This is a genomic window from Companilactobacillus bobalius (assembly GCF_002179915.1).
Lineage (GTDB): Bacteria > Bacillota > Bacilli > Lactobacillales > Lactobacillaceae > Companilactobacillus > Companilactobacillus bobalius.
Genome location: NZ_MYFM01000003.1, coordinates 288,358 through 341,037, shown reverse-complemented (window position 1 = coordinate 341,037; position 52,680 = coordinate 288,358). Strand labels below are relative to the sequence as shown.

42 protein-coding genes and 1 tRNA gene (1 of these 43 only partly in view) are annotated in these 52,680 nt (G+C 36.4%); 7 read left to right on the top strand and 36 right to left on the bottom strand.

The genetic code is table 11. From position 1 onward, the window contains the following. Positions 1-251 precede the first annotated feature (251 nt). The 6 genes from LKACC16343_RS06655 to LKACC16343_RS06630 form a co-directional block, all read right to left on the bottom strand. Complete coding sequence (locus LKACC16343_RS06655; protein ID WP_056954014.1) at positions 252-2,309, bottom strand: LTA synthase family protein; 2,058 nt, start codon at positions 2,307-2,309, stop codon at positions 252-254. Continuing rightward, positions 2,306-3,352, bottom strand: a complete 1,047-nt coding sequence (locus LKACC16343_RS06650) for a lysylphosphatidylglycerol synthase transmembrane domain-containing protein (protein ID WP_056954012.1) — start codon at positions 3,350-3,352, stop codon at positions 2,306-2,308. Before LKACC16343_RS06650 ends, LKACC16343_RS06655 begins: the two co-directional genes overlap by 4 nt. Further along, positions 3,352-4,386 (bottom strand): glycosyltransferase family 4 protein, encoded by a 1,035-nt coding sequence (locus tag LKACC16343_RS06645; RefSeq protein ID WP_025085904.1) that lies wholly within the window; start codon positions 4,384-4,386, stop codon positions 3,352-3,354. Before LKACC16343_RS06645 ends, LKACC16343_RS06650 begins: the two co-directional genes overlap by 1 nt. Then, positions 4,379-5,578, bottom strand: a complete 1,200-nt coding sequence (locus LKACC16343_RS06640; protein WP_056954011.1) for a glycosyltransferase family 4 protein — start codon at positions 5,576-5,578, stop codon at positions 4,379-4,381. The genes LKACC16343_RS06645 and LKACC16343_RS06640 overlap by 8 nt, the downstream gene beginning before the upstream one ends. 77 nt (positions 5,579-5,655) lie before the next feature. Next, the gene (locus LKACC16343_RS06635) at positions 5,656-6,150 is read right to left on the bottom strand and encodes a QueT transporter family protein (RefSeq protein WP_056954009.1); all 495 of its coding nucleotides are present in this window, start codon (positions 6,148-6,150) and stop codon (positions 5,656-5,658) included. Between the two features lie 135 nt (positions 6,151-6,285). After that, the gene (locus LKACC16343_RS06630; RefSeq protein WP_034544351.1) at positions 6,286-6,930 is read right to left on the bottom strand and encodes a deoxynucleoside kinase; all 645 of its coding nucleotides are present in this window, start codon (positions 6,928-6,930) and stop codon (positions 6,286-6,288) included. Positions 6,931-7,189: 259 nt separating this feature from the next. Between LKACC16343_RS06630 and LKACC16343_RS06625 the strand changes: the two genes are divergently transcribed. After that, positions 7,190-9,427: an LPXTG cell wall anchor domain-containing protein gene (locus tag LKACC16343_RS06625; RefSeq protein WP_056954007.1), complete on the top strand. Its 2,238-nt coding sequence runs from the start codon at positions 7,190-7,192 to the stop codon at positions 9,425-9,427. Between the two features lie 62 nt (positions 9,428-9,489). On the opposite strand, the gene LKACC16343_RS06620 is transcribed toward LKACC16343_RS06625, so the two are convergent. From LKACC16343_RS06620 to LKACC16343_RS06565, 12 genes are all read right to left on the bottom strand, one after another. Continuing rightward, positions 9,490-11,277 (bottom strand): DUF2207 domain-containing protein, encoded by a 1,788-nt coding sequence (locus LKACC16343_RS06620; protein ID WP_056954005.1) that lies wholly within the window; start codon positions 11,275-11,277, stop codon positions 9,490-9,492. 88 nt (positions 11,278-11,365) lie between these two features. Then, positions 11,366-11,836, bottom strand: a complete 471-nt coding sequence (smpB, locus tag LKACC16343_RS06615; protein ID WP_056954003.1) for an SsrA-binding protein SmpB — start codon at positions 11,834-11,836, stop codon at positions 11,366-11,368. Between the two features lie 6 nt (positions 11,837-11,842). Then, complete coding sequence (gene rnr, locus LKACC16343_RS06610) at positions 11,843-14,188, bottom strand: ribonuclease R (protein WP_056954001.1); 2,346 nt, start codon at positions 14,186-14,188, stop codon at positions 11,843-11,845. Positions 14,189-14,196: 8 nt separating this feature from the next. Further along, positions 14,197-14,934: an alpha/beta hydrolase gene (locus LKACC16343_RS06605; RefSeq protein ID WP_056953999.1), complete on the bottom strand. Its 738-nt coding sequence runs from the start codon at positions 14,932-14,934 to the stop codon at positions 14,197-14,199. Between the two features lie 60 nt (positions 14,935-14,994). Then, entirely contained in the window at positions 14,995-15,231 is a 237-nt protein-coding gene (gene secG, locus LKACC16343_RS06600; protein WP_056953998.1) for a preprotein translocase subunit SecG, read from the bottom strand. A 73-nt stretch (positions 15,232-15,304) separates the two neighbouring features. Further along, positions 15,305-16,846 carry a ClC family H(+)/Cl(-) exchange transporter gene (locus tag LKACC16343_RS06595; protein WP_056953996.1) on the bottom strand — a complete coding sequence of 514 codons (1,542 nt, stop codon included), beginning with the start codon at positions 16,844-16,846 and terminating at the stop codon, positions 15,305-15,307. 14 nt (positions 16,847-16,860) lie between these two features. Further along, positions 16,861-17,919, bottom strand: a complete 1,059-nt coding sequence (locus LKACC16343_RS06590; RefSeq protein WP_056953994.1) for an oxidoreductase — start codon at positions 17,917-17,919, stop codon at positions 16,861-16,863. 484 nt (positions 17,920-18,403) lie between these two features. Continuing rightward, positions 18,404-19,705: a phosphopyruvate hydratase gene (gene eno, locus LKACC16343_RS06585; RefSeq protein WP_054643119.1), complete on the bottom strand. Its 1,302-nt coding sequence runs from the start codon at positions 19,703-19,705 to the stop codon at positions 18,404-18,406. Between the two features lie 84 nt (positions 19,706-19,789). Further along, the gene (tpiA, locus tag LKACC16343_RS06580; RefSeq protein ID WP_056953992.1) at positions 19,790-20,542 is read right to left on the bottom strand and encodes a triose-phosphate isomerase; all 753 of its coding nucleotides are present in this window, start codon (positions 20,540-20,542) and stop codon (positions 19,790-19,792) included. A 28-nt stretch (positions 20,543-20,570) separates the two neighbouring features. Continuing rightward, a complete protein-coding gene (locus LKACC16343_RS06575) occupies positions 20,571-21,785 on the bottom strand; it encodes a phosphoglycerate kinase (RefSeq protein WP_056953990.1) in 1,215 nt (404 codons plus the stop codon). Positions 21,786-21,900: 115 nt separating this feature from the next. After that, positions 21,901-22,929 carry a type I glyceraldehyde-3-phosphate dehydrogenase gene (gene gap / locus LKACC16343_RS06570; protein ID WP_056953988.1) on the bottom strand — a complete coding sequence of 343 codons (1,029 nt, stop codon included), beginning with the start codon at positions 22,927-22,929 and terminating at the stop codon, positions 21,901-21,903. A gap of 34 nt (positions 22,930-22,963) precedes the next feature. Then, positions 22,964-24,010 carry a sugar-binding transcriptional regulator gene (locus LKACC16343_RS06565; RefSeq protein WP_056953986.1) on the bottom strand — a complete coding sequence of 349 codons (1,047 nt, stop codon included), beginning with the start codon at positions 24,008-24,010 and terminating at the stop codon, positions 22,964-22,966. A 224-nt stretch (positions 24,011-24,234) separates the two neighbouring features. Here LKACC16343_RS06565 and LKACC16343_RS06560 point away from each other — a divergent pair. After that, a tRNA-Arg gene (locus LKACC16343_RS06560) sits at positions 24,235-24,306 on the top strand. 133 nt (positions 24,307-24,439) lie between these two features. Here LKACC16343_RS06560 and LKACC16343_RS06555 read toward each other — a convergent pair. The 7 genes from LKACC16343_RS06555 to LKACC16343_RS06525 all read right to left on the bottom strand — a co-directional run bounded on the left by LKACC16343_RS06555 (position 24,440) and on the right by LKACC16343_RS06525 (position 31,255). Continuing rightward, entirely contained in the window at positions 24,440-25,228 is a 789-nt protein-coding gene (locus LKACC16343_RS06555) for an alpha/beta fold hydrolase (protein WP_056953983.1), read from the bottom strand. Positions 25,229-25,343: 115 nt separating this feature from the next. Next, positions 25,344-25,961 (bottom strand): malonate decarboxylase holo-ACP synthase, encoded by a 618-nt coding sequence (locus tag LKACC16343_RS06550; protein WP_056953981.1) that lies wholly within the window; start codon positions 25,959-25,961, stop codon positions 25,344-25,346. Continuing rightward, on the bottom strand, positions 25,955-27,613 hold the full coding sequence (gene mdcD / locus LKACC16343_RS06545) for a biotin-independent malonate decarboxylase subunit beta (protein WP_056953980.1): 1,659 nt from the start codon (positions 27,611-27,613) through the stop codon (positions 25,955-25,957). Before mdcD ends, LKACC16343_RS06550 begins: the two co-directional genes overlap by 7 nt. Then, positions 27,603-27,899, bottom strand: a complete 297-nt coding sequence (locus tag LKACC16343_RS06540; protein WP_025085080.1) for a malonate decarboxylase subunit delta — start codon at positions 27,897-27,899, stop codon at positions 27,603-27,605. Before LKACC16343_RS06540 ends, mdcD begins: the two co-directional genes overlap by 11 nt. A gap of 14 nt (positions 27,900-27,913) precedes the next feature. Continuing rightward, the gene (locus tag LKACC16343_RS06535) at positions 27,914-28,708 is read right to left on the bottom strand and encodes a triphosphoribosyl-dephospho-CoA synthase (protein WP_056953979.1); all 795 of its coding nucleotides are present in this window, start codon (positions 28,706-28,708) and stop codon (positions 27,914-27,916) included. A 3-nt stretch (positions 28,709-28,711) separates the two neighbouring features. Further along, positions 28,712-30,352: a malonate decarboxylase subunit alpha gene (gene mdcA / locus LKACC16343_RS06530; RefSeq protein WP_056953977.1), complete on the bottom strand. Its 1,641-nt coding sequence runs from the start codon at positions 30,350-30,352 to the stop codon at positions 28,712-28,714. A 3-nt stretch (positions 30,353-30,355) separates the two neighbouring features. Then, positions 30,356-31,255 carry an ACP S-malonyltransferase gene (locus LKACC16343_RS06525; protein ID WP_082604575.1) on the bottom strand — a complete coding sequence of 300 codons (900 nt, stop codon included), beginning with the start codon at positions 31,253-31,255 and terminating at the stop codon, positions 30,356-30,358. A gap of 132 nt (positions 31,256-31,387) precedes the next feature. Here LKACC16343_RS06525 and LKACC16343_RS06520 point away from each other — a divergent pair, with 132 nt between their 5' ends. The 4 genes from LKACC16343_RS06520 to LKACC16343_RS06505 all read left to right on the top strand — a co-directional run bounded on the left by LKACC16343_RS06520 (position 31,388) and on the right by LKACC16343_RS06505 (position 35,889). Further along, positions 31,388-32,263 (top strand): LysR family transcriptional regulator, encoded by an 876-nt coding sequence (locus LKACC16343_RS06520; protein WP_056953976.1) that lies wholly within the window; start codon positions 31,388-31,390, stop codon positions 32,261-32,263. Positions 32,264-32,395: 132 nt separating this feature from the next. Next, positions 32,396-33,472 (top strand): acyltransferase family protein, encoded by a 1,077-nt coding sequence (locus tag LKACC16343_RS06515; RefSeq protein WP_056953975.1) that lies wholly within the window; start codon positions 32,396-32,398, stop codon positions 33,470-33,472. A 102-nt stretch (positions 33,473-33,574) separates the two neighbouring features. Then, entirely contained in the window at positions 33,575-34,162 is a 588-nt protein-coding gene (locus LKACC16343_RS06510) for an ATP-dependent Clp protease proteolytic subunit (RefSeq protein WP_025085087.1), read from the top strand. A gap of 332 nt (positions 34,163-34,494) precedes the next feature. Beyond that, complete coding sequence (locus LKACC16343_RS06505; protein WP_056953974.1) at positions 34,495-35,889, top strand: DHA2 family efflux MFS transporter permease subunit; 1,395 nt, start codon at positions 34,495-34,497, stop codon at positions 35,887-35,889. 71 nt (positions 35,890-35,960) lie between these two features. Here LKACC16343_RS06505 and whiA read toward each other — a convergent pair whose 3' ends face one another. Genes whiA through rapZ form a run of 3 tightly spaced genes read right to left on the bottom strand, consistent with a single transcriptional unit; the run spans position 35,961 to position 38,831 of the window. Then, positions 35,961-36,896 (bottom strand): DNA-binding protein WhiA, encoded by a 936-nt coding sequence (gene whiA / locus LKACC16343_RS06500; protein ID WP_025085089.1) that lies wholly within the window; start codon positions 36,894-36,896, stop codon positions 35,961-35,963. Further along, a complete protein-coding gene (locus LKACC16343_RS06495) occupies positions 36,896-37,930 on the bottom strand; it encodes a gluconeogenesis factor YvcK family protein (protein ID WP_056953972.1) in 1,035 nt (344 codons plus the stop codon). Before LKACC16343_RS06495 ends, whiA begins: the two co-directional genes overlap by 1 nt. Next, positions 37,917-38,831, bottom strand: a complete 915-nt coding sequence (gene rapZ, locus LKACC16343_RS06490) for an RNase adapter RapZ (RefSeq protein ID WP_056953970.1) — start codon at positions 38,829-38,831, stop codon at positions 37,917-37,919. The genes LKACC16343_RS06495 and rapZ overlap by 14 nt, the downstream gene beginning before the upstream one ends. Before the next feature lie 128 nt (positions 38,832-38,959). Here rapZ and LKACC16343_RS06485 point away from each other — a divergent pair, with 128 nt between their 5' ends. Further along, the gene (locus LKACC16343_RS06485) at positions 38,960-40,975 is read left to right on the top strand and encodes a cation:proton antiporter (RefSeq protein ID WP_056953967.1); all 2,016 of its coding nucleotides are present in this window, start codon (positions 38,960-38,962) and stop codon (positions 40,973-40,975) included. Positions 40,976-41,028: 53 nt separating this feature from the next. On the opposite strand, the gene uvrA is transcribed toward LKACC16343_RS06485, so the two are convergent. From uvrA to lgt, 8 genes are all read right to left on the bottom strand, one after another. Beyond that, a complete protein-coding gene (uvrA, locus tag LKACC16343_RS06480; protein ID WP_056953965.1) occupies positions 41,029-43,878 on the bottom strand; it encodes an excinuclease ABC subunit UvrA in 2,850 nt (949 codons plus the stop codon). Position 43,879: 1 nt separating this feature from the next. Further along, the gene (gene uvrB / locus LKACC16343_RS06475; protein ID WP_056953963.1) at positions 43,880-45,889 is read right to left on the bottom strand and encodes an excinuclease ABC subunit UvrB; all 2,010 of its coding nucleotides are present in this window, start codon (positions 45,887-45,889) and stop codon (positions 43,880-43,882) included. Positions 45,890-46,013: 124 nt separating this feature from the next. Continuing rightward, positions 46,014-47,258 carry an MFS transporter gene (locus LKACC16343_RS06470; RefSeq protein ID WP_056953961.1) on the bottom strand — a complete coding sequence of 415 codons (1,245 nt, stop codon included), beginning with the start codon at positions 47,256-47,258 and terminating at the stop codon, positions 46,014-46,016. A gap of 14 nt (positions 47,259-47,272) precedes the next feature. Then, the gene (locus LKACC16343_RS06465; RefSeq protein WP_056953959.1) at positions 47,273-48,565 is read right to left on the bottom strand and encodes an alkaline phosphatase family protein; all 1,293 of its coding nucleotides are present in this window, start codon (positions 48,563-48,565) and stop codon (positions 47,273-47,275) included. Between the two features lie 113 nt (positions 48,566-48,678). Beyond that, positions 48,679-50,397: a phospho-sugar mutase gene (locus tag LKACC16343_RS06460; RefSeq protein ID WP_056953957.1), complete on the bottom strand. Its 1,719-nt coding sequence runs from the start codon at positions 50,395-50,397 to the stop codon at positions 48,679-48,681. 130 nt (positions 50,398-50,527) lie between these two features. Beyond that, a complete protein-coding gene (locus LKACC16343_RS06455; RefSeq protein ID WP_054643103.1) occupies positions 50,528-50,782 on the bottom strand; it encodes a helix-turn-helix domain-containing protein in 255 nt (84 codons plus the stop codon). 180 nt (positions 50,783-50,962) lie between these two features. Further along, positions 50,963-51,904: a thioredoxin-disulfide reductase gene (gene trxB / locus LKACC16343_RS06450; protein WP_056953955.1), complete on the bottom strand. Its 942-nt coding sequence runs from the start codon at positions 51,902-51,904 to the stop codon at positions 50,963-50,965. 65 nt (positions 51,905-51,969) lie between these two features. Then, positions 51,970-52,680, bottom strand: partial view of a prolipoprotein diacylglyceryl transferase gene (lgt, locus tag LKACC16343_RS06445; protein WP_056953953.1) — the 3' portion only. Its footprint extends 105 nt past the window's final position; only the last 711 of its 816 coding nucleotides appear in the window; its start codon lies beyond the right edge, outside the window — the gene reads right to left on this strand; the stop codon is at positions 51,970-51,972.

Genomic DNA, 52,680 nt, shown 5'->3' with positions numbered 1-52,680 from the left:
GCACTTCTTTAAAATAATTTGGAATCAACGGAGAAGCAATAAAGCTTCAAAGCGTTGATGCCATTGCTCTGTCGCAACAACAAGATATATATTACCAATCGAATAAGAGAGTTGCAACCCTTTTTTATAAAAAAATTGGATTTTTTTCAAAAACTTTTAAACCATTTCTATATGGCGATTATAGTGTTAGTGTTCTTGAAAATAAATAAAAAGCGTTAGAAGTCATTTTACTGGCTTCTAACGCTTATCTATTATTTGCTTAATTCTGGTGCATCAGTTTGATACAAGTCAACCATCGACTTATTATCATTCTGTTCAATCAAACTAGTACCCTTCTTCTTCTCTGCTGCCTTTAACTTCTTCAAAGCTGTACTCTTCTTATATGAGTAATCCTTCTTATTGACAGTTTCAAACCCAGGCAATTTGTGGAATCTTAAGAGATCCCCATTAATAACTCTATCTGATAGAGACAATTCTGTTGTTACTTTATTAGATAGTTTCTCTTTTTCAGTCTTTGAGATCTTCTTATCTACTTTACCTGTCTTGGTATTATAGTAGGTACTTCCAACCTTCGTAACTGTTGGTGAAACAAAGTCACCATTTCTAAATGCCACTACTTGCGAATGTTCACTTGATAGTAAATCACTACCAAATTGAATCATATTCTTATTATCAACACCCAATAGATTCAAGATAGTTGGTAAGACATCAATCTCACCACCATAAGTATGGTTGATTCCACCCTTTAGTCCATCCATATGAATCATAAATGGTACACGTTGATACTGAGCATTATTGAAATCATTAAATCCTTTAATACCTGTAAGTTTAGCCATGGCCTTCTTATGATTATCAGAAATACCATAATGGTCACCATAAAAGACAATCATACTCTTCTTATCTAAACCTGTAGCCTTAAGCCAATCCATGAATTCACCAATAGATTCATCCAAGTATCTAGCTGTTTGGACATAACCATCAACGGTCTTATCTCCAGTATCAGTCTTAGATATACTTTGATTCTTCTTATCCAGTGTATATGGATAATGGTTTGTAACTGTAATCAACTTGGCATAGAACGGTTGTGGCAATTGTTCAATGTATTGTGTTGAATCTTTAAGGAAAATCTTATCCTTCATACCATAACCAACGTTATAACTCTTCTTTTGTTTATAGTAGTTAGAACTAAAGAAGTAATCATAACCCCATGACTTATAAGCATTATCACGATTCCAGAAACTTGGGACATCCCCATGGAATGAAGCCGTAGTATAACCATCTTGATCTAAGATTGCGGGTGCGGCTTGGAAAGTATTGCTTGTACCATCAGTAACCATAGCTGAACCTTCTGGCAAACCAAAGAGTGAATTCTCAAGCATTAATTCAGCATCGGCAGTTTTACCTTGTCCAACTTGGTTAAAGAAGTTATCGAAACTTAATGTATTGTTTTCATGATATATCTTATTAAGGTTAGGTGTTACTTCTTCACCATCCCACTTATAGTCAATCATGAATTGTTGTAAACTCTCCAAATGAATAATGAAGACGTTCTTACTCTTAGCAACACCTGAGTATTCAACATTAGGTTGGACGTAATTATCCTTCATATACTTTTCAATTGAATCAATATCAGAACTCTTTGCTTGCGACTTAACAGCATTAGTCTTTGTCGTCTTAACTAAGTCATAAATATTAAAGACATTTAGGCCTAAATACTTAACGATATAGTTGTTATCGAAAGTTCTTGTTAATAGTTGTGAACGATCACTTTCAGCTAAAGTTAAATTAGCACCAAACAATAATACAGCCAACGAACTGACTAAAACTGGAATACGCCAATTAAATCGTTTGACATCCATCTTTATAAGATGAAAAGCCAATAATAATATCAAGACAATAACATCAAGGAAGACTAGGAAATCAGTTGGCTTTAAAATTCCCATGATACTTTTACCAAGGTTATTGGTTACTGAACCAGAACCCTTGATAAGTACCATTGTTAGGAAGTCTGAGAATTCACGATAGTACAAAATATTCGAGAATAGCCAAACTGAATCTAAGAAATCGATAATCAGAAGAAAGATATATGACTTTCTTCCCTTCATATATAAAGCAATCCCAAACAGCAATAACATGATTGGAATCGGATTGATGATCATTAAAAATGTCTGAATAGATCCTTTTACACCTAAGTTAAACTTAGTCGTATAAGCATAAATCGTTTTCAGAGTGTATAAAAACACAGCTAGGAGTACAAACCCTAGCCTAGTGTTTAGAAACTTGGAAATACCTTTAGTAATACGCTTCATTGTTTTCGCTCCATAGATTTATTAGCAACTTGTTGTTCAATTTTTGGTTTCTTTGAAACTGCGATAATCCCTAAGAACATCCCCAAATAATACGTAATAAATCTCCATAAAAACATACCTAAAATCAAACCTGACGAAGAAGGTATAAATCCAGCAAATAATGTCTTAAAACTGAATTCCGCCCCACCTGATCCACCAGGAATTGGAAAGATTGAGACAATCATAACAATCATAATATGCATAACTAATACATCGATTATATTTACGTGGTCACAATTCAAAGCCAATAAAACAAAATAAACTACAAAGTAGTATAAGAATAATTGCACGATTGTTAGAAGTGATGCTTTAATCACTTTCTTCTTCTCCTGCTTTAAAACTAAACTCTCTTTATAGAAACTATCAATACTGTTTATAGCTGACTGTAAAATTTTATCACGTTTTTCTTCTTTTAGAAAAAATAAAACCGGTTTCAAAATAATTTGTACCATTTTTTTTGTAAAATCGTAGTAATACATGATCATCAACAAGAACGAAATCGTTACAACATGGATTACCATTCCAAAAACAATCAAAGTTGCTAATCCAGAAAAATGTTTAGCAACACTACTAAAACTTACTAACATGGCTACAATGAAATTGACTAGTACCATCGCTTGATAAATGACAAACTTCATCAACAAGACTGAACTAGCACGACCGCCATCAATTTTTGATTGCATCAAACCAAGTAATTGTGCAGGTTGACCACCTGAAGAAAAAGGCGTGATGGCATTAAAAAGTGCTTGAAGTAAAGGAATACGATACATCTCCCACCAGCCAAACTTACGATCTTCTTTCTTTTTCAGTAGCGTATGTAAGACCATCGCCTCAACACCATATGACAATAGGATTGATAAAAACGCTACTGCAAGCCAAAAATAATTTAAACTCTTAAACGTTGAAACCAAGGAATTAAAGTTAATATTCCTAGCTTCCCACCAGAAAATACCAATTCCTAATCCCAACATTACAAAAATTGCTGCTATATGTTTTCTACTCATTATTTATCCTGTTTAGCAATATTATATTGTTCTGTATAAAAGTCATACCAAATTTTACTCAAATTATCTTCTGAGTATTGGTTGGCAGCCTTTTTAGATTTTTTCTTGAAATCCTCTAAAATTGAACGATCTTGATTAGCATGATTAATAAAAGCATTCATATCAGAAAAACCATCAGCTTTTTGATAGTAGCCATCAATAATTGCACGGTATAGTTCCAAATCTCTCAATAGTACTGGAGCACCACAACTGAAAGCCTCTAACACTGACATTGGGAACAATTCATCATATGAAGGTAACAAGAACAAATCACAAATATTATAATAGTTAACTAAATCATTACGATCAACTATTCCTGTGAATGTCATGTTCTTAGGTGCATTATCAATCATATCTTTATAACGGTCATAACCATCAGTGATTTTACCGAATGAAAAACCACCCGCCCAAATAAACTGAATATCTGGGTTAACTTGTGCTAATTTATAAAAATCATCGATTCCCTTTCGTTCTTGAACTTGTCCATCACCAAAAACAACAAACTTATCTTCCGGAACGCCTATCTTTTTACGGAAAGCGGCCTTTTCCTCAGCACTCTTTTCGTAAAAATTATCGGTTGAAACAAAATTAGGGATATATTTGATCTTCTTACGATCCAAACCATGTGCCACCAACTTATCAATAAAGGTTGGATTAACAACTACGATTTGATCCATGCGTTTGTAAAAACTGATTACATAATTATAAAAAATACCACGTGCTGGTTGAGGTAATTTGATACTCCCCTCCAAAGTTTCTGGAAGAAAATGCACGTAGCCAATCTTACGGCCTCTTTTTTTAGAAAATGTAGATAAGTAGAACTGTGGGTCAATCGTATGGTAATGACTTAAATCACTACGATGATAGTCGTTTATCTTAATATCAAATTCATCACTAAAACGATCTTTTAGTAAATTAACCAATTCGATATATGCACTACCTACACCTTGACCTGCAACTTTATCTGCGGATGAAAACATGTTTATTTTAATCATTAGAATACTCCTCTGGATCGATTGATGAATCTGAAAGCTTCTCTCTGACGAAGTAATCCTCGGCATGACGATAGAAATCAAGAATCGAGTTACCAAATCCATCTGATGAAATTCCATACAGTACCTTTTGACGAGCTTCACGGTCATCAAATGAATTAGGGTGATCGAGATATGTCTTAATCTTAGGTACTAATTGATCATCTTGACTGAATGTTACACCAACTGAAGGATCAGTCAACAAGGCATCAGTATAAGGCGCACTTCTAACTACTATTTTTAGACCAGAAGCAATTGCCTCAATATAGGTCAACCCCTGCGATTCCGTATCACTAGAAGATACAAAAAGATCAGCCATATGATAGTATGGTGAAATTTCATCATGAGCCACTTCACCGGTAAAAATAACATTATCGGTAATATTTAGATCCCTACTCATTTGAACTAATTCTTCCATATCGGGACCGTCACCAACAATTACCAACATAATTTTAGGATTATACTTTAATAATTCTGGCATGGATCTGAGCATATGGTCAATTTTTTTCTCTAAAGCAATACGACTAAGCATCAAAATAACCGGCGTATCTTCTGCTATGCCCAATTTTTCTCGTATGATCGATGCATTAACTGGTTTCGTATACTCTGACAAATCAACACCTGTCGGAACAATTGAGATTGGTGCCTTGATGCCATAACGATCCAAAGTCTCTCTTACTTGTTTACTTGGAGCAACAACCCCTGAAGCATTCTTCAAAAATAGCTTTGTCATTTGCTTAACGTGATATGGCTTCAACAAATGACCATTTAAGACATAATGCAAATAATCCTCATACATTGTGTGATATGTATGAACAAATGGAATCTTTAATTGTTTAGCGACAAACTTTCCTATCATTCCCAAAGAAAATTCTGTCTGTGTATGAACGATATCAAGTTTTAATTCTTTAGCCAATTCAACCGCATGAAACATCCCACGAATGGCGATTCTTCTATCCGTAAACGAGATAAAAGGCACACTAGCCAAACGAAAGATATTAGGTTCAATTGTATTCTTAGGTACATTAGGATCTGTTGTCGTAAAAATATAAACAGAATGACCTTTTCTCTCCAGATCATTCTTCAATGTTTGAATTGATGTTGCTACCCCACTAACTTGTGGAAAGTATGTATCAGTAAAAATTCCGATGTTCATAAGATCACATCTCCTTGCAAACTCTATAAAGTAGATTATAACAAAAAAATGAGGGAAGAACTTCCCTCATCTCTGCCTTACTTTATTAATTTACTAAAACTCTTATTTTGCATTAAGAAATAGAAAATCACCGCACCGATAGCTACAACAACTAACTCACCTAGTCCAACCGTAACAAAGTTCAAGGCAAATGGTAATTTCAAGACAAAATGCAATTCTGCCCCAACAATTAATCCATTTACAACGGCACAAATTACAGGTACTAGCCATAAGAATTTTGTCTTAGCAGGAACCCTTGTAATCAAGTAGCAAGCAATTGCTGTTGCTAACGTTCCTAAAATCAAATCGTATGCCCCTAATGATGCACTAAAGATATTTGAGATAAAGCATCCAATAATCAGAGACCAACTATATTTATGATTAAAAAATGGCAATAACATCAGAATCTCTGAAACTCGAAATTGGATTTGACCGTAGGAAAACGCTGAAATAACAGGTGCGATTGTCACTGCTACATAAAGCGCTGCTACCAAAGCCAATTGTGTGATATCTCTTACTTTTAAATTACTCAAAATAAAACCCTCCACTGTTTTAATTAATTCCGCAGGTTCATCAGTGTAAACTGCTCCTAATAGGTTATCTTATTTTCAACCCGGTATCAAGCTAATAAAAAAGACAAAACCACTTATTGGCTTTGTCTTAATAATTTAGTCTAATGTTCCACGTTTACGTAATTGTTCATCAATTAAATCAAGAACCTTTTGACGATCTTCAGGGTTCTCAACGAAATCATACTTGTCACCATCGATTTTCATCTTAGGACTGTAATCATAATCGTCATACCAACCATCATAACGGCTAAGTAGTTGATGATAATATTCTGGCAAAGTTGGATCTTGTTCTGGTTGTTCATATGAACGACCACGTTTTTCGATACGGTGAATCATTGTGTCATATGAAATATCCAAGTGTACCAATAAATCAGGTGCCTTTTTAGCGGCAGCGTATGGTAGTTCTTGCATCATGTTGTCTAGAAGTTCATCGTAAACTTTTACTTCTTGAGGAGTAGCTCTACCCATGTCAGCATTCATATGAAAGAATAGTGAATCTTCGTAAATTGAACGGTCCAAAACATTATTATCTTGTACCATTGCTTTCTTAATTGAATCAAAACGTTTATTCAAAAAGTAAATTTGTAGTAAAAATGCATATTTCTTAGGGTCTTTATAAAATAATGGCAAAACCGGATTATTATCAACTTGTTCATAGAAAGCCTCAGTTCCTAAGTGTTCTGATAAAATAGTCGCCAATGAACTCTTTCCGGCTCCAATTGCGCCGCTCAATACGATCATCATTATTCTCCTCCGTAGCTTTTTAATTCTTTATTTGATTTGTTAATTTGCAAAAAAACAACATTCACTATGATACCACTTCAATTCTATATATTGTATATATTTTTGAAATTTCACCATATGTGGTATTTATCACAAGCACTCGTTTCTTTATTAATAACGTTTTTAAATAATAAAATAATATTTATCATTAAGCCCTATCGTATTCAGCTTAATCATTCTATAATTGGACTGTACTGATTAAGAAAGGGGAAAAAGTATGGGGAAGAAATTACGAAATATTTTTACCGCTCTCATAACTGGATTAGCCGTTATAATTTTAATTCTTACCTTTAACACTAATAATGTTAAAGCTGCTAAAAACTATACTAGTTCTGATATGATTACAAGCGGTTCTATTAATAAACAAGACAAGATTTACAGCATGAGCAGTACCGTACCAATCACATACGAGTACGATACGACTGGTTACAAACTTGAAAATGGCGATACTTTGACTATCGACGTGCCAAGTCCCTTAGCCGTTACACCAAACGATACTCCATTCAATGTTGTTGGTGACAATGGTGAAGTCATTGGTACAGCTATTTTGAATAGTAGTAATCAAATTGTTGTTACCTTCAACGAAAATGTTGAGGAACTTGAAAGTGTCAAAGGGACGCTTTCTATCAACACAGGAGTTACCGTAGATCGTAATAAAGCTGAAGTTGGTTCAAATGATGTTTATTTCCCTATTAAGGATAAGAATACTCAACAAAGCATTCTTCAAACCAAAGCCAGTGACAAAAACATCTCGAAAAAGGGTGTCTTTGGTACTGATGCCGAGGGTAACGAAATCGTTACTTGGACTATCCTTGCCAACCGTAATGAATTAAACTTCGGTACAATGAGCGTCTTTGATACTATTACTGATCCTAATTTAGAATATGTATCTGGCTCTGTTGTCGTTCAAGAGGCTACCTGGAAGGATAAGGAAACTGGTACCTATAAACGCGGAGATACCGTTCCTTCAAGCAATTACACTCTAAATGAGTCTGGAAATGGATTTGATTTAACCATTCCAAATTCTGGAAAACAAATGTACGCTATAACCTTCCAAACTAAAGTTACAGATCCAAGCAAAGTAACTGATGGAACAGTCTTTAGAAACGACGCTACAATGACAGGAAAAGTTACTGGTAACGGTAATGAGTCACAGGAAATCAATGAAACAGCTTCTGGAAAAGTTTCTGGTGGAACTAATTCCGGTAATGGTAGTGGTAACAAACTCGGTAGTGCTACATTGACTAAATTCAATGAACAAGACAACACTACTCCATTAGCAGGCGCCGTTTATGATCTTTACAAAGTTGGTTCAGATACTCCTGTTCAAACTAATTTGACTACTGATGAAAATGGTCAAATCAAGCTAAATAATCTTGGTGCCGGCGACTATTACTTCAAAGAAGTCACAGCCCCTGCTGGTTATCAATTGAATGAAAACGAAATTCCATTTACCATAACGGGACAAACTACAGCACCTGTTCAAGTAACTGGTGTTGACGAACCTGAAAAAGAAGAATTAGGTTCAATTGTTATTAAGAAAATTGATGCTGAAACTGGCTACAAATTAGCCGGTGCCGAATTCAACATTGTTAATGATAAAGGTGAAGTTGTTGGAACAATCACTACCGACCGTTTAGGTCTTGGCCATTTCTACAACCTACCAGTTGGACATTATAAATTAGTTGAAACTAAAGCTCCCGAAGGTTATCTCAAAGGCGAAGATATTGAATTCGATATTAGTGCTGATAATCTAACACCAAAAATGATTTCCGTTGAAAACGAAAAAGAAATTACTGGTGAAAATGGCTATAGTGCAGTTCTTCAAAAATTTGATCGTGATGATTTAACAGTTGGCGTCCCTGGTGCTGAATATACTCTTTATGGTGATGATGGTATTGCTCTAGAAACTGCCGTAACAAATGAGCTAGGTGTTATCAAAATTGACAATCTTAAACCTGGCAAGTATTACTTCCTAGAAACTAAAGCTCCTGAAGGTTATGATTTAAATCCTGATAAGATTCCATTTACTATCACTGAGAACTCCAATGAGACCGGTGTTGGTACATTAGAAACATCAGACCCTAAGACCGTCACAACTGAACCTGGTGATAACAATAATGGTAATGAAGGTAATACTCAAGAACCCGGCGACAATAATGGTAATGAAGGCAATACTTCTAAACCCGATGAAAATGGTAACGGTGATAAAGATGACAACGATAGTGGTTTAATCGTTGATCCTGAACATCCCGCTACAGACAATAACAATAATGAAGGTGGACTTATCACTAACCCATTGAACCCTGACACTTCAAATAATGGCAATAGTTCTACTTCAGAATCCAATACTGACAAACTTCCTCAAACTGGTGCTGAATCTGGTTTGCTAGCAAGTCTTCTAGGATTCGTTCTTCTAATTAGCATCACTTATCTTAATCGTCGTCATGCTTAATTAGACAAATTAAAAATGGACTGAGAAAAAATTCTCAGTCCATTTTTTTGTCTCAATATATTTTAGAAAGCTCCACCACCGGAACCTCCTCCAAAACCACCAGACGAGCCTCCTGAGAAACCGCCGGATCCACCTGAGATACTTGATGAGCCCCCTGCTGAAATTGCTCCTGTAAAAGCTGTTTGGAAGCCTGTATTGCTATTAAGAAAACTACTACTCCCAATATAATAATATGCAATAGCCGAATTATTAACCACATCAGCTCCAAAGTTAACTTTCAAGGCCTTAATTACTTTATCAGAAACACCGAAGATAACCGCATATGGCAAGAATCGTTCCCAAAGGATAATGTCGCCAACCTCAGCCATTTTAATATCATCAATATCCTCTAGCATTCGTTTAAAGGCTCTAATTTTGTTAACTTCTTCTTCACCTAAATTTGTATATGGTGTAATCTTTTTCTTTACGATTACATACGGAATCCAAGCCACAAGACCAATAACTACTAGAATTGCGCCACTGAGTAGAACTGTACTGCTAAGAATTAAAGAAATCATCAGCATGATACCAAGGATAATATCAACGGCTATTGTGGCAACTTTAAAACTATCAACCAAATTCATATTTCCTAAATCTAAATATTTCTCTCGACCCTTTGCCGCATCTTTAGCCCACTTATCAAATTTTTTAGTCATCTTGTCGTCATTGCTACGAGCAAATTTACGAATGTCTTTCAACCGGACTGATTTACCATCACCGATCTTATCAATTAAATATTTAAAAAATTCATTGGTAGGTGGAACCAGTGCCGTAATTTGGTAGTCTTTACCGATTTTATCAATTTTCATACGACGATAGCCAACTTCATTCAACAAATCAGCTGTTAAAGAATTGCTATTAGCCTTGGATTGACGATCCAAAATTATTTCAGTAAAACTAGGAATAAATTCTGGTTCGTCAAAGAAATGATGCAAAGGTGTTGGTATTTGATGCTTTTGTCCCGGGTTCTTGCGTAATTTAATAAATTGATAGAGATAAATAATAACAATAAACACTCCAGCAATCGCCATCATTATCCAATAAAAATTCTTTTCTCGTTGTCGTCTAGCATTAGCCGCTTCAGCTTTTGACTTTTCTGCAGCTAGAATTCTCGCTTTAGCCTTCTTATTGACGATGTTCTTATTATCAGCAGTTACAGTTACGGGAAAAATAATATGACTTTCCACTGATTGATTAGCAGGCAATTCATCCAAAGTCATTACTACTTGACCATTTTTCTTGTCCACCTCTGTATGTCCCGATAATAGTCCGTGAGTCCAGGCCTGCAATTGCGTAATATTCTTCTTTGGAAAATTCAAGGTTAGCTTAATGTTATTCAAATCGTTATCCCAACCATTACCAATAATTTTCCAATTTAGCTCAGCTGTATCTAAATAATTAGTGATTACTCCATAAAGTTGATATTTATAAGTATAAGTCACCATTTCTGAATCAACGGCGTGATAAACTTTCATATCCATCGAATTATCGGTTCTAGTAACTCTAACAGTATTATTCTGATTTGAATCATTGTTGACCAATGTCTTAGCCCCAGATCCATTATTATAAGTGACGACTGGATCACTGGCACCCTTGATTCCCTTTAAATCTTGATTGTAATAAACACCATGATAATCGCCTTGAAAATCATAAACAATTTTTTGTGTTAAATCAGCATTACCATCTTTTTTGATATCGACAGTAACGTCATAATTTTTCACTGTAAATTTATCAGCTTTTACATCAGTGGTAGTTTGAAATGCTAGAAAAATCGCTAAGAAAGCAAATAATAGCCCTACTAGTTTTTTCATCTGATCCCCCATGAATCATTAATAAACTAATTTTATCATATTTTAACACTTTAAAAATTTGGGTAAAAAAAAGCGATCAACCGAAAGGTTAATACGCATTCTTAACAATACGTTGAATTTCTCTTTCTTGATCACGCTTTTTAATTGTTTCACGTTTATCGTATTTTCTTTTACCTTCAGCTACGCCAATCAATACTTTAGCAAAACCATGCTTTAAGTAAACTTTCAAAGGAATTACTGTAATTCCCTTTTCTTGAACTGTAGAGCTTATTTTACGAATTTCCTTCTTATGTAAAAGCAATTTACGATTTCTCAATGGATCGTGATTAAACTGGTTTCCTTGATCATAAACGCTGATATTAACGTTTTCTAACCAAAGTTCCCCATTATGGGGTTGAACGAAACCATCTTTAATATTGATTTTACTAGCACGAACTGACTTAATCTCAGTTCCTGTCAAAGAAATACCCGCCTCATATGTATCTAAAATATTGTAGTCATGACGAGCCTTACGATTATTAGCTACCTCACTAGCAGCCTTTGTGTGATGTTTCTTCATCGTTCATCACCGACTTTCGTATTTACCACGTCTCTTATGGTTATTATTGTTGTGACTATTACTACTATTGCCGTTTCCACGTTTGTCATTATGACGTCCATGTCCACCACGGCCACGACCATGTTGCATTGAACGCTTCTTCTTAAACTCAGCTTCACGCTTATCGGCTTGTTCTTGTTCTTCAGGTGTTAGAACACGTTCAAAGTCAATTTGACGATGCTCAACATCAGCTCTGATCAATTTAACTTTGATTGGTTGTCCAACCTTAAAGGTCTTACCAGTACCACGACCATGCATAGACATGCTCTTTTCATCATATTCGTAGAAGTCATCCTTCATGTTTGAAATATGAATCAAACCTTCAACCGTATTATCTAATTGAATGAACATTCCAAAACTAGTTACGGAACTGACAACGGCATCAAATTCACTACCAACTTGATCGGCCATGTATTCAGTCTTCTTCAAGTCATCAACCGCACGTTCAGCATTGATAGAAATTCTTTCACGACCAGAAGTATGTTGAGCAACATCTGGTAATTTTTCTTTCCATTTAGCTTGCTCATCATCAGTAAAGCCATTAACGGCATAACTGTGAATCATACGATGAACCATCAAATCAGGATAACGTCTGATTGGTGAAGTAAAGTGAGTATAATATTTAGCAGCTAAACCAAAGTGACCCAATGGATTATCAGAATATCTAGCCTGTTGCATACTACGCAACAACATGATTGTAACAACTGGTTCTTCAGGTGTGCCAACAACTTTTGATAAAACATCTTGGAACATCTTTGGTGTAATTTCTTTCAAGTTACCTTGAACTTGTACACCCATTGCAGCAACGAATTCAAAGAAGTTCTTAACTTTTTCATCATCGGGTTTTTCATGGACACGATACAAGAATGGTACGTGTTTCAAATTATAATTCATAGCTACAGTTTCATTAGCAGCTAACATGAATGATTCGATCATCTTTTCAGATGTTCCACGTTCTCTTAACTTGATATCAATTGGCTTACCATTTTCGTCAACAATGATTTGTGCTTCAGTTTCTTCGAAGTCGATAGCACCACGTTCATGACGCTTGTTGAATAAAATTTCATGAAGGTCTGCCATGTTTTTCAACATTGGGACTAATGGTGCGTATTCTTTAGTAAGAAGTTCGTCACCCTTCAAAATTTCATTAACGTTGTTATATGTCATACGATACTTAGATCTGATCACACTAGGATAAATATCATATTTAACAATATCACCCTTGTGATTAATCTCCATATCACATGTCAAAGCCAAACGATCTTCATCCGGATTCAAAGAACAAATTCCATTAGATAATCTGAATGGCAACATTGGAATTACTCGGTCAACCAAGTAAGTACTTGTTCCACGAGCGTAGGCTTCTTGATCAATTGGTGAGCCCTCTGTGACATAGTGTGTAACATCAGCAATATGAACTTCCAAGTGGAAATTACCATTTGGCAACATATCAACACCGACGGCATCATCAAAGTCTTTTGAGTCATCCCCATCAATAGTGATAACCATATTATCAGTTAAGTCTTTACGACCTTCTTTTTCACTATCCAAAACATGGTCAGGAATTTCTTCGGCAGCTTTAAGAACTTCACTTGGAAATTCAGGATTGATATCATTATCAACCACGATCGACATAATATCGACACCAGGATCATTCTTGTTACCAATCACTTCTAGTGCTGTACCTTCCATACTTTGGGGATGTTTATCACTAGGATACTCATCAATCGAAACTTGAACCATATCACCCATTTGTGGATGAAGACCTTTATCGGAAATGAAAATCATATATGATGCAATTTTCTTTTCGTGACTTTGAATGTAACCGTAGAAACCAGTTTTTTCAACTTGTGAATCACTGTATGGATGGAATTCACCAACAACTTTTGTTAATGATCTCTCTACGATCTTAGTGATTTCACCTTCAGGTCCCTTGTCGATCCAAGGATTTGATGGTTTAGTAATTTTTACATCAACGACATCACCGTTAACAGCATGTAAAGTATTGCTTCTAGCAATAAAAGCATCAGGTTCTACTTCATCATAACGAACGAAACCGAATCCTTTATCATTGCCCTTAAATTCACCTTCAACTGTTGTTTCAGGTGCAGCCATCTTGAATTCATCTTTATTAGTTAAACTAATTTTGCTTTCGCCTTCCAAAACAGCCAAAGCTTTAACAACACGTTTAAAGGCTGAAGCCCCGTGCATTCGTAATATATCTTCTATTTGCTCAGACTTATAGCGGCGATCAGGATTACTTCTGAAAACCTCTAATATATCTGCAATTAATTTATTTTCTTTATCTGGCATTTCTATCCTCAATTATTTTCTAAAAAGTTTAACACGGCACTCTCCAATTCATGGTGAGCACTGTTGATGGTTAGGACATGTCCTGCATCATACCAATGCAATTGTGCTGTTCCAACCTTTTGAGCCACAATTTTTGCGGCATCCGGATTTACTAATTCATCACTCGTACCTTGACCAATAAAATATGGTCGATTTATTTCAGCCAAATTTTCAGTTACACCAGCGGTAGCTTTACTTATCTCTGTTAACATCGAATCTATCTTAGAATCAACAACTCTAATTTTAGAATCAATCTCAACTTCTGTTAAGCCCTGTTGAACAGAATACACCTTTTTTGCGTAGGTCATAAAGGCATTTCTAATTTCCCGAAAGTTGGTCGTATACAGTGGCGATCCGAAGACACCACCTGACACTACTTCTGGAATTTCTTCTAAAGCTTTAGTAGCAAAAATTGCCCCTAAGGATAAACCAAAAACTGAAATTTGTTTTTTCCCTTGAGCTTTTAAGAATTCCACTGCTTCAAGTGTTTGTTCCCACCAACGATCAGGTCCGCCAAGATTTAAAATATCTAATGGCTCAGGAGTTCCGTGACCGGCAAACATCGGAGCATAAGCAGAATAACCACTACGTTCCAAATACCTACCTAGTAATCGCATATCATTAGCCGTGCCTGAGAAAGAATGCAAAAGAAGAACTGCACTTGAACCCTTATCAAAATAAAACGGTTGGGGCGTTAAAATTTTCATATCACAAATGCTCCTTATAACAAAAAACCTCCTGAGTAACTTTCAGGAGGAATAAATTGCTTAGTGAGATGATAAGTATACTAGTATCAACGAGCAAACAAAAAATAATACTAGTAAAGCGTAGGTAACCTTAACCATAAAGGCTTCGAAACCACGCTTCTTTTGGTTGCTGAATAGGTCGCCACCACCACCAGACAATGCATTCAAAGCATCTTGTTGCTTTGTTGGTTGCATTAAGACGGCAATTATTATCAAAATGGAAACGATTATCAACACTGTTTCAATAACGTTATACACCTGTAAAACCTCCGTTCATGGTGTTGAAAGCTGAAATCACTTCTAAAACAATAACATAAAATGGGTCAAATTTCTAGTTAATTCCATTAATCATGTTCTTTAACTTCCGTGATATTTTAGCTCTCTGGCCAGCATTTACCATGACAACAATTCTATCGCCCGCTTTAATAAGCGTATCGCCATTAGGTATCAATTGACGTTCTCCACGATAAACTCCAACAACTAAAATATCTTTAGGAAATGGAATATCACGAATATATTTACCATCAATTGAACTACCCTCATAAATTGGCACTTCCAAACGATCAGTAAACTTGCTGACACGGTTTAGATAATCAGAATTTAAATTCAATTTTTCTTTCAATGATTCATAAATTGGTGCTCCATTTAATAGATCCACCACAATATACGCTACTAATGACAACACGGCCAAAGGCATCAAATGTTTTAATGAACCAACCATTTCAGTTACCAGAATAATGGCCGTAAATGGTGCTTTACCAATACAGGCAAAGTAACCAGCCATTGCAAAGATAATCAGATTACTTTCAAAAGCAATTGGTAATAATCCTAATTGATTCATCACCACCGCATAGATGGCACCAATAATAGCTCCCAAGTTTAAAATAGGAAGAAAAATACCACCAGGTAAACCTGATCCATACGAAATCATTGAATAAACAAATCTTAAAATTAATAATCCTAATAAGAATAAGAGACTTGTTCCATATTTATCCAGGTTGATAATGATTCCATTACCACCACCGATAAACTGTGGAACAGCCATTCCAATAGGAACAATTAGGATCAAAGGAATAATACCATGAATAAATCGAGGTAATCTGGTCTTTTCGTAAATTGAAGGCATTGCCAACAAAACGATTTGATAGAGTCGTCCCATTAATCCTAAAATAATCCCCAATATAACTAAATGCCAATAATATTTTATCGGCAAACTATATTGATATGGTACTTGTAAAACTGGTTGTAAGCCAAAGACGTAGAGTGAAATAACATTAGCGCTGACTGCACTAGCTAAAGAGGTTACCCAAACTAATGGTGAAAAATTATGATAAACCTCTTCCAAAACAAACATTGCTCCTGCAATTGGTGCACTAAATGCCGCTGCCAAACCAGCCGCTGCTCCACTAGCTATCAAGACACGTTGATTTACACCACGATTATCATGTGTTAATTCTCCAACGCCTTGTCCAATAGCTGACCCTAATTGAATTGAAGGTCCTTCACGTCCTAGAAAAAGACCAGGACCAATACTCAAAATACCTCCGACAAACTTACGCCACAAAATTGACCACCACTTCAGATGCATCTCGCCACCTAATTGAGCCTCAACTTGAGGAATACCTGAACCAGAGATATTGGGTTCTTTCTTAAGCAAATAGCCAACAAAGATTGCCACAACGATCATGGCAATCAATAAACCAATTAATAAACTTAAATTGCTTCTAGCTGTTACATAAAGCCCTTGAAAAACTTTTAATGATTGAGCTATTGACCATCTAAACATACTTACAACAATTCCTGAAATTGCTCCGACCAGAACACCTTCTAAAGTCAGTTTTAACTTCTCATTATCAGTAATTGCTATCTTCATTTTTATCCCCTACATTAAAAGTTTAGTTTTGGAACATCATAAACTGATGGCGATGGTTGATAGAAACCAGCTTCAAGCAATTCCATATCAGTCAAAATTTCTTCATCAGTTACCAGTCTTGGCTTCTTATTAACTAATGTTTGATAAACAGAATCATAATACAAACCATAATCCCCTAATGGTGTCTTAATCTGTTTTTCAATCCAATCTCCATTAGCATTACGATACTTAGCCAAACCATAATACATCGGACTATCTTCTCCAAATCCAGGTGTACCCGGCATAATACCAGCCTTAAGATCATTTTCTTGTTGGTCAGCACCATACTTGATGAATGAACCATTCATACCATGAATAGTAAAGCGAGGATACTCTTTGGCAACATCAGTACTTACTTTGACCTTAACCTTCATCTTTGTGCCATAATGCAAATCAACATCGAAATAGTTATCCACAGCATCACTAACTTCGGTGTTACGAATATCGTAAACAACTTTATCAGGACGACCAAAAATGGCAACCATACGATCCATCAAATGAATTCCTAAACCATAGAATTCACCTTGTTCTTTCGTTCCCTTACCGTTAACCGTATTAGGACGATAATAATCAATATGTGATTCAACCTCGACAATATCACCCAGGAAGCCTTGGTCAATAACTTGTTTAGCGGCCAAATAATCACCATCAAAGCGGCGATTTTGATATGGCATAACCAAAACATTATTATCTTTACCTAATTGAATTAATTCACGCGCATGATCTAAAGTATCAACAAATGGTTTTTCAACGATAACTGATTTCTTAGCTTCAATTACACTCTTAGCTAATTGATAATGTGTTTGAGCTGGAGTACAAATTGTTACTAAATCAATTTCTGGATCATTTAAAATATCATTTAAATCATTAGTGAAATTGACTCCGTTATCACGATAAGGTTTAGCCAAATTTTCATTAACTGCCTTACGTGTATAAACGGTCTTCACTTGAAAATCTTTTCGAATATTCAAATATGGTAAATGATAGCGATTGGCCGATTTACCAAATCCAATAAATGCAATTTTTAATGTCATTTAATTCTCCTCCAACTATTTCTACTTATGATTTTTACTTAAATTTGATTTTAGTAATGCTTAGCTTTCCGTCCTCCGCAACAAGAAAATTTGGCTGGAACGCCATAGGCCGACTGGAAGCTAATGGATTTGCACTTCGTGCAAATCCATGGATCTTCAAGTTCGGCCTTTACCTAAGTAATAAATTGCTAAGGTAAATTTTATGGCTGAGCCAATTTTCTTGTTGCTCCAGACTAGCATTCTATTCTATTGTTTACAATCTTAAAATTTTAGTTAGTAAAAACAGCGTTTATTTAGATATTCAATACCCTAAACCACTTAAATTCTTTTTCACTTAAACTAAAGCTCACAATATTTATCCCACTACATAGGATTGATATCAATTCCAACCAAATATAAGTAAAAACTCCACTTATATATTGTACAAAAAAATGACACAAAAAAAACAGCCCTAAGGCTGTTTTAATTAATTACTTAAAAGTAATTATTTGTTTAAGTTGTAGAAACTCTTGATACCCTTGTATTCTGATTGGTCACCAAGTTGATCTTCAATTCTCATCAATTGGTTGTACTTAGCAATACGGTCTGTACGGCTCATTGAACCAGTCTTGATTTGACCTGCGTTTGTAGCAACAACAAGGTCAGCAATTGTAGTATCTTCTGTTTCACCTGAACGGTGAGAAACAACGGCTGTGAAGCCAGCTTCTTTAGCCATTTCGATAGCTTCGAATGTTTCTGTAAGTGTACCGATTTGGTTAAGCTTGATAAGGATTGAGTTTGAAACTCCCATTTCAATACCCTTCTTCAAGTAGTCTGTGTTTGTAACGAACAAGTCATCACCAACAAGTTGTACTTTCTTACCAAGTTTAGCAGTAACTTTTTGCCAGTCTTCCCATTCGTTTTCATCGATAGGATCTTCGATTGTAACAACTGGGTACTTGTCAACGATACCATCAAGCAAGTCGATAAATTCGTCTGTTGAAAGAACAGCACCGTTTTCGCCTTCACCCTTTAGTTCGTACTTGTGAGTGTCTTTGTTGTAGAATTCTGATGAAGCACAGTCAAAACCAATAGCAACGTCGTCGCCAGGCTTGTAACCAGCTTTTTCAATAGCTTCAACCAAAATCTTGAATGGTGCTTCGTTGTTTTCTAGATCAGGAGCGAAACCACCTTCATCACCAACAGCTGTGTTCAAGCCACGGCTTTCAAGAACCTTCTTCAATGATTGGAAAGTTTCTGAACCCATACGTACGGCTTCACGCATTGATTTTGCACCAACAGGTACAATCATGAATTCTTGGAAGTCAACGTTGTTGTCAGCATGCTTACCACCATTGATAACGTTCATCATAGGTGTTGGCAATACGTGAGCATTAGGACCACCAAGGTATTCGTACAATGGAAGACCTAATTCGTCAGCAGCAGCACGAGCAGCAGCAAGTGAAACACCAAGAATAGCGTTAGCACCTAAAGTACCCTTGTTTGGTGTACCGTCAAGGTCGATCATAGCTTGGTCAATGGCACGTTGGTCAGTAACGTCCATGCCGATAACCTTTTTAGCAATCTTGTCGTTTACGTTAGCAACGGCTTTAAGAACACCCTTACCACCAAAACGTGATTTGTCGCCATCACGTAATTCAACAGCTTCGTGTTCACCAGTTGAAGCACCTGATGGAACAAGTGCGCGGCCAAAGCCACCTAGTTCAGTATATAGTTCAACTTCAACAGTTGGGTTACCACGTGAATCAAGAACTTCACGGCCTAAAATATCAGTAATTACAGACATATTTTAAAAATCTCCTTTATGATTTTAATACAACACAATTTTAACCTTTTTGGCACTTAAAATAAATAACTTATATAAAACTAATTATTTATTGAAGTTAGCCAAAGCGATATATGATTCTGGATCCATTGATGCACCACCAACAAGTCCACCATCAATATCTTCTTTAGCCATTAATTCTTTAACGTTAGCAGGTTTTAAAGAACCACCGTAAAGAATACGTACTTTATCAGCAGTGTCAGCATCGTACAAGCTAGCAATCTTTTCACGGATTACGTGAACCATTTCTTGTGCTTGATCAGCAGTAGCAGTCTTACCAGTACCGATAGCCCAGATTGGTTCGTAAGCGATAACTGATTTAGCCAAGTCAGCAGCAGAAATGCCTTTAACAGCATTTTCGATTTGACCTGTTACCCAGTCTTCAGCTTTTCCAGCTTCACGTTGTTCTAGTGTTTCACCACAGCAAATGATAGGTAGCATGTTGTTCTTCAAGATAGCAAGAGCTTTCTTGTTGATGTCTTCATCAGTTTCACCGAAGTATTGTCTTCTTTCTGAGTGACCAATGATTACATAGTCGATGCCCATTTCATCAAGTGCCTTAGGTGAAGTTTCACCAGTAAATGCACCAGCATCTTCAAAGTATGAGTTTTCAGCAGCTGTCTTCAATGGTGTGCCTTCTGCACCTGCAACAAGTGTTGTAAGGTCGATGGCTGGAGCACCAATGATAGTTTCAACGCCAGATTCTGGCAACTTACCTTTGATACCGTCTAAAAATTCTTGGGTTTCTTTAGGATTCTTGTTCATCTTCCAGTTACCCGCAATAATAGGTGTACGCATAAATTAATTCTCCTCTGAAAAATAATAATTATTTATCTGAAATTGAGTCGATACCAGGTAATACTTTACCTTCAAGGTATTCTAGTGAAGCACCACCACCAGTTGAGATGTGTGTTAGCTTATCAGCAATACCAAGACTCTTAGCAGCAGCAGTTGAGTCACCACCACCAACAATAGTAATAGCATCTGTTAGGCTACCCATAGCACGTCCAACTTCTAGTGTACCTTCAGCAAACTTGCTCATTTCGAATGCACCCATTGGTCCATTCCATACAACAGTCTTTGCACCAGCTAATTTGTCTTGGAACAATTTAACTGTCTTAGGTCCGATATCAAGAGCCATTTCGTCATCAGGAATATCAACACCATCAGTAGTTGTTGCATCAGCATCATTTGAGAATTCTTTAGCAACGATGTGGTCTACAGGAAGAACAATCTTGTCGCCAGCTTTTTGAAGGAGGTCTTTAGCTAGTTCAACTTTGTCTTCTTCGAATAGAGACTTACCAATCTTGTGGCCTTGAGCAGCTAAGAATGTATAAGCCATACCACCACCGATTAAGATGTGGTCTGATTTTGGAATTAAGTTTTCAATAACACCGATCTTATCTGAAACCTTTGCACCACCAAGAATTGTTACGAATGGGTGTACAGGATTGTCAACGGCGTTACCTAAAAACTTGATTTCCTTTTCCATTAAGAAACCAGCAGCAACTGGCTTGCCAGCAGCCTTCATAGCTGTTGAGATACCAACGTTTGAAGCATGGCTTCTGTGGGCTGTACCGAAAGCATCGTTGATAAATACGTCACCAAGTGATGCCCAGTATTCGCCAAGTTTAGGATCATTCTTGCTTTCACGTTTGCCGAAGTCGTTATCGATATCTTGGAAACGAGTGTTTTCCATCAATAGGATTTGACCGTCTTTAAGACCGTTGATAGCATCTTCAAGTTCTTTACCTTCGTTAGTTGGTACGAACTCTACAGGCATACCGCTTAATTCTTGAAGTTTAGCAGCAACTGGCTTCAATGATAAAGCTTTCTTGTCTTCGTCACTCTTAATACGACCCAAGTGAGATAGCAAGATAACCTTTCCACCATGTTCTGAAACATATTTGATTGTTGGGATAGCACCAACGATACGATTTGTATCGCCGACAACACCATCTTTAATAGGAACGTTGAAATCTACACGCATCAAGACTTTTTTGCCTTTTACGTCAACGTCAGAAACAATAAGTTTAGCCATTGTAAATAAATCCTCCAATATTTTCCTTAAAAAAAAGCGGAAGGAGTTTTCCTCCCTCCGCCAATTTAAATCACACTAAATTAGGTTTTCGTGATTACTAGTTTAGATTAATGAATTAGTCTAATGTAGCAAACTTTTCAAGTGTACGAACCATTTGTGCTGTAAATCCTGATTCATTGTCATACCAAGCAACAGTCTTTACAACTTGTGCGTCGCCCTTACCAACAATTTGTGTTTGTGTTGGGTCAAAGATTGAACCGAATGATGTACCGATAACGTCTGAAGATACGATTTCATCATCGTTGTAACCGAATGAAGGGTTGTTTTCTGTATACTTCTTGATTGCAGCATTAACTTCGTCAACTGTAACTTCTTTACCAAGAGTTGCAACTAATTCTGTAACTGAACCTGTGATAACTGGAACACGTTGTGCATGTCCATCAAGCTTACCCTTCAATGCAGGAACAACAAGACCTAAGGCCTTAGCAGCACCAGTTGAATGAGGGATGATGTTAGCAGCAGCAGCACGTGCAGCACGAACATTACCTTTACGTTCTGGACCATCTTGAAGTTTTTGTGTAGCTGTGTAAGCATGGATTGTTGTCATTGTACCAGCTTTAATACCGAATTCTTCGTTTACGGCATTTGCTAGAGGTGCAAGACAGTTTGTTGTACATGAACCAGCTGAAGCGATCTTAACGTCGTTTGTTAGGATGTCATCGTTAACACCATAAACAACTGTAGGCATGTCACCTGATGGAGCTGAGATCAATACACGTTTTGCACCGGCATCCAAGTGAGCTTGTGCTTTTTCTGTTGATGTGTAGAATCCAGTACATTCAAGAACAATGTCAACACCGTCGTTAGCAACCCATTTAAGGTCTGCAGCGTTCATTTCAGCATATACAGGGATCTTCTTACCGTCAACAACGATAGCGTTGTCAGCAGCTTCAATCTTATCGATTTCGAAGTTACCATGAGCTGTATCATACTTCAATAGGTGAGCAAGCATAGCAGGTGAAGTTAAATCGTTAATTGCAACAACTTCCAAATCTGTCTTGCCAGCTGCTTGAAGTGCAGCAATACGGCGGAATGCCAAACGACCGATACGGCCAAATCCATTAATACCAACTTTTGTAGTCATACAAAAATTCCTCCTTCAGGAAATAAAAAAAATATTATTTTAAAGGGTTATCCCTTAAAATCAGTTTTGAGGCACCTTCATCAGTAATTAAGATTGTATGATGAGGTGCGTTTTTCATATATGATTGAATCGCGTTAGCTTTACTCTCGCCACCGGCAATCGCAATCACATATTCTATTCTATCAAGGTCCCGGACATGAAGTCCAATCCTAGGTACCTTATAAACAAGTTTACCACTTTGATCAAAGAAATCACCAAATGCTTCTGCAACAGCTCTTCCACTGTCTACTACATTCTGTTCTTTAGAAGAAAGATTTCTTCTCTCAGCCATAACACTTGCAGTGCCAATGCTGTGAATAACAACATTACTTCTATATATTAAATCAAGAACCGACTTAATTGAAGTCTCTTTTTGCAAAGATTCGAAACTTTTTTCAGAAATATCTTCTGGAAGATACAATGCCCGGTACTGACCCTGTGTTCTAGAAGCCATTTCCGCACAAACACTGTTAGCTTGAATTGCAACTGACTCACCAACACCACCACGAGCTGGTAAAAATACCAGTTGACGGTTCTTTGACAAATCAGAAGAAAGATTTCTTGCAACTTGAGCCAAGGTGCTACCACCTGTAACAGAGATCATTGACTGTCCTGTCGGTAACAGTGTCCCTAAAAGTTGATTAAGCCTTCTACCAAATGAATCAACCACACGATGTTGCTTATCAGCATTACCCGGTAAAACAATACATCTACTGATTCCAAGCTTACTACTCAATTGTTTCTCCAATAAAGCAGTTCCTTGATAATCGGCTAATACATCTGTCAATCTAATTACAACGTCGCTACCTGTCTTTGTCAAAGACATTCCAGATTTCGAAGAAATAATCAAACCTTGCTTTCTCAACAAGTCAGTTTCTGTTCTTAACCCACGTTCAGTAATGTTAAGATCATCAGCTAACACTCTGCGCCCGATAGGCTCCATTAATGAGATACTCTGAAGTATTTTAAATCGCTTTTCCAGAGTCTTAATGAAGTCTGGGGCAACTAAATCCAGCAATTCTAAATCTTCATTATTAGTCATTTGATATACTCCATGGGGCAAGTCCTGTCCCTGTATGTCTGTTTACGACCCATGTACTCAAAAAATAAAAGCCCAGATGATTAAATCTCATCTCCTAAGCACAACTAATAGTATAAACTCTCTTGTGAATATTTCAAGTAATATGCGATAAAAAGTGAAAGTTATATTAATTTTTTTAGAGATTTACTTTTTACCCTATGATGAGCTAGAATTATATTGTGCTTGCGCTGCTAGTGTAATGGATAGCACACAGGATTCCGGTTCCTGGGATGTGGGTTCGACTCCCACGTGGCGCATAATTGTTTCACAAAGTCTTAACTGTAAGTGTTGATAATTCAACATTCTAATTGTTTTATGACTATAACAGGAATTATTCTATGCAAAAACAAGATAATCTTTCGGGTTTTACTCCTGAGATTATCTTGTTTTTTATTTTCTACTGCTACTAAGAACAAAATGACGTAAAACCTGATTAAATTCGTCGGGAACTTCAGCCATAATATCGTGTCCACTATTATCCATAGTAAATGTTTTGATTTTAGGATTAGTTTTTGCTACTACCTCACCAAAACGATAATCAAAGTATGGACTCTGTTTGGCAACGATTAGGGTTACTGGTACCTGAGTGTTGGTTAATGCGCTGCGCCAATCTTTTTGCACGTGATCAAATAACAACGGCAAAGTTCCTTCTCTATCAAACGGATGCATAGCCTTAGCTTGATTTAAATCCTCGAAAACTCGATTATCCAATCCATGCAATGTTTCATGAACGTTATTTTTTTGAACTAATTTAGATTGGAAGTTATCAGCTGTTATATCTTCAAACCCGTACGTCCAATTTTTATCATTTAACATTTTGGGAGACTGATCAATAGCCATGACTGCTTTAACTTTATTATTCCTTTGTAAATAGCTATAGCAAACACTGGCTCCCATTGAGTGACCTATTAAAATTGGATTATCCAACTTCAAATAACTAATTAAAGTTTCTAAATCATCCGTTAACTGCTTTAACGTTAAATTTTTATCAGTCCGTTGTGATTGTCCATGATTACGATGATCATACGTAATTATTTGATAACGCATCCCTAAAAAGTATTCTACTTGTAAATTCCAAATTTCTTGATAGCCACCAAATCCTTCAACAAAAATAATTGGTTGTCCCTGTCCATGGACTTGATAATTAAGTCGTACTCCATCATTTGTAACTAGTTCCATATATTTTCTCCTTAAATCCCATATCGAAAATCACTCTTTACCCACTATATTGCACTCAAAAACATTTATCCACCCGAAAAAAATTCCACCAACCTATTTAGATTGATGGAACTTTTTATTTTAACCAAGGATCTCTTACTAAAATTGGATTCTGCAAGGTTTTCATCATAATGGTCGAAGTACTATTTGCGTACTCTTCCAAAGAAAACCCATTGTTTCCTTGAATAACTTGCAAATCAGCATGAACTCCGAATTGATTTAGTCTCTTCAATAATTCACTAGCCACTTGTTTGCTAATTTCTTGTTTCGGTAACCAAACTAAGTCTAAATCACTCGTCATTTTGGCCGCAGGAGTACCAGTTGCTAATTCAAAGCCAACACTGCCACTAATCCCCCAGCGATAATCGTGCAAAATTTCATTAACTTTTGGTAATGCCTTAATAGCTGGCAGCACTTGACGCTCCAGAGTAACCTCTTTCCAAGTTCTCTTTTCGACCAATTGATATGGCGTTGTAACTTCCAAAACATTTTTAGGATCAACATATGTTGCAAAACGATGTTCCCGTTTCATCCCTCTAACGCCAACAGGAATTAGTTCCGCTTTTACAGGACTACGTCTCACAACAACTGTCAAAGAATTGGGAAAAATAGAGTTAGCCCAGCTTGGCAATTCGTCTGACAAAGCCGAAGTAGAATCAATTTTTAACAAGTCATGTGGATTAATTTCTACCATTGTTCATCAACTAGTTTACGAACTTTTAAGGTTGCCTTACGTCCACTTTCTTTAGCAATTGGTGTTTCATAACGGAAATGAAGTGTTCTATCGCCATTTAAACCGTCGATAGCATCATCAATAATTTGATTGATTTTTACAACATTTTCGTCAGTTGCTTCCCATGAACCGATACCCTTAACTAGCTTGTACAAAGCACCAAGTTTTTCATAGTTATCAATATCATAAGCCATAGCTGGAACATGTTTTGTAGCTTCTTCTAATTCAGCAATAGTTCTTTGTGTAATACGAGCGGCACTAGCCTTTGACATAGCTTGAATAGTAATTGAATCATCATCCAAAGCAATCATACGGTTAGATTGTAGGCCATGAGCTAAGAAACCACCGGATACAGCATCACCAGGAATAAAGTCAATTACTGGATGACCTGCTTGTCTAGCTTTAGCATAAGCAGCTGCACTAGAACCTAAAGCAACATGAATACCAATCAATTCTTCTTGATAGCCATAAGCTTGACTAGGTACATCAACAATCAAGATAATTGGACGTTTAACATCTTTATCCTTATCTTCAGCAACAACCTTATTAATGACACTAGCAACTGCGAAACCTTCTTGTAATCCAACTTCACCATTTCTAACACGTGGAAATTTATTATCAGCATCGGGCACAATAGCAACATATTCCTTGCCATCTTTTTGTGCATGCAAAACTGTTGAAACAGAGCTAGTAGCATTCTTGATACCAGTCATCTTTTCAAACCAAGCGCGACCACGACTCTTAGTGCCCTCTTTAGAACTAGCTACAGCTTCTGGAATATCATGTTTTTTTACTTTAACATTTTTATAGAGTTTATCGTAAGTTTCAATATCTAGTTTCTTGCTTAAATCCAATTGATCTAACAAACTGAGATAGAAATCGACATTTTCGGTACGATGAGCATCCTTTCTAGTCTTAATTTCATTGATGATTGAATTTTTAACATTATCCACTGTATCATCAACAACTTCATCAACTAAACCAGTTGCTAATCTTTGCTTAGTACCTAAAGTGTTCCAGATCAAATCTTTATCACTAGAATCAAATTCACGGACACCAGCTTCTTGTTCAATAACTTCTGGTCCATTTAGAGCAATTCTGGCCTTATTAGTAGCAATCAAATATGACAAGATTGAAGCTGTAATTGACATACCACCGAAAGATCCAACACGTCCTGGTACTAAACCAATTACTGGAACATACTTCTTTAAAGCAATAACGGCATTTTGGATTTCTGAAATAGATAGCAAACCATAGTTAGCTTCTTGCAAGCGGACACCACCAGTATCCAAGATAATAATTGGATAGATAGTCTTACCATTCTTATTATCTTCTAAAGCCTTTTCCAAAGCTGCAACAATCTTGGCACCGCTGACTTCACCGATACCACCGCCTTGGAATTTACCTTCAATGGAAACAACTAAAACGTTATTACCATCGATTGTACCTTTCATTAAAACAATTCCGTCATCACTTTCAGGAACAATATTTTGAGGTTCCAAATGTGGTGAGATCATATTATCAAGTGGTCCAACCATTTCCTTGGAAGTACCTGCATCTAATAATGAAAGCGCACGTTCACGTGCATGTAATTCAACAAAACTATTTTTCATCTTTTAGTTCCTCCAATGCTTGAGTTAAACGAAGATTAACAACTCCTGGAGTTGAACCAAAGTCATTAATTTCAATATTGGCTTGAATTGGATATCTGTCAAAGAAACGTTTCAAGACATTTGCCCAAACTTCTTTGAAACCATCACTACCAGTTACGATATTAACTTCTGTCTTCTTGTCTGTTGGTCTAAAAATAACTTCGAGATCACCAGATGCAACAACGCCGACATGGACTGGTTTAGCAATTGCATCAGTTGTATCGAAATTAAAATGTAATTTTTCCATTTTTTTCTCCGTTTCTAATTTAAATGTTTTAAGAAGTAACTTGCAGCGAACAGATCTGCACAGCCACCGGGTGAAATATTGTATTTTTGTGTAAATTTTTGAAGGATTTGAAATTTTGGATTGTCTAACACAGTTTGTTTAGAAACAACAATTTGTGCTGACAAAGTTTGAAATTCTTGTAAAACTTGTAAATTACTACGATACACAACGTTTGTATCATTAACATTGCTATACAAAAGTAGTAATCGTTTCAGCCAAGTATCGTAATCATCTGCTTCTGGTTGAAAACTCAATACTTTAGAGACGTTGGCAAATCCACTTTGAGCTTCGCCTTTAGCACCATTTAAAGCGTACTTCTGTTTAGTGATCATCCCATGAGTTTTCTTAGTTGTCTGAACATATTTATCAGGCATTCTCGATAACTTTTTTACTCCAGCAAAGATAGTTTCCAAGTCATCTGTTTGTAAACTACTGATTACGCTGACCAAAAGTCCCATACTCCAAATAGCTCCTTTGTGAGTATTGATTCCATTGGTTGCTGTAAACATATCTTTTTCAGCCACACGGCCTATTCGACCTATCTCTTCACGTAAAGCTAGATCTAAGGGGTGTTGGTATGAAACCTGAATCATTTCTTCAAAACCAGCTAACAAACTATCAGCAGATTTGTAAAACAAATCAATATCCATATCCGTATGAGAACCATTTGACTTTGCATCAACTAATCCCGGCTTAGGTGAGAATGATACTTCCCACTTCAATGCGGTAACTGCTTGTTGAGCTAATTTTAAATACTTAGTTTCAATCATTGATTATGACCAACTTCTAAACTTTGCAGGTGGATTATAAAGTCCATCAGACCACTTAACTAGATCATCCATATTTTGAGCAGCAAGAAGTGATCTCTTAGCTTCACTACGATGAACACCTAAATCTTCTGGTAGAGCTACGATACCTTTAGCACGCAATTCTTTTAGTTGTTTAGGATTACTTCTCAAACCAACTGGTGTGACACCGGCAATAGCTTCAATCGCTGCTTGTCTTTCAGCCATACTGTCAGTCTTATACAAGTAAGCAATACCTTCTTCAGTAACGATATGTGTAGTATCTTCGCTATAAATCATGATTGGTACATTAGCCAATTTAGCTTCTTTTTGAACTTCTTCAGCATCCAAATGATCAACAAAGACTGGCTTCTTGTTTGAACCGAAAGTCTCAACCATTTGTACAACTAATTTTTGACCTTTACCCAATGGATCATCATCAGGACGTAAGCTTTGCCAAGCTGGTGTTGAATGACGACGGCCATGTGGATTACTACCCATGTTAGGAGCACCACCGAAACCAGATAGACGACCATTAGTTACGGTTGAAGAATTACCATATTTATCAATTTGTAATGTTGAACCAACGAACATATCCAAAGCATATTGACCGGCCATTTGACCAAAGGCACGGTTTGAACGCATACTACCGTCTTTACCAACGAAGAAAATATCAGGACGGTGAGCAATATAGTTTTCCATACCAACTTCGCCACCGAAACTATGAATAGTCTTGACCCAACCACTTTCAATTGCTGGAATCAAAGTTGGTGTAGGGTTAACTTCCCAATTAGGCACGATCTTACCTTTCAAACCTAATTGTTCACCATACGTTGGCAATAGGAGTTCAATTGCAGCAGTATTAAAACCAACACCATGGTTAACTGTTTGTACATTATGTTTTTCATAAATTCCACGAATTGCCATCATTCCCATAAGAATTTGTAATTCTGTGACATTTTGTGGATCTCTTGTAAATAGTGGCTCCAATTGATAAGGCTCGTCAGCAGGTACAACGATGTCGACCCAATCTCCAGGGATGTCAACACGAGGAACTTTATCAACAATTTCATTGGCTTGAACAATAACAATTCCGTCTTTGAATGCAGCTGATTCAACGATAACTGGTGTCTCTTCAGTATTAGCACCAGTGTAAAGATTACCATCACGGTCAACCTTATCAGCAGCAACTAAAACAACGTTAGGAATCAAGTCAACGTATAAACGAGCATATAATTCCAAATATGTATGAATATCACCGACTTCCATTGTTCCATCAGCAATCATTTGTGAAATTCTAGTACTTTGTGGTCCGGCAAATGAGAAGTCCAACTTCTTAGCAATGCCAGTTTCAAAAATATCCAAATGTTCTGGACGTGACACACTTGACATGATCATATGCAAATCATGTACTTTTTCGGGATCAACTGAAGCCAAAGTTTCAGATAAGAAACTAGCCTGTTTTTGATTGTCCCCTTCCAAAACGACCTTGTCGCCTGGTTTAATAATGCTTTCTAATAATGTCTTAGCATTTTCTGTTTTAACTAATTTACCATCCAAAAGTGATGAAATGCTTGCCATCTTAGCAACTTTGTTATCACGGTTTTGGGTCCAACTTCTATTAGCCATTGATTATCCTCTTTTCCATTTTTCTAACAAAAACTCAATATCATCAAGACTCATATTTTTCATGGTGATAGTTCTAAAATCAGGGAACTTACTCTTAACCAATTTGGTAAAAGTTTGTCCGGGTTGAACTTCTAATGTTGTATCAATACCTAGCTCTGACGCCACGTCCATCATTGTGTCCCAATAGACAGGATGAACGAGATTGTTGATCATATCGTATTTAACCTCTGTCACTTTTTTACTAGAGCGACCATTATAATTAGCTAAATACGTGCATTGCGGATCATGCAATTCTACTTTGGACAATTCTTTCTCCAAAACGTTAGCAACCTTTTGCATCAATGGAGAATGCGATGGCACAGGAACCTTCAATAAGACTGTCTTTTGCGCGCCATTATCCTTAGCGAGGGCTAAAACTTTGTTTATCCCTTCCAATGAACCCGAAATAACAGTTTGCAATTCCGAATTTTGATTAGAAGTGAAAACTGGTTGCTCTTCACTATTGATTTGGGTTACTAAAGTAGAAACTTCTTTTCTCGTTAAACCAACAATTGCACCCATGCCGTATCCACTTGGATATGACTTTTGCATCTCGGTTGAACGTAAATAAACAATCTTAATTGCATCATCTTCGCTAATAACTCCTGCCGCTACAGCAGCCGCAAAAATTCCTAGTGAGTGTCCGGCAACGGCATCAGGCTTTTGCTGGATTGCTTTTAATTGTCGAATATCAAATAATTGTAATAATAAAATTCCTAATTGAATCTGAATTGAATCTTGATAAGCTTCAGCCGTATCTTTCAATTCAATACCAGTTAGGGTTTTTACTCGTTGAATCATTTCCGGTGGGACTTCACTTAACATCCCACTTCTTTGACCACCTTGGCCTGGAAATATCCACAAGGTTTTGATAATTAATCACCTCCAACAATCCTTCTTATTGATCTCACAGATTCAGTATAATTGCCGATGTATAACATGTATAATATATAAAAAGCAAGATACTTAACCATTTGGTTATGAATGGAGCAAAATATGAATCTCAATCAATTAACTTATTTCGTTGTCGTCGCAAATCAAGAAAGCATCACTAAAGCCGCCAAAATCCTCTACGTCTCTCAACCAGCTGTCAGTAAAACCATCAAACAATTAGAGGATGAATTGAGCACGAAACTTTTTGACCGTACTGGTAGAACTTTGAAATTGAATCGAGCTGGCAAATTATTCTACAGTTACGTTAATGACAGTCTGGAAGAATTGAATCGTGGTATTTCAGCCGTTAAAGGTGGCTTGGATCAAACACAATATCCAATTTCACTATTAATGGAAGTTGCTTCACCTTTCATCCCTTCACTTGTTACTAGTATTCAAGAAAAATTCCCCAACGTTAGATTGAACATTGCTCAACATAACGTCAGGGAAACAGATTTTAAACAATTCGATTTTATTATTACTAGCACCCCTTTACAGGGATTGACTAATGTACCCGTTTTAAAGGAAGAAATTTTTGTTGGTTGGAATATCAATTATGGCTACAGTCAACATTTTATTAAACCAGAAGAACTCGTGTCAGAAAAAATGATTGGCCTTTCAGCAAACAATCCTTTGCGAGTGACCATCGATAAATATTTTTTAAAACGAGATATCACTTTGAACTATAAATATGAAGCTGATGACCCTGCAACAGTTAGAGGAATCATTGAAGCTGGTGTCGGTTTGAGCTTCATTCCTTCCGTCACTTGGCAAACAATCAGTTCCAAAGTTCAATTGGCTCGTCTAACACCTGATCCACTACAACGGACAATTTATCTCTGCTCACCTCATAAAAATCTGACAAATATTCAACGTGAAATCAGTAATGAACTGATCTTGATTTTCTTATCCTTCCAAAGATCCGAATTGAAAATTTAGTTGCATTTATTTTGGGATGAGAATATATTGAATCTAAGGATTTCCTTTTGTTGATCTCACAATTTTACAAGGGGAGATTTATCACATGAAAATAAAAAAGACATTACACCGAAGGCTGATATAGGTGACTATATGAAGGTCTTTGCCTGTACTGCCGTTATGATGCAGACTGTACTCAGTTTAGTTCTATCAACCAATCCCAGTTTTAGTTATCAAACTCCAATCGGAATTATCTACAATTTGGTGAAGTTTACAGCTCCAGCCTTTATATTTGGTATTTTATATACTACGACTAGAACTACTAATAAAAATACTTGGGGAGATTATGGTAGCTATTTGAAGAAACAATGGTCTGCTCTTTTTGTACCTACAATTTGGTGGACCCTCGCTTACTTATTGGTTTTTCCGGATGTTCAACAAGTTAATAAATTCAACAGTTTTGGCTCTTTTTGTTGGCATTTCATCAATGGAAACGCTGCTCCACACTTGTGGTATAACACCATGATGCTACAATTCATTATCCTAATGCCACTTTTTTGGGCTTTAGCTCACTGGATAAAAAACAACAATACTCGTGGTATTATCACAATTGTTTTAACCGTTATTCTCTTTGGTGCTTGGATTTACTTCTACGATGTCCAAGTCTTCCATGGTCCTCATGAACAAAGTTGGTACCTATTAGATAGAATCTTTATCAGTTTCGTAATTTATGGAATCTTCGGAGTTGTCGCTTGGATGTTTCGTGACAAATTTGAGAAGTTTCTTAAAAAAGCTTTTCCTATTTTAGTGATTTTACTTATCGCTGTCTTCTATTGGACTAACCGTGAATTATTTGCTTTCGGTTATCCAGTCAAATTAAGCAATGCTCCCTATTACAAACCATCGATGACTCTCTATGCTTTATTGGTTATTGGTCTAGTAGCTACGTTAGCCATTCGTCACATCAATACTGACTCTAAGGCCTTACCAGTTTTCCACTTCTTAGCTACTTATGCCTATCGAGCTTACTTATCTAACGTCTTCTGGCTCCAAATTATTTGGCGTTTAGGTAGTGGCTTCTTACCTCAAATCAATCCTATTGCAGCCATTATCATTTGCTATTTATTGACTTGGATATTATCATTCGCCTCAGCTTATACTTTCCATATTGTTTGGTCGAAGATTAAAAATATGATCACTAAACCTGCTGTTCAAACCGAAGTTAAATAATTATTTTTATTTCTTAAGCTTTGTTTGTTGACCCAATATTAATAGTATGCTAAATTAGCACTGTGCTATTAAGAGTGCTAATTAAAAACAGGAGGCATTTTAATGTTAGTTCCTACAGTTGTTGAACAAAGTTCTCGTGGCGAACGTGCCTACGATATTTACTCAAGATTATTAAAAGATAGAATCATTATGTTATCTGGTGAAGTTAACAGCCAAATGGCTAATACAGTTATCGCCGAATTACTATTCCTCGATGCTCAAGATTCAGATAAGGATATTTCCATGTATATCAACTCACCCGGTGGTTCAGTTACCGACGGATTAGCTATCATGGATACAATGAATTTCGTTAAGTCTGATATTCAGACAATTGCTACAGGTATGGCTGCATCAATGGCCAGTGTCCTATTGTCAGCAGGTACTAAGGGCAAGAGATTTGCTCTTCCAAATTCAACCGTTCTTATTCACCAACCATTAGGTGGAGCTCAAGGTCAACAAACAGAAATTGAAATTGCTGCTCAAGAGATCTTGAAGACAAGAAAGAGATTGAATCACATTTTGGCTGATAACTCAGGTCAAACATTTGAAAAACTTCAAAAGGATACTGATCGTGATAACTACATGACAGCCCAAGAAGCTAAAGATTATGGTTTGATTGACGAAATCATGACAAATAAAGCTGATAAGTAATTAGAGAGCGGAACAAACCCGTTTAGATTCTGAGCATTTGCAGGACTTTGCGAATTGACTGCGAAGCAGGCGGTTTGTGAAGTCAGGCAAAGCACAGGAATCTGGTTTGTGTAGCTCGTTTTAATTAGAGAGCGGAGTAAGCCTAAGCATTTGCCTAGCGTAGCTCGTTTCTACCATTCAGCATAGAACAACAATTATTTAGATCAGGACAAAACGTCCTGGTCTTTTTTTATCTCTCTGAAAGCGCTCTACATCAGGCATTCCATTGGACACCCCTTTTATTTTAGTCTATCCTTAAATTGTTCTTAGATTAAACAAAAGGGGTCTTTTTTATGAATAAGGGCGAAATCCAAAATAGCCTGGCTCGGAAGTTATTCATCATAACTTTGTTATCCGGGACCTTTACGATGTCGATCAGTCAGTCTTCACTTTCAACGGCTTATCCGACATTAATGAAATTCTTTGGCGTAACAGCACCAACGATTCAATGGTTAACAACGGGGTTTATGTTAATCATGTGTATCATGATGCCGATCAGTCCATGGTTATTAAACAATTTTTCGTTTAAAAAAATCTTTCTTAGCGTTGTTGGTATTTTTGCAATTGGTACCTTAATTATCATCGTGGCACCAAACTTTCCAATGGCTATGCTGGGAAGAGCTCTAGAAGCAATTGGTGTAGGTGTTTTGTTCCCATCGTTCCAGTCCGTCCTACTGACCATCACGCCTGAGAGTAAACGTGGCGCCACAATGGGATACGCTGGTTTGGTCATGGGTTCTGCTTTAGCTTCAGGTCCTATTATTTCCGGTATTGTCCTAAACTTTTTACAATGGCAAGGACTTTTCGTCATCTTCTTATTGATCATGATTATTATCTTTATCAGTGCTCTCTTCAATATCAAAGATGTTATGCCTCGTCACAAAGCTAGTCTTGACCTTATTTCAACAATTTATCTACTTGGTATTATCGGGTTACTTTATGTTGTTAATCAGGCTGGTAGTACTAGAAGCTTCTCAACTAACTTAATTATTCTCTTAGTTATCAGTATTATTTTGACCGTTCTCTTCATACATCGTCAATTAACTAAAGATAAGCCTCTACTAGATTTAAAAGTTATGAAGAACTTCAACTTTGACTTGGCTGTCTTATTGACCGGTTTCTCATATATTTCCTTAATTGTTGTAACAATCATCTATCCACTTTATTATCAAAATATTTTATATGTTTCAGTTCTAATGTCTGGTTTAGCGTTAGTACCACCAGCTATTGTTCTAAGTATTTTGAATCCTCTTACTGGTAAGTTAGCCGATAAGATTGGATTCAAAGCCACCTTAATTTCAGGAATGTCGATGATTGTTATTGGCTGGTTCCTACTCTTCATTCTCCATACTAAATTAGGTATTCTGCCAATGATTCTAATCGCTATCTTAATTGAAGGTGGTAATGCCTTCGTTATGATGCCTGCCACAACTTTAGGTGGTAACTCTCTATCAGAAGAGTTAATTCCTCATGGAACAGCAATTATAACGACTGTTAGACAATTACTCGGTTCATTAGGTGTCAGTCTTGCCACTTTGATTCTAGTTTCAACTAATCAAAAACATCATTTACCCGCCAATAACGGACTAATTGGCTTTCAACATGTCTTTGCCTTCTTCTTCGGCATGGCGGTTATCGGTTTTATCTTTGCTTTATTGATTAAAAATCATAAAAAGAATAACGCATAAAATTAAATTCTTAACATAGCAAAATAGTCTTCACATCAACCACTTTGATTGGTCGATATGAAGACTATTTTTTATACTCTGGCTGTTTCAGCCAATTCATTTAACTTACGTAAACGGTGATTGATTCCTGATTTAGAGATAGGACCACTTGGTACCATCTCTCCTAGTTCCTTCAAAGAAACTTCTGGATTTTCTAAACGTAAAACTGCAATTTCACGTAATTTATCTGGTAAGGAATCCAATCCTACTGTTGCCTGTAAATGTTTAATATTATCAATTTGACGTTCAGCCGCTGCCACGGTCTTATTGATATTAGCATTCTCGCAATTAACCAAACGATTAACCGAGTTTCTCATATCACGCACAATTCGAATATCTTCAAACTTCAACATTGAGTTAGTTGCCCCAATTAATTGAAGAAAATCAGCAATTTTTTCAGCCTCTTTTAGATAAACAATATAGCCGTTACGACGCTTGGTAGTCCGAGCATTCAAATGAAAATAATTCATCATTTGAGCAATTCCTTCATTATGTGTTTCATATAATGAGTAAATTTCCAAATGATATCTGGAAGTCTCAGGGTTATTCACACTTCCAGTAGCCAAAAAGGCTCCTCTTAGATATGAGCGCATCCGTTGATCTTCGTTTAAAACTTCTTCAGGTACATCGGTATTAATCGACAAACCTGATTCATCCAAAATATCTAAATCCGTAAGTACACGATTAGTATCATATTTCAAACGTACAAGATATTGATTATTTTTCTTTAATTTCATCTTTTTTCGCACAAGTAATTCTGATTCAATTCCATACTTTTGCTTAATCAAAGAAAAAATTCTTCGTGCAATAGCGGCGTTCTCAGTTTGTGCGGTTAAGACGAAATGATGATTTTGTAAACTTAATGAGCCATTCATTCTCAACAATGCCGATAATTCTACTCGAGCATGTTCGGGATGGACGACTAATTTTGTGAGTTCCTGCTTGACCTCACTTGCATATGAAACCACTAACGTCTCACCTCATTTTTTCTATTACCAGATTGTAAGGCTAAATTGATTATTTCCTCAGCAACCTTTTCACCATCATGGAAGGAACCTTGATCGTGCAACGACAAGAAATCATCTTGCACAACCTTGCATCCCATTTTTCTTAAACCTTGAAAATCTGTTTCTACCTGATTGACATACTCGTCATACTTCTTATGATCCATATAACCATCAGGAATTTCTCTTGTATTAACCAGTACCGTGTCAATAAAATTACCACCCAAATGGCGATTTAAAACGCGGACATGATCAGCATCTGTAAAACCTTCAGTTTCACCAATTTGTGTCATGATATTACAAATATAAACAACCTCAGCTGAAGTTTGTTTAACAGCTTCACCGATATCTTTAATCATCAAGTTAGGTAGAATACTTGTAAATAAACTACCAGGGCCCAAAACAACCACATCAGCTTGCATAATTGAAGCAATAACTGAAATAACTGACTTTGGTTCTTCTTTTGGATTATCAGAATCCGTGACCCAAACACGTTTAACATGTTTTCCTGAGTGAGTAATCTCATGTTCACCAGCTAATTTAGTTCCATCTGTAAATTCCGCATGTAACGTCAATTTAGTATTACTTGCTGGAAAAACATGACCATCAACTTTCATCATTTTAGATAGTTCTTGAACAGCGTCAAAAATGTTAGGTGACATCTCAGTCAAAGCAGCGATAATTAAATTACCGATCGCATGACCTGAGAAGAAATCATCATTACTCTTAAAGCGATATTGGAAAACATCCATATCAACCTTAGGCAAATCAGATAGTGATGCTAAAACATTTCGAATATCCCCAGGAGGGACAACGTTAATATAGTCACGAATAATACCAGATGATCCCCCATCATCGGCTACAGTAACAATCGCAGTGATATTAGCATCCATTTTTCTTAAACTACTTAATACAACTGGTAAACCAGTTCCCCCACCTATAACTACAACCTTTGGACGACGTCCTTTAACAACTCGAACTATCCTATTTTCGGCCATCTTCGATTACCTTCTTCTGAGATTTTTCCATGTCACGATGAGTTATATCAACGTAGTACTTCTTCTTCAAGTCAGTACCTAGACGTTGGGCAATTGCAACTGATCGATGTTGCCCACCGGTACAGCCAATTGCAATCGTTAAACTAGTTTTACCTTCTTTTTCATATCCAGGAATAATATCCTTCAATAATCCTGAAAACTTATCATAAAAATTCTTTGTCTCTGGATCATCCATAACATAATCATAAACAGGTTTATCCACACCTGTTTGTGTTTTCAATTCTTTGATGTAAAATGGATTCTTTAAAAACCTGACATCCATTACTATATCGGCATCAATTGGCAAACCATATTTAAAACCAAATGACATTACTTCAATATGAAAGGTTGGTACTCCAGACGACTCTTGAAAGTTATCAAAAATCTCTTCACGTAATTGACGTGGAGTTAAATCTGTTGTATCAATTTCAACTGACGCACGACCTTTGATTTCTGACAAAAGTTCTCGTTCTTTTTCGATACCATCAAGTAGACGACCTTCCATTGCAAGCGGATGACTTCTACGAGTTTCTTTATAACGGGAAACTAATTCCTCATCTGATGCGTTCAAGAAGAGAATCTTCATATCAACTTTTTGGTGTTTTTCTTGTTCATCTTCATCAACTTGTGACAACATTGAGAAAATCTCATCATAAAAAGCACGTGATCTAATGTCGACAACTAAAGCTACTTTTTTAATAGTTCCTGATTCATGAACTAATTCCCAAAACTTAGGAAGTAGATTAGGTGGCATGTTATCAATACAAAAATAACCTAAATCTTCAAAAGATTGCATGGCGACAGTTTTACCTGCACCACTCATTCCGGTTACTATAACTAAATTCAGCGTATCTTTTGCCATTTTGCACCTCACATTCCATATAAGCATAACATAACGAGCCAGGCGTGTCAGTTTTGGAGAAGAAAAGATAAAAATATTTTTTATTGCTAAATTGCGATAAAATTAAACCAATTAGAGGGGGATATTTTATGGATACAGTTTTCTTAGTACTGCTATTAGTTGCAGCCGTTGTGCTTGCCAACATTGTTCAGTGGAAATTAAATAATATTCCGATTGCATTCATCCAAATTGCAGCTGGACTATTATTATCTTTTCTACCTTTTTACAAACATTTCGAATTAGAACCGGAAATCTTTTTACTTGTTATCATTTCGGCACTAATGTTTAATGACGGACAACACACTAGTTTGTCCCGATTAACACATCAAGTCGGTACCACTTTTTCTTTGGCAGTGGAACTAGCAATTATTTCTATTTTAATCGTTGGTTTCGTGACCCACTTGATCATTCCTAGTATGCCATTAGCACTTGCCTTTGCTTTGGGAGCTATTATCACGCCAACTGATGCCGTTGCTGTTGGTTCTATTACAAATAATATGCTTGTACCAACCGAGGTTATGGGTACTCTGGAAAATGAATCGCTCTTCAATGATGCTTCAGGTATCGTTGCCTTAAACTTAGCCATCAGTGCTGCTGTTACAGGACAATTTTCTCTGCTTAATGGAATTGGTAACTTTTTCTATGTCTTCTTTGGAGGAATTATTTTAGGCGGTATTTTAGGAGTTATTATTGTTTCAATTCGTCTAAGATTGATTAATATGCATGTGGATGCTCCTTCAGTCATGGTTCCTTTCACCCTATTGACACCCTTTGTCGTTTATTTAATTGCTGAAGCCATTGGTGTATCAGGAATTTTAGCTGTGGTTGTTACAGGATTAATGCACGGTATTCAACAGAATCGTCTCCGTCTAACTAGTTCACGTCTGCAAATCGTTATGACTAGTACTTGGAATGTTTTCTCTAGTATTCTAAATGGCATTGTCTTTGTTTTATTAGGAATGTCATTGCCAAGTGTTATTCAAAATCTGCATCAACATGATGCTAGTTCAGTTGGCATTCTGTTAGGAGTCGGTATTCTGCTTTATATTATTATGACTGCTTTAAGATACTTCTGGACTAATTGGGGCTTTGCTTCCATTCGAGCCTGGGATAAGAAAGAAAAACACGCTAATAGTATCGTTATGGCTTATAGTGGTGTTCATGGAACTATTACCTTAGCTATGGCCTTCTCGCTACCATTAACATTGAATGGACAAACTTTCCCATATCGTAATGATATTATCTTTGTAGCTGCAGTTGTTATCTTAACTAGCTTATTAGTTCCAACTTTAGTTCTACCAAGGTTATTACCTCCTCAAGTTTCTAAATATACTGAAGATGAATTAGCCAAAGTTAAAGGACAGATGGTTGATAATGCTATCGTCACCCTCCAAACACATCACGACAGTTCTACTAGTATTGGTCGAGTAGTAAATATTCTTGATGGTCAACGTACGATTGACGGACATATCGATAAAAACAAATTAACAATCATCTTCGACAACTGCTTTGAATTAGAGCAACAAACTATAGATGAAATGTTAAGTAACGGTGAGATATCTGAACAAAGTGCTGACCTATACATGCGAGTGGCACGTAGAACTGTTTTACAATATCAAAACAGTTTTCGTCAAAGACTTCTGCTCTTCTTACGTTTCCATGTTGTAGAAAAATTATCATTAAACAAAACAGCTCGTAAACGTCGTAAAATGTATCATAAGATGCAATCGCAACGTAAGAATATCAGTCGTGAACAAATGCTAAAACGTAATCGCAAGCTTTGGGATAAAATGGCTGAAGTTGAAAAGAAACCTTATCTTAAAATCACTAGTTATCTTAATCAAAGTTTAGTGAATGATAATGGCAACAATCGTGAAATTAGTATTGTCCGTCGGGCTTATGATGAAAGACATCGTCGTTTGGTTGGCCGTGATCATTATGAGAATGACCAAAACGAACTCTTGATTGAAGCCTTTCAACAAGAGAATACTTATATTCAAAATTTAATCTCAACTAAGGAAATTAGTCGTGAATTAGGTGGAGCGCTTTACGAACAAATTTCAACTGATCAATTGGTTTACTTACAATCTCTGAATGAAGAATAACCAAAAAGCAGGTATCTACTAGAATTAATATCTAGTAAATACCTGCTTTTTATCTATTTAGCATCTTTAGTACGTTTAGTATCACGTTCCAAAATCGGTTTCAAATATTGACCAGTATAGCTGTCCTTTACATCAGCCAATTCTTCAGGTGTTCCGGTACCAACAATTGTACCTCCACCTTCACCGCCTTCAGGTCCAAGATCAATTAACCAGTCGGCTGATTTAACAACATCTAAGTTATGTTCAATAACCAAGACAGTATTACCTTCATCAACTAAGCGTTGCAGAACACCTAAAAGACGCTTGATATCATCAGTATGCAAACCAGTTGTAGGTTCATCTAAGATATAGAAGTTCTTACCGTTAGATTTCTTATAGAGTTCGGAAGCCAATTTCATTCTTTGAGCTTCACCACCGGACAATTGGGTAGCCGATTGTCCTAATGAAACATAACCTAACCCTACATCTTGAATTGTTTGCAACTTACGTTTGATCTTTGGAATATTGCTGAAGAAGTCCAAAGCTTCAGAGACCTTCATATCAAGTACTTGAGCAATATTCTTACCTTTATAAGTTACTTCCAAAGTTTCAGAGTTATAACGTGTTCCATGACAAACTTCGCATGGTACGTAAACATCAGGCAAGAAATTCATTTCAATTTTAATAATTCCATCACCACGACAATTTTCGCAGCGGCCACCCTTAATGTTGAAAGAGAATCTTCCCTTCTTGTAGCCACGCAATTTAGCCTCATTTGTCTGAGCAAATAAATCACGGATATCGTCAAAGACACCAGTATATGTGGCTGGATTACTTCTTGGTGTACGTCCAATAGGACTTTGATCAATAGCAATCATCTTTTCCAAATTCTCGTAACCCGTAATTTTCTTATACTTACCAGGTTTCTCAGAATTATGATTCATCTTCTGAGCCAAAGCACGTTTTAAGATCATATTGACCAAAGTAGATTTACCTGAACCAGAAACACCAGTCACAACGATAAACTTACCCAATGGGAATTTAACATTCAACTTCTTTAAATTATTCTCTTGTGCACCATAGACTTCAACAAATTCACCATTACCAGCACGACGTTCCAAAGGCACTGGAATGAATTTCTTTCCTGCCAAATATTGACCAGTCAATGATTTAGGATCCTTTTCTACTTCACTAGGAGTTCCGGCAGCAACAATTTGTCCACCATTTTCACCAGCACCAGGACCGACATCGATTAGATAATCGGCAGCACGCATTGTGTCCTCATCGTGTTCGACCACGATCAAAGTATTTCCAAGATCACGCATCTTTTTCAAGGAGTTGATCAAACGATCGTTATCACGTTGGTGCAATCCAATTGAAGGTTCATCCAGAATATACATTACTCCAGATAAATTAGAACCAATTTGTGTAGCCAAACGAATTCTTTGAGCTTCACCACCAGATAAAGTTCCAGCCGAACGAGACAATGACAAATATTCCAAACCAACGTTAATCAAGAAACTAAGACGATCCTTAACTTCCTTCAAAATAGGTTTTGCAATAACTGTATTTTGTTCACCAAATTTAACTGCTTTAAAGAATGGAAGTTCATCTTTGATTGACATATCAGAAACTTCAGCAATATCCTTACCCTCAACTTTAACAGCCAAAGCCTGACGATTTAATCGTTTACCATGACAAACAGGACATTTCAATTCGGTCATGTATTTTCTCATAACTTCACGTGTAAAATCACTATTAGTTTCATGATAACGACGATTGATGTTAGGAATAACTCCTTCAAATGGAACATCAACGTCACGTACACCACCAAAATCATTCTCATAATGAAAGTGGAAAGTTTTACCATCAGAACCATTTAGAATAATATCCTGATCTTTTTGAGGTAATTTCTCAAATGGTGTATTCATATCAATATTAAATTCTTTAGCAGCCTGGGCTAACATTTCTGGATAATATTGTGAACTGATTGGATTCCAAGGTTCAATAGCCCCTTCAGCTAAAGTTTTACTCTGATCTGGAATAACCAAATCAAGGTCGACTTCTAGCTTAATACCTAAGCCATCACAATTCTCACAGGCACCAAATGGTGCGTTGAATGAGAATAAACGTGGTTCCAACTCTCCAACTGTGAATCCACAAAGAGGACAAGCATTCTTTTCTGAGAAAACCATCATATCTGAACCAATGACATCAACATTCATATAACCATCAGATAGTCTCAAAGCTGCTTCAACTGAATCGAACAAACGTGACTTGATGTGGTCATTGATAACAATTCGGTCAACCACAACGTCAATACTGTGTTTCTTATTCTTATCCAATTCAATGTCTTCACTGACGTCGTGAATTTCACCATCAACACGGATACGAACATAACCTTGTTTCTTAATTTGATTCAAGGCTTTTTTGTGTTGACCTCTCTTAGCACGAACAACTGGTGAAAGAACTTGTAACTTAGTACCATCATCCAACTTCAAAATAGCATCAACCATTTGTTGAGCTGATTGACTGGTAATTTTAGTACCATCATTTGGACAAATCGGTGTTCCCACACGAGCCCACAATAAACGTAAATAATCATTTATTTCTGTAACTGTTCCTACAGTTGAACGAGGATTCTTTGAAGTCGTTTTTTGATCAATTGAAATAGCAGGACTTAATCCATCAATCGAATCAACATCTGGCTTATCCATTTGTCCCAAAAATTGGCGAGCATATGAAGATAAACTTTCAACATAACGTCTTTGACCTTCGGCATAGAGTGTATCAAAAGCCAAAGAACTTTTACCTGAACCAGATAAGCCAGTCATGACAACTAACTTATCACGAGGAATAGTTACATCGATGTCCTTTAAATTATGTGCACGTGCACCATGAATAACAATTTTATCATTTAACATTCTATTTCATTTCCGCCTTTAATTCCAAAATCGTATCACGTAAATTAGCAGCAGCCTCGAAGTCTAATTTCTTGGCAGCAGATTCCATTTGTTCATTTAAGTTAGCAAGAAGTTCTTCACGCTCCTTCTTACTCATATCCTTAAAGTCGATATCATCATCAATCTTCTCTGTCTCAGAAGAAGAGTTATCAACTTTCTGGAACATTGAAATAGCATCCCGAATTGGTTTAACAATTGTCTTAGGTGTTACATTATGTTCCTCATTGAATTTCATCTGTAATTTACGACGACGTGCAGTTGCATCAATCGCCCCACGCATTGAATCTGTGATTGAATCAGCATACATAATAACTTTACCATGTTCATTACGTGATGCACGTCCAATAATCTGGACTAATGAACGTTCAGCTCTTAAGAAGCCTTCCTTATCAGCATCCAATATGGCAATTAGGGAAACTTCTGGAACATCAATACCTTCACGAAGCAAATTGATTCCAATTAGAACGTCAAATTTACCTAATCGTAAATCACGAATAATTTTCGTTCGTTCCAAAGTCTTAATATCACTATGCAAATATCTAACTTTAATACCTAAATCTTTAAAGTAGTCCGTCAAATCCTCAGCCATTTTCTTCGTCAAGGTGGTTACAAAGACTCTTTCATGCTTAGCTACTCGATCATTGATCTCACCAACCAAATCATCGATCTGTCCCATAATTGGACGTACTTCGATTTTTGGATCCAATAGACCTGTTGGACGAATAATCTGTTCAGCCTTGTTATCTGTTCTCTCTAACTCATAAGGACCAGGTGTAGCTGATACATACAAAATTCGATTAACATGTTTTTCAAATTCTTCCAGTTTCAAAGGACGATTATCCAAAGCACTAGGCAAACGGAAACCATAATCAACTAACTGTTGCTTTCTGGCACGGTCGCCATTATACATTCCACGAATCTGTGGCATGGTAACGTGAGACTCATCAATCATAATATTGAAATCTTTAGGGAAGAAATCTAGCAAAGTAAATGGTGGTTCACCTTCAGCTCGACCCTCCATATGACGAGAATAATTCTCAATACCTGAGGTGTAACCCATCTCACGCATCATTTCAATATCATATTCGGTTCTCTGTTTGATACGTTGAGCCTCTAATAATTTACCTTCTTTAGTAAATTTATCAACTTGAATATCCATCTCGTCTTTAATACGTTTCAAAGCTTCATCCATTTTGGAATCACTGATCATAAAGTGAGTAGCCGGGAAAATACCAATATGATCCATTGAACCTTTAATTTCACCAGTCAAGGCATCCATTTCGATAATTCGATCAATTTCATCACCGAAAAATTCCACACGAATGGCATTATCATCACGGGAAGCTGGAAAAATATCAACGACATCCCCACGGACACGAAATCTTCCACGTTGAAAGTCAATATCGTTACGTTCAAATTGATTATCAACTAATTCTTCCAACAGAGTATCACGAGCAAGCTGCTGACCAACTCGTAAAGAAATAATACTGTCGGCATATTCTCTAGGATCACCTAAACCGAAAATACATGAAACAGAGGCAACTACAATAACATCATTACGTTCCAAAAGTGAACTAGTAGCTGAATGACGAAGCTTATCAATTTCATCATTGATACTAGAATCCTTTTCAATATACGTATCACTAGATGGCACATAGGCTTCTGGTTGATAGTAATCATAGTAACTTACAAAGTATTCAACCGCATTATTAGGGAAAAATTCTTTAAACTCACCATATAACTGTCCCGCCAACGTTTTATTATGAGAAATAATCAATGTTGGTTTATTTAAATTCTTGATGACATTAGCCATTGTAAATGTCTTACCAGTACCAGTAGCACCCTCAAGAATAACTTCCTTGTCACCAGCTTTGAAATCTTTAGTAATCGTATCGATTGCTTGAGCTTGATCCCCAGCAGGTGAATACTTAGAAACCAAATCAAATTTATTATCAGTAACTCTATCTATCACGGATTAATTTACCCCCTTTGAGCTAAAAAAAACACCTAACTCTCGTACACGAATTAGATGTAATTGATGTCAGACTTATTACGCTGGCTCTATATTACCATAGCGAACATATTTTCGCCATAATTTAATTTTCATTTACTAAGCGTGGCAACATCAAGAAAATTATTAATCCAATGAAGAATAAAATACTTAATGAAGCAGCGCCAATTGTGGATTTTCCCGTAATCTGCGTAACAATACCAACTAAAACTGGACCCATCACAGCTGAGAATTTCCCTAAAATATTATAAAAGCCAAAGAATTCACTTCCGGATTTTTTAGGAATCAACTTTCCAAAATATGAACGGCTCAAAGCTTGAATACCACCTTGACTAGTACCAACCAAAACGGCCAAGATCCAAAAATCTTTTGCGGTAGTCAATTTCAAAGCATATAAACAAATACCAAGATACAAAACAATTCCTAAAAGAATTCCTGCTCTGGTAGAAACTTTATTAGCAAACCAACCATATAAAATGGAGAATGGAAAAGCTACTAACTGAACGACCAACAAAACAAGCATTAAGGTAGTCGTATTAATTCCCATATCCATACCGATTGAAGTAGCCATTGTAAAAATGGTGTCTACTCCATCAATATAGAAGAAATAGGCTACTAAGAACCAAGCTGCAGCTTTATACTTTCTCAAATGAGTAATAGTCTTCCAGACACGCTTGAAACTTGATGTAACGGGATGTGGATTCTCTGGTAGTGAATATACTTGTTGGACGTTTTTCAACAATGGAATGAAGAAAATAATCCACCAGATAGCCGCTAGAAGAAAACTCCAACGCGCTACACCATAACTCGATAGCATACCAAATCCACTTGTTAGTTGTAGAACCAAAAATAAAATAAAGGCTACAACCCCACCTAAATAACCGTAAGCATACCCATTTGAGGAAAGAGTATCCATTTCCTCATTGCTGGCAACATCAGTTAAAAAACTATCGTAAAACAAGTTTCCGGCCGAATAACCAATTATCGACAGGATATACACACCTAGCAATAATTGCCATTGACTCGATGGCACCAAGGCTAACCCAAATGTCATAATAATTCCTAAAAATGAAAAGTAGTTCATTAATCGCTTTTTGTGATGTGGATAATCTGCTAAAGCACCTAGAACGGGAGCCAAAATAGAAACTAACAATGTTCCAAAACTATTGGCATACCCCCAAAAAGCTGTTGCATTAGCCGCCGAAACTCCTGAACTTTGCGCTACTGATTTGAAATAAACTGGTAACACCGCTGTTGTAACGATAATCCCATAACCAGAATTAGCCCAGTCATAAAAGATCCAGCTCCACTGCTTCTTATTAAACCTCATAAAATTCCTCTATTCTAATCGATAAATACATCCTCAATACTATTTCCAGCTATTGGTGCATCAAACTTTAAACCTAATAACTTAGCAAAAGTTGGTGCTTCGTCTACCAAATTAGCCTTTTCGACTGTATGATTTTTTTCAATCATCGGTCCATTAAAAATCAAGGTTGTTTTGTAGCCTGGTTTTTGAGGATGATAGCCATGAACGCCTCGATATCGGTCAGTATCCCCCATCATTTCAGGAAGTACTTGTTCTACAACATTAGGACGATCACTTTCATCAGTAAAGTAATAGCCGGCTTTAGCCTCAACCATCAAAGTACAGTTAGGGTCTGCACCCATAGCTGCGGCCTCTCGTGATGAATAAATTTTTTCCACACCTTCAACACCGGAAATCAATTCCCTCAAACGTTGAATTTGATCAAAATTTTTAGTGTAGATATAAGTCGAGCCATCACAAGTTTTAGCCATTACTGACCAATCTTTTTTGAAAGTTTGATCTTTAATTGGCGTTAACCAACCTCTTTTCGCAAACAAAGTGTTCAAATGAATCATCTTGTCAACGTTAATTTGGTAATGATCTCCCAAGATAACAAAGTTAGTATCATCAAAAGTTCCAGCCTCTTTAGTAGCGTCAATAACTTGTTTTACATGATTGTCCAAACGATGCAAAGCTTTCATAGCATCTTCAGAACGAACTCCATATCGATGGCGCATACTGTCCATATCAACTAAATGTAACAACATTAAATTAGGTTGTTTGTTCTTAACCGTATCAACTGCACATGCTGTAATAAAATCATCCAAAGCCGGTTGTTTGATACCGTTACGTAATTTTCCATATTTCTTATCCATTTCTAAAATGAATAATGGTGAACTAGCTTTCAATGAAACCAAAACCTGATTAGTCCAAATTCGATTAGGAAAAATTTCGGCCAAATTGTAATCAATTTTACTACCGGCTGTAACAGGCCAAAGAAAAGCAGCTGTTTTAAATCCCTTTTTCCGTGCTAAATCATAAAGTGTTGTTGATCTAACGTCTTTTTGATACCAGTACCAATCAGGTGATCGACGATTAGGTTGTATCTTAGTATTGTTTACAATTCCATGAACGCTTGGATATTGACCAGTGATAATAGTCGTATGTGAAGGATAGGTTAAAGTTGGATAAATTCCTTGAACTTTTTTGACCCAAGTTCCCCCATGTACTAATTTGCTCAGTGTTGGCAATTCATCGAGATGTTCATCAATATCTCTAAATCCCAGAGAATCAAGCGAAATAATGACTAGATGTTGATTTGTTGACAATTCCTTCTCCTCTTTTCACAAACTACATGAAAATATTATATCGCAGTTGAGAAAGACTTGTAACGAAACAAAAAGATAGAGACAAAAAATTAATTTTGTCTCTATCTCTTATTTTATTCCCAGCCTTCGATTTCTTTAGAAAAATCAGCTAGTTTTTGTGCGGCGTTAGCCTCTGTATCAGCCTTAACACCAATGTAGAATTTCAATTTTGGTTCAGTACCTGAAGGTCTAGCGGCGACCCAAGTATCATCAGCCAGAACATATTTCAATACGTCAGCCTTTGGTAAGCCAGTAGATTTAACACCTGCTTCTGTTGTGTCTGTATCTTTCAAGTAATCGATTGATTCAACAACTTTAACGCCATTGATTTCATCAATACCTTCTTCGCGAAGTGTCTTCATAATTTGAGCCATCTTATCTTTACCAGAGATACCTTCAAAAGTCTTAGAGATAGTCTTTTCACGATAATAGCCAAATTCCTTATAGAGATCTTCTAGTGCATCATAGATAGTCTTACCTTTTGATTCATAATAAGCTGCAGCTTCAGCCAACAATAGAGTTGATTGCATAGCATCCTTATCACGAACAAATGGCTTTACAAGATATCCATAACTTTCTTCAAATCCGAAGAGGAATTCATTGCTGCCAGTTTTTTCAAATTGTTCAATTTTTTCAGCAATGTACTTGAATCCAGTTAAAACATTAAGCATTTCAATGTCATATTTATTAGCAATAGCTGTTGCCAATTCAGATGAAACGATTGATTTAACTACGGCACCATTAGCTGGTAATTGATTAAGACCCTTCTTAGCTTGCAACAAGTAGTTCAAAAGAACTGAAGCAATTTGATTACCTGTCATCAATTTATAAGAACCATCTGGTTGTTTAACTGCAGCTCCTAAACGGTCAGCATCAGGATCTGTCGCAATTAAGATGTTGGCACCAATCTTTTTACCACGTTCGATTGCCAAATCAAAAGTTTGAGCAAATTCTGGATTAGGGAAAGGTGTTGTTGCAAATTCCGGATCCAAAATAGCTTGTTCTGTCACCATATTGAAATTCTTAAAGCCAAGCTTTTGGAAAATACGAGGAGCAATCATCTTACCAGTACCATGAAGTGGTGAATAAACAAACTTCATTTTATCACCGATATTGTTGATCAAATCACGGTTAACAATAACTGTTTCCAAATTCTTCATGTAGTTCAAATCAACGTCTTCACCAATAAGAGTTAATAATTTTTCTTCTCTTAATTTAGTTACCGGTTTTACCTTGATAGCAAACAAGTCGCTAGCTTTTCTAGCAAAACTAGTAATATTATCTGATTCAACTGGTGGCATTTGACCACCATCTGGTCCATAAATTTTAAATCCATTGTATTGTTTAGGATTATGGCTAGCAGTAATCATAATACCAGCGTATGTAGGTATACTTCTTACCGCAAAAGATAATTCCGGTGTAGGTCTTAAACTATCAAACACATAACTGTGAATTCCGTGAGCTCCCAAAACTTTTGCTGATTCATAAGCAAAATCTTGTGAATAGTAACGTGAATCATAACTGATTGCTACACCTTGTGACTTCAACTTATCATCCAGAGTATCCATAAAAGAAGCCAAACCTTCGGCTGCTTGACGAACAGTATAAATGTTCATTCTATTAATACCAGGTCCAATAAGGCCACGCATACCGGCAGTACCAAATTCCATTGGTTCGTAGAAAGCTTCTTCAGCAACCTTATCATCGTTCTTCATTTCATTAAGTTGCTCTTTCATATCTGGATCCAAATCTTTATAGTCGAGCCATTGTTGCATATTATCTTGCCAAGACATTAACTTGTCCTCCTAATTTGTAAGTACTTACAGCTATTATATCAATCATAGGGTACCATTTATATTTGATTACGACACTTTAAGCTATTTTTTTTAAAATATCCTTAAAAATCGACTACAAATATACAAATTATTCGAGGTTATTGCTGATGATTCTGTTTATATCCGTATCATAGTATCTTGCCAATGCAATCAGTGTATCAATGTCTGGCATTCTAATACCTGTCTCATAGTGAGATAAAGTTGTTACATCAATATTCAAATGTCTTGCTACTTCTTTTTGAGTTACATTCTTTTCTTTTCTTAGAACCTTAAGATTTCTAGCAATATTGAAACCAGATTCGTTCATCAATTGATTTATTTTTTTATCTACTACTTCACGCATAAGAATCACTTCCTGTCTTTTACTAATAGTATATGTTTAAACATGTCTATATTCAAACCAAATGCTAATAATAATTTTTTCAATATTTAGTCTTTTATTATTAGGTCAAGGCACGAAAAAAAGGATTACAAAATGGATATTCTCCATTTCATAATCCTCATATTTAGAATGCTTTTTATACTATTTTGTTGTTACTTTATCATCAGCAAGTTCCTGAATGTAACTGTATGCTTGTTGGCCAGCTATACCGCCCTCACCAACAGCTGTAGCTACTTGACGAAGGTCTTTCTTACGAACATCCCCAACAGCAAAGATTCCAGGGATATTTGTTTGCATATGTTCATTAGTGTTAATCCATCCATCCTCATCCAAAACGCCTAAGTCTTTGAATGGTTCTGTCATTGGTTTAATACCAACATAAATGAAAGCACCCTTAGCTGGAACAACGTGTTCTTCACCAGTTGTCTTATCAACATACTTAACACCGGAGACTTTATCGTCCTCACTCGTAATTTCCTTAACATCTGCATTCCAGACAAACTTGATCTTGTCATTCTTAAATGCACGGTCTTGTAAAATCTTTTGAGCACGCAATTGGTCACGACGGTGAATAATTGTTACTGATTTAGCTAGTTGTGTAAGATAAATTCCCTCTTCAACAGCGGAATCTCCACCACCGATAACAGCAACATCTTGATCCTTGAAGAAAGCACCATCACAAACAGCACAGTAAGAAACACCACGTCCTGACAATTCATTTTCGCCGGGAACCCCAATTTTCTTATATTGTGAACCAGTTGCAATGATTAATGCTTTAGCTTCATAATCACCATCATCAGTATGGATAATCTTAACATTACCCTTATCTTCAACTGATTGAACGGCACCATAACCAAAATCAGCACCAAATTGAGTTGAAGATTTATACATTCTCTCACTCAAATCTGGACCCAAAATTGATTCAAATCCAGGATAATTTTCAATCGCAGCGGTGTTGTTCATTTGACCACCATAGATACCACGATCAAGAATCATTACTGAAAGGTTGGCACGTGAAGCATATAAAGCGGCAGTTAAACCACCAGGACCTGCCCCAATAATTACTACATCGTATGTTTTCATCGTCGAATTACCTCCTATTACTCAACAAATATTACCATTTATTTTTTAATTATCAATTAGATTGCTCACAACTCATTATACCAAGGATCATTTTCATTCTTCCGACGATAAATAAAAATTCCAATAGCAACGAAAAATAGTACTAATGACAATACTTGTGAAACTCTCACACCCGGTAAGATATACAAACTATCTGTTCGCATACCTTCAACGAAAAATCTAACTGCTGGATACCAAATCAAATATGTTAAAAATACTTCACCACGTTTTAATAGATACTTACGATTTCTCAAAATTAAAATCAAAGCTAAACCAATTAAATTACCAACTGATTCATATAAGAAGGTTGGTTGACGATAGGCACCATTGATATACATCTGTTCAACAATAAAGTGCGGTAAATGTAACGATTGTAAAAAGTTTAATGTCGTTTTAGCGCCAAAAGCCTCTTGATTCATGAAATTGCCCCAACGACCAACTATCTGTCCTAAAAGAACTGAAGGTGCAGCGATATCTAACATCAACCAAGGCGAAATATTTCTTTTCTTGCATAGAACCAATAAAACAATAAATGCTGCAATTAAACCACCATAAATTGCAATACCACCATGCCAAATCTTAATTATTTCACTAGGATTAGCCAAATAATATGGTAATTCAAAAATAACATAATACAGACGAGCACCAACTAAAGCAATTGGAACTCCATATAAAACTAAGTCCAAAATGTTATCAGGGTCTAGATGTCTTTTCTTCGCTTCACGCATTGCCATAAT

Coding starts and splice junctions, on each gene's coding strand:
- LKACC16343_RS06565 (WP_056953986.1), bottom strand. CDS start 24,010: ATGACTAATAATGAAGATTTAGAATTGCTGGATTTAGTTGCCCCAGAC.
- LKACC16343_RS06625 (WP_056954007.1), top strand. CDS start 7,190: ATGGGGAAGAAATTACGAAATATTTTTACCGCTCTCATAACTGGATTA.
- LKACC16343_RS06645 (WP_025085904.1), bottom strand. CDS start 4,386: ATGATTAAAATAAACATGTTTTCATCCGCAGATAAAGTTGCAGGTCAA.
- LKACC16343_RS06455 (WP_054643103.1), bottom strand. CDS start 50,782: ATGCGTGAAGTAGTAGATAAAAAAATAAATCAATTGATGAACGAATCT.
- LKACC16343_RS06515 (WP_056953975.1), top strand. CDS start 32,396: ATGAAGGTCTTTGCCTGTACTGCCGTTATGATGCAGACTGTACTCAGT.
- LKACC16343_RS06595 (WP_056953996.1), bottom strand. CDS start 16,846: ATGAAGATAGCAATTACTGATAATGAGAAGTTAAAACTGACTTTAGAA.
- rapZ (WP_056953970.1), bottom strand. CDS start 38,831: ATGGCAAAAGATACGCTGAATTTAGTTATAGTAACCGGAATGAGTGGT.
- trxB (WP_056953955.1), bottom strand. CDS start 51,904: ATGAAAACATACGATGTAGTAATTATTGGGGCAGGTCCTGGTGGTTTA.
- LKACC16343_RS06590 (WP_056953994.1), bottom strand. CDS start 17,919: ATGACATTAAAAATTGCATTTATTGGATTTGGTAAATCGGCCAATCGC.
- mdcD (WP_056953980.1), bottom strand. CDS start 27,613: ATGAAAAATAGTTTTGTTGAATTACATGCACGTGAACGTGCGCTTTCA.
- LKACC16343_RS06520 (WP_056953976.1), top strand. CDS start 31,388: ATGAATCTCAATCAATTAACTTATTTCGTTGTCGTCGCAAATCAAGAA.
- eno (WP_054643119.1), bottom strand. CDS start 19,705: ATGTCTGTAATTACTGATATTTTAGGCCGTGAAGTTCTTGATTCACGT.
- LKACC16343_RS06460 (WP_056953957.1), bottom strand. CDS start 50,397: ATGTCTTGGCAAGATAATATGCAACAATGGCTCGACTATAAAGATTTG.
- tpiA (WP_056953992.1), bottom strand. CDS start 20,542: ATGCGTACACCTATTATTGCGGGTAACTGGAAGATGAACAAGAATCCT.
- LKACC16343_RS06605 (WP_056953999.1), bottom strand. CDS start 14,934: ATGAAAATTTTAACGCCCCAACCGTTTTATTTTGATAAGGGTTCAAGT.
- LKACC16343_RS06505 (WP_056953974.1), top strand. CDS start 34,495: ATGAATAAGGGCGAAATCCAAAATAGCCTGGCTCGGAAGTTATTCATC.
- LKACC16343_RS06535 (WP_056953979.1), bottom strand. CDS start 28,708: ATGATTGAAACTAAGTATTTAAAATTAGCTCAACAAGCAGTTACCGCA.
- LKACC16343_RS06575 (WP_056953990.1), bottom strand. CDS start 21,785: ATGGCTAAACTTATTGTTTCTGACGTTGACGTAAAAGGCAAAAAAGTC.
- LKACC16343_RS06495 (WP_056953972.1), bottom strand. CDS start 37,930: ATGGCCGAAAATAGGATAGTTCGAGTTGTTAAAGGACGTCGTCCAAAG.
- LKACC16343_RS06555 (WP_056953983.1), bottom strand. CDS start 25,228: ATGGAACTAGTTACAAATGATGGAGTACGACTTAATTATCAAGTCCAT.
- LKACC16343_RS06650 (WP_056954012.1), bottom strand. CDS start 3,352: ATGAGTAGAAAACATATAGCAGCAATTTTTGTAATGTTGGGATTAGGA.
- LKACC16343_RS06485 (WP_056953967.1), top strand. CDS start 38,960: ATGGATACAGTTTTCTTAGTACTGCTATTAGTTGCAGCCGTTGTGCTT.
- LKACC16343_RS06550 (WP_056953981.1), bottom strand. CDS start 25,961: ATGGTAGAAATTAATCCACATGACTTGTTAAAAATTGATTCTACTTCG.
- LKACC16343_RS06630 (WP_034544351.1), bottom strand. CDS start 6,930: ATGATCGTATTGAGCGGCGCAATTGGAGCCGGAAAGAGTTCATTGGCG.
- mdcA (WP_056953977.1), bottom strand. CDS start 30,352: ATGGCTAATAGAAGTTGGACCCAAAACCGTGATAACAAAGTTGCTAAG.
- rnr (WP_056954001.1), bottom strand. CDS start 14,188: ATGCCAGATAAAGAAAATAAATTAATTGCAGATATATTAGAGGTTTTC.
- LKACC16343_RS06655 (WP_056954014.1), bottom strand. CDS start 2,309: ATGAAGCGTATTACTAAAGGTATTTCCAAGTTTCTAAACACTAGGCTA.
- LKACC16343_RS06640 (WP_056954011.1), bottom strand. CDS start 5,578: ATGAACATCGGAATTTTTACTGATACATACTTTCCACAAGTTAGTGGG.
- LKACC16343_RS06470 (WP_056953961.1), bottom strand. CDS start 47,258: ATGAGGTTTAATAAGAAGCAGTGGAGCTGGATCTTTTATGACTGGGCT.
- gap (WP_056953988.1), bottom strand. CDS start 22,929: ATGACTACAAAAGTTGGTATTAATGGATTTGGCCGTATCGGTCGTTTG.
- LKACC16343_RS06540 (WP_025085080.1), bottom strand. CDS start 27,899: ATGGAAAAATTACATTTTAATTTCGATACAACTGATGCAATTGCTAAA.
- LKACC16343_RS06620 (WP_056954005.1), bottom strand. CDS start 11,277: ATGAAAAAACTAGTAGGGCTATTATTTGCTTTCTTAGCGATTTTTCTA.
- uvrA (WP_056953965.1), bottom strand. CDS start 43,878: ATGTTAAATGATAAAATTGTTATTCATGGTGCACGTGCACATAATTTA.
- LKACC16343_RS06510 (WP_025085087.1), top strand. CDS start 33,575: ATGTTAGTTCCTACAGTTGTTGAACAAAGTTCTCGTGGCGAACGTGCC.
- smpB (WP_056954003.1), bottom strand. CDS start 11,836: ATGAAGAAACATCACACAAAGGCTGCTAGTGAGGTAGCTAATAATCGT.